A 55,020-nucleotide genomic window follows, 5' to 3' on the forward strand; every position below is an offset into this window, starting at 1 on the left:
GGGGTATGACCGGGATGAAGCCGAATTTCCCCCATGCAACATCATAACCAGTTGATATTGTTTGGTTGTTGTCGCCAGATATGACAACGTGGCATTATGCCAATCGTTTGCTGTTAGTCGCGCTGGAGGCTGTATGGCGTCGGTTGAACGTACTGCATACCCCATCTTCTCTCCCTCCTACGGTCCCAAGGAGTTAAAGCAGCACTTTTCTCCTGAGGAATACGAGGTTGAGTGGGTGAAAACCAAAACCCCATCAGCTTCGTTGCGGCTGGGCCTTGCCGTCCTGCTGAAGAGCTTCCAACACTTGCGATACTTCCCTGCGATTGATGAAATCCCTGTGCCTATCATCGATCATATTCGCGATGCCTTCGGTTACAGCAAGCGTGTGCAAGTTGACTACTCGGGGAAGCACACGCTCTACCGTCATATGGCGGCAGTTCGTGATTATCTGCAGGTCTCCCCAGCCTATGGGCACGCGGCAACAGAGGCTGCACAGAAGTGCGCCTACTCTGCTGCAGAGCTCCTGGACCAGCGGGTTGACATCATCAATGCCGTGATCGAAGGCTTGGTAAGCCAACGCTTTGAGCTGCCGGCGTTTCGTACGCTGGATGAGCTCGCCGAACGTGTGCACGCAGAGCTCCAGGGACGAATTTTCAGTACCGTCTTCGGACGGCTCTCCCCCAGCCACATCACGACCCTTACGACGTTGCTTCAGACCGATAGTCTTCAGCGTCGGCAAAGCGAGTACAACGACCTGAAGAAGTCGGCCAAGCGATCGACTCGCAAGCACCTTGAGATGCTGGTCGATCATCTGGACTGGCTCGAGTCGCTCGGCAAAATGGACGGCATATTCGCCGGGGTGCCGGATACAAAGGTCCGCCACTTTGCAAGCCAAGCGCAGGCTTATGATGTTTCCGAACTACGTGAATGTACCGAGCCCAAGCGGTACACCCTCATGCTGGCACTGATTCACCGGATGCAGGTTCGCGCCCGTGATCAGCTCACCGAGATGTTCCTGCGCCGGGTCACCACGATTCACAAGCGGGCAAAGGAAGAGCTGGAGCAGATCCAGACCAAACAGCGTGGCCAGGTTGAGCGCCTGATTGGCACGCTCGATAGCGTAATGGCCATTCTCGAGCAAGAGCCGGACGACACTAAGGCCGGTGGCCAGATTCGGGAATACCTGGTACCGGTGGGTGGCATCAATCAGATTCGCCTGTCTTGCGCTCAGGTGCAGGCCACCAGCGGCAGCAATTACCTACCCTTGGTCTGGAAACACTTCAAGAGCCATCGTTCGATTTTGTTCCGCCTAGTCAGTCTTATTGAGATTCTCCCCACCAGCCAGGATACGGCCTTAGTGGACGCACTGGATGTCATCCAAACCTATCACGACAAGCACCGGATTGAATGGATCGATGAAAACGTTGACCTGTCGTTTGCATCGGACCGTTGGCGCAAGCTGCTACTCCAGTCGCTAGGGCACGGGGTTGGTGTAAATCGGCGCGTCCTGGAGGTCTGTGTTTTCTCCTATCTGGCGGATGAACTGCGCTCTGGAGACCTCAGCGTGACGGGCTCCGAAGAGTTTGCCGATTATCGCGAGCAGCTGCTGCCTTGGGAGGAGTGTGAGGCGTTGCTGCCGGCCTATTGCGAGAAAATTGGACTGCCGGCCAATGCCGAGTCGTTCGTGAGCGGTCTGCGTGAATGGCTGACCGAGACCGCACAGCAACTCGACGACAAATTTCCCACATGCCGTGGTGACGTGGCGCTCGACGCCAACGGTGAGCCGGTTTTGCGGAAAGTCACCGCCCGGGAAATACCGCCTTCCGCGATTTCGCTGCAGAACGCGCTGACCCAGCGTATGCCGGCACGACACATTCTGGATGTGCTGGCCAATATTGAGCACTGGATGGGTTTTACCCGTCACTTCGGACCACTCTCCGGCAACGAGGCCAAATTAAAGCAGCCGGCCGAGCGCTACCTGATGACCATCTTCGCCATGGGCTGCAATCTTGGCCCTACCCAGGCGGCCCGGCACCTGGCCAACAGTAACGTGACCGCCCACATGCTCTCGTTCGTGAACCGTCGCCACCTCTCGCTGGAGAGCCTGGAGGCCGCTCAACGGGAGCTGAACGAGGTCTACCTGCGGCTCGACCTCCCCAAACTCTGGGGCGATGGCAAGACGGTGGCAGCCGACGGTACCCAGTACGACTTCTACGACGAAAACCTGCTGGCCGGCTACCATTTCCGCTACCGCAAGATGGGGGCTGTCGCCTACCGGCATGTGGCCAACAACTACATTGCCGTGTTCCGGCACTTCATCCCGCCCGGCGTGTGGGAGGCCATCTATGTGATCGAGGGCCTGCTGAAGGCAGGACTGAGCGTCGAGGCGGATACGGTGCACGCGGATACGCAAGGCCAGTCTGCCACCGTTTTCGCCTTCACCCACTTGTTGGGCATCAAGCTGATGCCGCGAATTCGCAACTGGAAAAACCTGACCCTGTACCGGCCCGACAAGGCCACCAAATATCAGCATATCAACCGCCTGTTCGACGAGTCGGCGGATTGGGATCTCATTGAGAAGCATTGGCAGGATTTGATGCAGGTGGCGCTCTCGATCCATGCCGGCAAGATTTCCTCGGCCACACTGCTGCGCAAATTGGGCTCCTACAGCCGCAAGAACCGCCTGTATTTCGCTGCCCAGCAACTTGGCAATGTGGTGCGCACGGGCTTTCTGCTGGAATGGGTTGGCAGTCGTGAGCTGCGCCAGGAGGTGACCGCCAACACCAACAAGATCGAGTCGTACAACGGCTTCGCTAAGTGGCTGTCCTTTGGTGGTGATGTCATTGCCGTCAACGAGCCGGACGAACAGCAGAAGCGCCTTCGTTACAACGACCTGATCGCTTCGGCACTCATTCTGCAGAACACGGTGGACATGATGCGCACGCTCAATGTCCTGGAACGGGAGGGCTGGAAAATTTCTGAAGAAGATGTGTCCTTCCTGAGCCCCTACCAGGTCAGCCATGTGAAGCGCTTTGGTGAGTACAACCTGAAGCTCAAACGGCCCCATGAAGCATGGATTCACGATGACACTTTCCAGCAGGCGGTGGCCATCGCTCGGCGTCAGCGCCACACGACGCCAACGTAAGGGAGATGACATGGATCTGCCAGAACCGACCTTTCAGGTGACGCCCTATGGCGACGTCGATGCCAAGCGACTCGAGTCGTTACGTGACAGCTTTGACACGACATCGTTGCTGAAGCTGGTCGACAGGCTGGATGGACTACAAGCCCGGCTAAAACCTATCGGCGGCATCCGGGACGATCTGCTCCGGCTGCATGGCATGGCCCACACGGTACTGAATGGCAACCCGTTGTCTCGGCCATCAGGTGATCTGGATATCTGGGAGGAAGCCGCCGAACTGGCGAACGAGTTCCGTGACCTAGCGAAGGTTTTCCTGCAGGCAGCCGAGCAAGTGGAGCCGTTGGCTGAGTTGAGGCCAGATCAGGGCGATTGAGACGGCAATGACGGCAGGCTGCGCTCTATGCGCTGACGTGCAAAAGGATCGGCGCCATCGATGTAGCGCATCGCCGACTTCACGTCCTTCCAGCCGACGTACTCCATCAGGGTTTTGACATCCCAGCCGTTGGCATTGGCCCAGCCGGCGAAGCCGCGGCGCAGGGAGTGGCTGCTAAAACCTTCCGGAGCGGACAGATCCGCTTGGGCAAACAGGCTGCGCATCAGCTTAATGAGGCTGTTGATGTGCAGCCCCGTTTCGCGTACGTGCCCCCAGCGATCGATGCCACGAAACACCGCCCCGTTGGTTAGCCCCGCCACCGTGATCCAGTCGGTGTAGGCTGTCACCGGACAGAGCAGCGAGAGCGCCGGCACCTTGTAGGTTTTCCCTTGTAGCTGGCGGTCACCCTTGCTCTGCGGGAGGAAGCAGCGCATGCCCTGTTCGGGTTCCAGCTCGACATACTCGACCTGTAGGCGCACCAGTTCATCCCCGCGGAAACCGCGCCAGAAGCCGAGCAACAGTAGGGCTTTGTCTCGTGTGTGGCGCAATTCCATTGCCAGATCTTGTCGGCTCTTTGCCAAGCCGATCGCCTGATCCAGCCAGTCGACGACCTGGGCCAGGTGGTCGATCTGCAGCGGCTTGGCTTGCTGTTCCTGTGTGGGGTGAAGCGTCTGGATGCCCTTGAGGGCTTTACGCACCACCGGCGCTTTAGTCGGGTCGGGAAAGCCTTGCTCGACGTGCCATTGGGCGATGGCGGCCAAACGTTGTCGTAGGGTGTTGATCGCCAGGGATTCGGCGTAGTCGACTAGATAGCGAGCGATGCTATCGGCGGTCGCCGGCAGAAAACCGCCCCATTCGACTTCGAAGTGGCGGATGGCGGACTGATAGCTGCGCCGGGTGTTCTCTCGGGTGGCCGCGGCAAGGTAATCATCTAGTTTAGTCATAAGGGAGCTCACAGAATTCGGAAAAATAGCACGCTGAGTCGAACTCCCCTCGTTCAACCGCCGTGCAACGCATCGATCAGCGGACAGGACACATGACCCTGCTGCGCGCAGCATTCGCTGACCAGTTTTGACAGCACCATCTCCATCCGCGCGAGGTCGGCTAGGCGGGCGCGCACGTCGGCGAGTCGCACGGCGGCCAATTCAGCCGCCTCACTGCAATGAGTGCCGTCCTCCAACTTCAGCAGTTCACCTATCTCATCCAGGCTGAAGCCCAGGCGCTGGGCCGATTTCACGAACTTCACACGTGCCACGTCCACCTCGCCATAGCGGCGGATACTGCCGTAGGGCCGGTCCGGTTCGAGCAGTAAGCCCTTGCGCTGATAGAACCGGATCGTCTCGACATTGACCCCGGCCGCCTTGGCAAAGGCACCGATGGTCAGGTTCTCCAAATCTTCTTTCATGTCGCTTGACTCCGTACCTGACTACGGAACTAACGTTAAACCATCAAGTAAAAACTCGAAAGGATAATTTCATGTCAGAACCGCAAAGCGGGCGTGGCCCCCTTGTCACCGGCGGGCTGGCCGCCATCCTCGCTTCGACCTGCTGCCTGGGGCCGCTGGTTCTGGTCACCTTGGGGTTCAGCGGGGCCTGGATCGGTAACCTGACCGTGTTGGAGCCGTACCGTCCGCTCTTCATCGGCGCGGCGTTGGTTGCGCTGTTCTTTGCCTGGCGGCGTATCTTCCGACCGGTCGCAGCCTGCAAGCCGGGCGAGGTCTGTGCAATTCCACAGGTGCGCACCACCTACAAGCTCATTTTCTGGATCGTGGCCGCGTTGGTCGTGGTCGCGCTCGGGTTCCCCTACGTGTTGCCTTTCTTCTATTGATCAGGAATCCACCATGAAAAAGCTGCTTGCTGCCATCGCATTTGCTGCCGTCGTAACCCCGGTTTTGGCTGCCACGCAAACTGTCACCCTGGCGGTGCCCGGCATGACCTGCTCCGCCTGCCCGATCACGGTTAAGAAAGCGCTCTCCAAGGTCGAAGGCGTGAGCAAGACCGACGTGAGTTTTGAGAGGCGCGAGGCCGTCGTCACCTTCGATGACGCCAAAACCAGCGTGCAGAAGTTGACCAAGGCAACTGCGGACGCGGGCTACCCGTCCAGCGTCAAACGCTGAGTCTGGAGTGATGCCATGAAACCGATTGCGCGTATCACCGACAAGGCCGGGGCACTCGGTGCCGTCCTCTCGGCGATGGGCTGCGCCGTCTGTTTTCCTGCGCTCGCCAGCCTGGGTGCGGCCATCGGCCTGGGCTTCCTGCAGGAATACGAAGGGCTGTTCATCTCCAAGCTGCTGCCGCTGTTCGCCGCCTTGGCCTTGCTGGCGAATGCGCTGGGCTGGCTGCGCCACCGGCAATGGCACCGCAGCCTGCTCGGCATGATCGGACCGGCCATCGTGTTCGCCGGAACGGTCTGGTTGCTCGGTCACTGGTGGACGGCTCGCCTGGTGTACACCGGCCTGGCGTTGATGGTCGGCATCTCGATCTGGGATCTGGTGTCGCCGGCGCATCGCCGTTGTAGCCCGGACGGCTGCGAGTTGCCCGCGAAGCACGGCTGACCGTCTTGGTCACAACAAATTGAGAGGAACAACTATATGACACAGTTGAAGATCACCGGAATGACCTGCGACTCGTGCGCGACCCACGTCAAAGAGGCGCTGGAAAACGTGCCCGGCGTGCAAGCGGCGGAGGTGTCCTACGCCAAGGGCAGCGCCCGGCTCACCATCGAAGCCGGCACGTCCCCTGATGCCCTGATTGCCGCCGTCGCTGGGCTCGGCTATCGCGCAGCGCTGGCCGACGCTCCAGCTGCTCCGGTGCCAGGTGGACTGTTAGACAGGGTAAAGGAATGGGTCGGCGGGGGCGACAACAAGGCCGGCCACATCGGCGATGGGATGCATATCGCCGTCATCGGCAGCGGCGGGGCCGCGATGGCGGCGGCGCTGAAGGCCGTCGAGCAAGGCGCACGGGTCACGCTGATCGAGCGCGGCACCATCGGCGGCACCTGCGTCAACGTCGGCTGCGTACCGTCCAAGATCATGATCCGTGCTGCCCATATCGCCCATCTGCGCCGGGAAAGCCCGTTCGATGGCGGCATGCCACCCACACCGCCGACGATCCAGCGCGAGCGGCTGCTGGCGCAGCAACAGGCGCGAGTGGATGAACTGCGCCATGCCAAGTACGAAGGCATCCTGGAGAGCACCCCGGCCATCACCGTGCTACACGGCGAGGCCCGTTTCCAGGATGGTCGCCACATTACGGTGCGCATGAGCAACGGCGGCGAGCGCGTGGTAGCGTTCGACCGCTGCCTGATCGCCACCGGCGCCAGCCCCGCGATTCCGCCTATTCCTGGTCTGAAGGACGCCCCCTACTGGACCTCCACCGAGGCGCTGGCCAACGACACGCTCCCCGAGCGACTGGCCGTGATCGGGTCGTCGGTCGTTGCCCTGGAGCTGGCACAAGCCTTTGCCCGGCTGGGTAGCCAAGTCACGATCCTGGCGCGCAGCACGCTGTTCTTCCGCGAGGACCCGGCCATCGGCGAGGCCATAACAGCCGCGTTCCGCGCCGAGGGCATCGAGGTATTGGACCATACCCAGGCGAGCCAGGTCGCCTATGCGGACGGGGAATTCGTGCTGACCACCGAACACCGCGAAGTACGCGCCGACCAGCTGCTGGTCGCCACCGGCCGTGCGCCGAATACTCGCTCCCTGAATCTCGAAGTGGCAGGTGTCGAGGTCAACGCCCAGGGGGCCATCGTCATCGACCGCGGCATGCGCACCAGTGCGCCACACATCTACGCCGCCGGCGACTGCACCGACCAACCGCAATTCGTCTATGTCGCGGCAGCAGCCGGCACCCGTGCGGCGATCAACATGACCGGCGGCGACGTGGCGCTGGACCTGACGGCGATGCCGGCAGTCGTGTTCACCGATCCGCAGGTGGCGACGGTGGGCTACAGCGAAGCAGAAGCGCACCACGACGGCATCGAGACCGACAGCCGGTTACTCACGCTGGACAACGTCCCGCGTGCGCTCGCCAACTTCGACACACGCGGCTTCATCAAGCTGGTGGCCGATGCCGGCAGTGGGCGCTTGATCGGCGTGCAGGCGGTGGCCCCGGGGGCGGGCGAGCTGATTCAGACGGCAGCGCTGGCCATTCGCAGCCGCATGACGGTGCAGGAACTGGCCGACCAGTTATTCCCGTATCTCACGATGGTCGAGGGACTGAAACTCGCGGCGCAGACCTTCAACAAGGATGTGAAGCAGCTATCCTGCTGCGCCGGATGAGGGAAAGGAGGTTTCGATGAACGCCTACACGGTGTCGCGTCTGGCCCAGACGAGCAAAACACGCAGCAGTCCCCGGCTTGGGCCGTAGCAGCGTCTTGCCGTTGCTGCACTCGTAGTAGAAGTGACCGGCGTCCGTGGGCATGGTTTCCATGCTTGGCGAAGCCGCAGTGCGGGCAGGTCAAGACGGACTCAAGAATGACGGGGCCCATCGGGGACGACCCATTCTCAGAAGTGGTGGCGCATGCCCAACAACACCGAGGTGTCGTGGCGGTTGTTGAGGTCGTGCACAACCCCACCCTCAATCACCCATGGTCCGTCGATGTGCTGCAACCCGACCGTGAGTTGCTGGGTCATGTTCGATCCTTTGTGCCGGCGCCCGCCGAGTTCCAGCACCGACATCCACCAGGCGCGCTCGCCAGGATTCAGGCGGTATTGCCACGACAGGTCATAGCGGGCGCTGGCTGGATTACCGTTGCCGCGTCCGACTGCCACCAGGTCGGCGTCGATTTCGTGTCGCTCGCGGAACCAGGTGGCGATCGTGCCGAGCTGCGCTCGCGCATGGCCGTCATGATCCAGCACCGCTCCGCCGAGCAAGGACCAGCGCGCGGTGCCGACATTGGTGTCAGCCGACCAGAGCTGGTGGCGATAGAACGCCATCGGATCGCCGGCACGTTGTCCGCTGCCGCCAGCGATGCGGTATGGAAGGGCGAACATGAGGGTCTGGGTAGCGGACAGACCGTAGGCGAACTCCGTGGTGAGCTGGGTCGTATCCGCGTCGCGGTCGTGTTCCAGCAGCGGCCGCACTACACTGCCTCCCTGTTCCAACGGCAGCGCCACGAAGGCGCGCAGCCCCATGGCCGATGCGGGCAGCGCGGCCGTGCCGACGATCAGCAGCAGGGCAATGGGAATGGCCCTCATGGCCGGCCCTCCTCACTGTGCACGCGAGCGGCGCCTGGAGTAAAGCCGGCGTCGCGGATGATCTTCTTGTACTGCTCGATGTCGGGCTGCTGGCCGGGCTTTAGTTCGATGCGGGCGCGGTGCGCATCGAGATCGACCTCCGCCTTGGCGACTCCCGCCGTCTTGCCGAGGTTCTTTGACAAGCCGTAAACACAAAAGGGACACCCATTAGCCGGCCCAAGTCAAGCGAACGCACAAACCCATGGCGGCGCCAGCCGCCTGTTTTCAATCTCTTCATCCACCGCTTGCAGTTGCCGATCACGCCCGTTTCTTCAAATCATGGCTGCGACGAATCGCGCCAGACACCCATCAGGATCAAGCGAGCGGCAATGAAACTGCCTGTCGCCCTGGCGGCTTCGCCGCCCCAGAAGAACGTTGGTGCCGCAGCGTGTCCAATGGGTTCATCACAGACCCGTGGTTGCCGGTTCCCCGGCGCCAATCCTTGGCTGGCTCACGTTGCGGGCGATCCGCTTGTACTGCAAATCGGTGACGGCGGCACGACATCCCATTCAGACCAAATGGCTGTCACTCCAGTCCCCAAATCCGGGCTTGCCGGCCGCCGTCGTTACTCATGCAAAGCAGCGCGTCACGTCAAACGGTTTGCGCTCCTTCAGAATGTGGAAGCAGGCTCGCGCCAGCTTGTGCGCCAGCGCCTTGATCGCCACCACGTTGTTGGTCTTCGCCTTCTTCCGTTCGTAGAAACGCTTCGCTTCGGCGCAGTAGCGCAGCGCAAAGTTGGCCGCCTCGACGAACGCCCAGGCCAGGTACTTGTTGCCGTTCTTGGTGTTCCCCTCTCCTTTTTTCTTGCCGTTGCTGGTGCGCACGCTGTCGACGCAGCGGGCGTAGGAAGCAAAGTTGCCGGCGGCGGCAAAGCGATCAATCGGTCCCGTTTCGAGCAGGATCGTGGTTGCCAGCACCTGGCCGATGCCCGGCACGCTGGTGAGGAGTCCGTACTCCGTTCGCGCCCCCACCTTTTCTTGCAGACGCTTTTCAAGAAGATCGATTTGCGCGGAAAGCGTGGCAATGACCGCCACGTTGGTTTTGACCGCCAGCGCCACATCTTCCGGCCAGGGCATTCGATCGACGGCATCGGCCGTCAATTGCTTCACTTGATTGCTGCTGATACGGGCACTCTGTTGGCGGGCGGTGATGTTCTCGACAGCAAGGATGTGCGTGGTGCGACTGCGCACCAGTTGCATGCGCTTCCTGGCCAGATCACGCACGGCGCGTTGCTCCGGCGCCAGGATCGTTCCCGTCGGCAGAATCCCCAGCCGCAGCAGGTGTGCAAGGTAGCGCGCATCGGTTTCGTCGCCGCTGTGCTTGAGTCCTTCGTATTTCTTGATTGCCGTGGTGTTGGCCAGATGCACTTTGAAGCCCGCCGCTTGCAAACCATCGACCAGCCAGTACCAGTTGAAGGTCGATTCGACCACGACCCCCGCCAACTCCTCGCGCCAGGGCGAGAGCAATGCCAGAATCTTCGCCAAGTCGTTGGGCAACCGTTTCTCCGCCACGACTCGGTCTTCTTCATCCGTCACGGTCACCACACTGTTGTTCGAGTGCAGGTCAATTCCGCTATATTTCATTTCCGGCCTCCGATGGTTATTGCAAGTTCGCAAACTCACTTTAACCCCGCCGCAACTGCGGCGGCGGGAGGCCGGCTAGATGATTTTCAGGTCAGGCCCTGCACGTCGATGTCCACGACCTGTATCGGTGTGCCCCAGGCCAGCAGCGGTAGCCATAGGGCCAGGCCAGCCAATCCCGCTTTCAATGTCAACTTGCGCATGGGAACCTCCATCGCTTTCACCACCAGTGGTTCAGTAGCCCAGCCAGATGCGTATCGGCAAGGCGAGATAGGCCGTGAGGAAGCCGATGCCCCAGATGGCGAGCGACAGCCAGAACAGGCGCACGCTCAGGCGCTGTGCTCGCTGACAGGCCGCGGCCAGGGTTGGATCGGCCGGGCAGGCTCGACCTGTGCGAAAAGTGGCATAGCCGGCCAACGCCAGAAGCATGGCCGAACCGGCGAACAGCCAGGCTTTGTGCGCAGCCAGGGTGACCAACAGGGGGAGCGCACTGGTCATCGTGGCCACGGTCGCGCCGAGGCCGATGGAAACCAGCAGGATCGGCACCGCACAGCAGACCAAGGTGCCCGACGACGACAGCAGCGCAAGCCAGTGTAGCGTCGTGCCCCGCGCAGTGGATTCCGAGGGGGAGCTGGATGGGTGCGCTTGGCCAGATGTCATGATCGCTCCTATCCCGCCAGCGCCGGCACGAAAACAAAGTAGGCGTTGAGCAGGTAGAGGCCGGTGAACATCAGCAGGATGCCCCCTGCCAGCTCGAAAGATCGCCGGAAACGCCCCAGCGGTCTCAGCTGTTCCATCCACCCCACCGCCGAGGCCGCAAGCGCAAGCGGAATGGCGCGCCCCACGGCAAAACTGGCCAGCATTGCCATCCCCAGAACGGGAGAGCCGCCAGCGGCCGAAGCGCCCAGCAGCACGACCAGCGCCGGCGTGCACGCCGGGTAGACTGCAACCGAGAACGGCACACCCAAGGCGAACGCCCCCCACGCCGTTTTGGCGCGCGCGGCTTTGAATCCGAAGGCAGGCAGGGAAAGCTTGAACCATCCGGTCCACAGCAGACCCAGCCCGATCAGCCACGGCCCGAGAACGAGCCCCCAGTAACGGCCCACCAGCGTCTCTACCCACTGACCGCCGAAACCGGCCAGCAGGCCGAGCAGCGCGTGCGCGCCAATCATGCCGGCGAGGAACATCAGGCCGTAGCGGGCGGCGTCCTTCGGTGACCTGGCACGGATCACATAGGCGAGCGGCACCGGAAGCGCCGCGAGCACCAAGGGATTGAGGCTGAAGAACAGGCCCGCCAGCAGGCTGACGCCGCTTGCGCCCAAGGCGCCCTGCGCCACGGCCTGCCGCAGTGCTTCAAGCTCCATGACCCTGCACTCCCCGGCGATGCCGTAATTCGGTTGCGAGCTGTGTGGGTGTGGGCAGCGTGGTGAACACCAGTTGGCCGTCGATGGCGAGCGCCGGCAGCGTCAACACGCCCAGTTCGACCGCGCGGTCGAGCGAGTCGAGCACGTTGATTTCACACCACTCCACGCCTGTCGCGGCCATTTCGGCGGCAGCCTCGAGATCGGCCTTCGTGGCGGTGCACTTGGTGCAACCCGGCGCATAGAACAGTTCGACTTTCACGACGCACGCTCCATGTCGTCATCGACCTGTTCCAAGGCGGCCAGGATCGGGCAGTCATCGACTGACTGCGTGCCGTCGGCACATTCGGCGATCAGCCGGTCGAGCGCGGCGGACATCACCTGCATGGCGCGAATCTTGGTTGCAAGCTGAAGCTTCTTCTCGATGGCGCGCTGCCGCACATCGTTGCAACAGGCTCTGTCGCTCTGGCGTAGATGCAGCAACTCGCGGATTTCCGTCAGCGTGAAGCCGCAGGCCTGGGCGTGCTGAATGAAGCGGACGCGGCGCACCGCATCCTCCTCATACAGTCGGTAGCCGCTGTCGGTCTTGGCTGCGGGGGCGATCAACCCCTCGCGCTCATAGTAGCGCAGCGCGTCCACGCTGATGTCGCCCGCCTGGGCCAGCTTGCCAATGGTCAACATAGCGCAGCGCTCAAGGCTGACCCAGACCGGCAGCGCGCAGACTCGCTTCGTCTATGCCGCGTCCTGCGCAACAGCCGGCCAGTTGACCATTGATCGCCACGGCCGGTACCGAGCGCACGCCGAGCGCCTTGGCCTGCTTTGCCACGGCGACATCGCGCATGTCGAGCACATCGACCTCGCACGACGGGCAGGCCAGCCCTTGCACCAGGGACACGACGTCTGTGAAGGTCGGGCAACCGGCGCTGAACACTTCCACCTTGCGTTTCATTGACATTTCCAGGCTCCTTCAATCATGGGGTAGGATCACGCGGAGATGCCACGTTCCCCACGCTTGAAGGATAAACCTTGGAGTAAGCTCCAGGGTCAAGTGGATTTTTCCTGCGGATTTTCCTTGTCGCCGGTGAGTGGAAAGCGATCATCGTGGCGCAGCCAACGTGGCATAACCCAGCGCTGTAGGGCGGCATCGATCGACAGTTTGCCCGGGCCGTAAACGGTCAGCGCGAGCAGCATCATGCCCCAGATCTTGTGGTCGACGAAGCCGTTGCCCCAGAAATCGGCCCAGATGCCGTTTGGCCACAGTTCCGGGTACGAGATCACGGCGACGATGTTGTAGACGAACAGGAAGGCTGCAGCCGGTCTGCCCAGCAGGCCAAGCCCGAGCAACCATGGGAACACCAGTTCGATAAAGGTGCCGAGTGGCGCTGCAAACTCCGGCGGCAACAGGGGGACGTGGTATTCGTTTTGGAATAGCGCCAGGGTGCTGTCCGGGTCATCCCACTTCACCACGCCGGCGCGCCAGAAGGCGAGCGCCACCCAGAGACGGAATAGCAGCAAACTTAATGGTGCGGCCTGCTCCAGGCAGCCGACCAGGCGCCCATAGCTGTCGGCAACTGACTGAATCCAGTGTTTCATCATGATCTCCCTTGTTCAATATGAGCATCGATCAGCAGACCGTTCTGCAAGAGCAGGTGCAGGTGCGCCGCCAGGTCGAAGGCAGGGTCCTGCGCATGCGCCTTGTCGATTACCATGCCTAGCGGCATTCCCAACAACAGTCCGGCGATGAAGCAACCTCCGCCGGGTAAGATGGTTTGCATCGCAATCTGCGTGTCGCTGCGCCAGAGCAACACTGTTTGGCCATGCCCGCCCAGTTGCAGCCGATCCTGGCTGTCGGCCTCCTGGCAAAAGCGCCAGATGTCGAGGATCGGATAGCGGCTGTCGATCAGATGAACGCTGGGGTGGAGCACGAACACGGTTCTGGCCAACTCGTCTTCCGACCGCTCGGTCAAGCGCCCCGGTGCAAGCGGCGTGGCCTCCGCCGCCAGGTAAGCCAGCTGGCGCGCCCATTCCAAGCGGGCGATGTCGGCTAGGTACGGCAGTTCGGCGGTTTCCGGTATGGCCGCCAGGAAGTCCGGGAACGCCGCGCCGTAGTCTTGCAGATTGCTGCTTTGCGATGGCACGGCCGCGATATAGCGGGCAGCCACACCATCAAAGCAGTCTTCCCCAACCAGGCGCAGTACCGACGGATAGCTGGTCTTCAGCGCACTGCCCAGCGTGTTGAACACCATATTGCGGTAGATCTGCAGGCGCTCATCGGCAGTCAGACCGTGCGGTGCGACCCACGGCGCGATCCCGGCCGGATCGCCGGTGAACACACTACGGCTGAAGGCGCGCTGCAACTCAAGCAAGGACGGGGCGGTAGTCACGGAGGATCTCCTCGGCCAGTCGGGCTTCGTCCTGCAGGACCGCGAACGCCGGCAGATCCTGATCCCACTCGATCAGCGTCGGCTTGGCGCCCAATAGGCGCACCGCCTCGCGGTATAGCGCCCACACCGCCGCGTCGACGCGGCGACTATGGGTATCGATCAGCAAGGGCACCGGCAAACCCTCTTTGCGGCTGAATCCGGCCAAATGCATCTCGCCAACCGCGTGCGCTGGGATGGCATGCAGATATTCCTGCGGGTCAAAGCCATGGTTGACGCTGTTGACGTAGACGTTGTTGACGTCAAACAGCAGGCCACAACCGCTGCGCTCGGCCAGGGCGACCAGAAATTCCCATTCCGGAATGGTCGAGTGCCGATAACTCAGATAACTCGACACGTTCTCGATCAGAATCTGCCGCCCCAGAAACTCCTGAGTCTCCAGGACGCACTCGATCATCAGATCCAGCGCTTCCTCGGTATAGGGAAGGGGAAGCAGTTCGTTCAGGCTGTGCCCGTCGACTGCGCCCCAACACAAATGTTCCGAGACTTGGCCGGGGTCTATGTGATCGACAAGCCGGCCGAGTTTGGCCAGGTGATCGTGCTGGAGCCCGCTGGCCGATCCCAGGTGCAATCCGACGCCGTGCAGGCTGATGGGGTAGTCGCGCCGCACCCCCTCCAGCACGGACAACAGCTCGCCGCCGGCACCGAAGAAGTTCTCGCTATGCACTTCGAACCACGGCACGGACGGCCGCTCGGCCAGCACTTGGGCAAAGTGTATGGGTCGCAGGCCGATACCGGCGTGCGCCGGAATTTCAGTGTTCGGCAACGTGGCGGCGAGCATCGGCGGCCTCCTTACGATTCTTTCGGCTTGGTCGAACCGCCTTCGATCTTGTTGCACAGGCCGGCCGGCATCGCCACGAACGAATTCGGGTCGCGCGCCTTGGTGGCCTGGCCGGCGCAGGAGTGGCCAGGCGCCTTGCAGTCGTTCTTGTAGGCGGCGTTGACGCCGTAACACTGTTCCATTTTCTTCTCGGGCTGTTCCATCTTCTTCTCTGCGGCCTGGCCGCCTGCGGCCAGACCAATCAAACTCAGTGCCAAGGCAGCCTTGATGACATTTTGCGATTGCATGGTGGTCTCCTGTTGGATGTCCGGAATATTCCGGTGCCGACTTAGTCGCGTGGCCTGCAGGATCCATTACACGGATGCGTCGGCACGCAACTTTTACGACGTACCGTTACTCGAATCCGTCGAGCGCCGTGCCCTGGCGCGCAGCCGGATCAATAGCCATCCGGTCATGGCGACAGCAAGGCTCATCAGCAGCCAGCCTGTGAACGGGATGGTCAGAATGCGGTCGCCCAGAACGGCAAGCAGGATCGTCAACGGGAGAATGCCGAGCGCGGTGGTCCACAGAAAGGTCCACCACGAGAGGCCGGCCAAGGCGGCCGCGTAGTTGATCAGGTTGAAGGCAATCGCCGGCATCAAGCGGCAGGCCAACAGCACGGTGGCACCATGCAGCTGCGACCAGCGCGCTAGTTCACGCCGAGAACCCGGCGTCATCCACCGCTCGACGAACGGCCGGCCCAGTCGCCGGGTGAGCCCGAAGGCGGTTGCCGCCCCCAGCATCGCACCACACCAGGTGATAACCGCGCCCCAAAACGGACCATAAACCATGCCGTTGGCCAGCGCGACCATCTCGGCGGGAAACGGCAGAAAAGAATGCGCCACCATCAGCAGGAGCGACCCCACTACGCCCCATGCGCCCAACGAGCGTACCCACCGTACGATTCCTTGTGCTGTGGCAGGAAAGTCGAACGACAAGCGGTGCGGCACCAGCCATAAGACCAAGAAAACACAGCCACCGACCGCCAGCAGCACGGCAACGATTTCCAGCCGCCGCCATGATGACGGGCGGTGGTCTGTTGGCGTGGTGCGGTCGGGTTTCATTGCGATTTCCTGCGCTGTCACACGCGGCGCGTGTTTTGCTCGCGCCCGGCCGGTTTTTTTGGGGGGCGATGCGGTTGCATCAGCGATCGCGTATCGGTCGCTCAGCCAAGCCGTTTGCTTACAAAACTGGAAAAATTCGGCACGCGACTCACAGATAGTCACGAATCAACACCCCCAAGCGCTCTTGGGTTGCTGGTTCCATCGCCGCCGGTCGCGTGACCAGCCCGGCTGCGAGCGCGTCATGCGCAGCCGAGCGAGGCCAGTCGAGTGCCAGCCACCGTACCGCCTGGCTGACCACACGCTGCGCGTTGGCGGCGTTCTGCATCAGGTTGGCGATGGCCAGTTCGGCGGTGACGTGTGCCTCCCTTGGGTGCCAGCAGTCGTAATCGGTGACCAGGGCCAGCGTGGCATAAGCCATCTCCGCCTCGCGCGCGAGTTTGGCCTCCGGCATGTTGGTCATCCCGATCACGCTGCCGCCGATGCTGCGGTACCACTGCGACTCGGCATAGGTCGAGAACGCAGGGCCTTCGATGCAGACATAGGTGCCACCCCGATGGAGCTGAATGTTGTCGAGACCGGTGTCGTGAACCGCCTGCGCGAGCACATCGGCGAGCACGGAACAGACGGGCGCAGCCATCGAAACATGCGCGACGGCGCCATTGCCGAAGAAAGTGCTGTCACGCCGCCGGGTCAGGTCGATGAACTGGTCGGGCAGCACCATATCCAGCGGGCGCAACGGTTCCTGCAGCGAGCCGACCGCAGAAATCGAGATCAGGTAGCGCACGCCGAGCGCTTTCAGTGCGTAGATATTGGCGCGGTATGGAACTTCGCTTGGCAGGTAGCGGTGGTCGCGACCATGCCGCGCCAGAAACGCGACCGGTGCGCCGTGCAAGACACCGGTCACGATCCGGTCGGACGGCGTGCCGTATGGGGTGGTCAGCTCATATCCCCGCGCCTGTTCGATTCCTTCCATTTGATACAACCCACTACCGCCGATGATGCCGATTCTGGCTTGCGACATGTGATCTCCTCCTGTTTGAGCAACCTTCGGACTGTAGTCGCAGGGAAGGAAGCGGATCTTACAACCCATCTGTAAGAAAGCGAGGCCATGGCACGACTACAGACAGTCCAACAATTGAAGAGATGGCGGCTATGAATAAGACCATGATGCGCGCTCGGCATCGTTCCTGCCCGAATCGGGCAGGCAGGCGGCCATGAAGCGCCTGATCCTGGTCGGCGGCGGGCATGCCCATCTCGGCGTACTGCGCGCGCTGGCAATGCGCCGGCTCCGGGCGGCCGAGGTCCTGCTGGTGACACCTGAGCCGCAGCTGATTTATTCAGGCATGGTGCCGGGCTGGATGGCCGGCCACTACCGGCTGGATCAGTGCGGTATCGACCTGCAGCCACTGGCGCGGGCGGCCGGCGCGCGGCTGATTCTGGCGCCGGTGGCCGGGCTGGATGCAGAGCGCCGCTGTATTGTCTTGCCCGATGGCACGTATCTCGAGTACGACCTGCTGTCGCTCGACGTCGGCAGTGAGACAGACGTCTCCTGGCTGCATGCGGCGCAACGGCGGCTGCTGCCGGTGCGCCCGCTTGGCAGCTTTGTTGCCGCCTGGCCGCAAGTACTCGAACAGGCGGTAAGCCGTGCCGGTTTTCGTCTGGCCGTGGTCGGCGGCGGGGCCGCCGGCGTCGAATTGGCGTTTGCCGCGCGCCAGGGGTTCGTGCGGGGCGGTATCGACGCACAAGTCGACCTGGTGGCGTCCGGCCCGGACTTGTTGGCAGGCCATGCGCCGGCGGTCGTCGCGCGGGCGGAGCGCTGGCTGGTCGCTCGTGGCATCGCCGTGCATCGCTCGCGCGCCGCCGGAACGGCCAGCGGACTGCTGCTGGCCAATGGCGAACACTTGGCGGCGGATCGCATCGTCGCCGCCACCGGCGCCAGGGCGCCATGCTGGCTCGCGCTGTCCAAACTGGCGCTCGATCCAGACGGCTATGTCGCAGTGGACGACGCCCACCGTAGCCGTTCACACGCGCACGTGTTCGCCGCCGGCGACGTCTGTGCGCGCGAAGATGCGGCCGTGGCGCGCTCCGGCGTGCATGCGGTGCATGCCGGTCCGGTACTGGCGTACAACCTGCGCGCCGCGCTGGAAGGTGGCGCCATGCGCGCGTATGTCCCGCGCGCCTGCTCACTCTATCTGATCTCGACCGGTCCCAAGCACGCCATCGCTTCTTGGGGAAGCTGGAGCACCGAGGGCGCCTGGGTCTGGCACTGGAAAGACTGGATCGATCGACGTTTCATCCGCCGTCATCGTATGCCACACGATGTGACGGAGCCATACCACCCTTTACAGGAGTCACCATATGAGCATGAATCTCATTGAGCGGGTCGTTCAGCTGCTGCATCGGGCTGATTGCCCGGAACCGGACGGCGAGGCGGCAATCGGTTTCAGCCAGATGCTGGCGAGCCTGATGGTGATGGCGTGGTTTGTCGAGGCGCGCGACCCGTACACCGGCGGGCATTTGTGGCGCGTCTCGCAGTACGCACGCCTGCTTGCCGAGGCCGCCGGGCTGGAACCGACCGAAGTCGCACGCATCAGCTTGGGCGGGTTCCTGCATGATTTGGGCAAGATCGGAGTACCGGATGCCATATTACGCAAGCCGGCTAGCTTGAGCGACGAAGAATACGCCGTAATCAAGACGCACCCGGAAATGGGCATGCACATGCTTGCGGGGCATCCACTAGCCGGCCTGGTCAAGAACGCCGTCTACCTACATCACGAGCGCCCAGACGGCTTGGGCTATCCACGCGGCTTGAAGCCCGAAAGCATTCCGTTGGAAGCCCGGATCGTAGGGATATGCGACGCCTTCGATGCGATGACCAGCCATCGACCTTACCGTGCCGGCATGCCGCAGGAGTGCACACTGGGCATTGTGAGAGATTACTTGGGACACCAGTTCGACCAAGGTTTCGGCCGCTTGCTGATCGAGCTCGGCGAAGCAGGCCAGCTCGATCATATCCGCGGCCATAGTGACGACGGCATTCCATTGCAGTCTTGCCCGATGTGTGGCCCGACACTTACGATCAGGCGGGAGCAATTGCCGGGCGAGCATGTCTACTGCCGCAATTGCGGCGGTGAATTCGTGCTTGTGGACGGCGATCGTGCGCTCTTGGCCGAGCCTACAGGGCGCTGTGGTACCCCAGCCGAGCTGCAAACGGTTGTCGACGAAGCGCTAATCGCGCGTGCGGTGGAGGCTGCGGTGCGCGCGATGCCGGTGCGAGAGCTCATGCAGCAGCATTACTCGACCGCCGGGGCGTGACGATGCCCCCCTGCTCAAGGCTGCGATACGGTCGCGCATCGTCGGCAATGCATTGGATGTGTTTCCACCTATAGTGGGGCCAAGAACGAAATCGAGAAGAGGTCTGTAAATGAGCCATGAAAACGGCCAAGCCGCGTCGCTGGCATGGGATGCCCTGCACGACAGCAACTTTATCGAGGACTTGCGCCGGCAGATGCTCAAGTTCGCCACCTTGCAACTGGGCGATCGCCACGCGGCAGAAGACGCGGTGCAAGAGGCACTGATCGGTGCGCTGAAGAACGCCGGCTCGTTCGGTGGCAGGGCGGCGCTCAAGACCTGGGTACTGGCGATTCTGAAAAACAAGATCGCCGACATCCTGCGGCGCAATCAGCGCCTAGTCGATGCCAGCCGGCTGCTGCGCGAGGAAGAGGAAGGGGAAGATTTCACCTCGTTGTTCGATCGCAAGGGCTTCTGGCAGCCGGATGAGCGCCCGATCCCGTGGAGTGACCCAGTGGCATCGTTTCATCAGAAGCAGTTCTGGCAGATGTTCGAAGCCTGCCTCGAGCGGCTGCCGCCGCAACAGGCTCGGGTGTTCATGATGCGCGAAGTCGTCGAGCTGGAAAAAGAGGAGATCTGCCAAGCCGTTGGCATCACTGTCAGCAATCTGTTCGTGATGCTGCACCGGGCGCGCTTGCGCTTGCGCGAATGCCTGGAAAACAACTGGTTCGCTCAGGGAGTCCAATGATGTTGAACTGCTTCAATGCCACGCGCTTGCTTTCCGAATCGCTGGAACGCCACCTGGTCATCAAGGAACGGATGGCGCTCAACATGCATACGATGATGTGTTCTGGCTGTCGCAACTTCGGTAAGCAGATGCAGATGCTGCGGCTGATCGCTAAAACCTATGCGCACAAGCCGGACGAGGGTGAGTCGGAGCCAAGCGTTCCATCGCAGGATGTGTAGCATTCGCCGCCCCCAGCTTGCATGGCCATGCAAGGTTTTGAGCTGGATCACGGCCTTTCTGTGATGCCGAGCTATGAAGGTATCAGGTGAATGGAGTAGGAATAGGAGGTTGTGATGATGTCCTGGGGTTGTGGCGCAAGTTGGGGAATGGGATTCGGCTGGATCTTCATGATCCTGTTCTGGGGTCTTGCCGTGTTCGGCATCATCGCGCTGATCTGGCTGCTGGCCGGCCGCGGACTTCGACGGGGCTCAGCGCTCGAAATCTTGCAGAAACGCTATGCGCGCGGGGAAATCAATCAGGAAGAATACGAGCAAAAGCGCCGAGAGCTGCAAGAATAACCATCCTGACCGAGGGGCTGGCGTGGCGTGTGGGCCGGCTTATCCGAGACGACTGGCTTAGGCTGGCGGCTGTCGGTTTGCCCACCACCAAGTCGCAATAGGCACGATGACCCACTGCAGCAGCGGTGCCAGCCCCACTTCGATCACGGGCAATACCGGCATCCATGCGGAATACGCCCAACTCCCGCTGGCCAGATTGACTCGCTCGCTCAGCAGCGAATAGGTAACCGCAAGAACAACCGTTATCACATTGAGCTTTGTCCTCGGCCAGTTGACGGGCTCACCGGCGCCGCTCAGGATCATGGCGAGGATCAAGACCGTCGCTCCGATCATGACATCGCCCACGGTGCAATGCGCGACCGCAAAAGCGATCCACCCCACGCGCGGCGCTGCCCACAGTGTGTAAAGCGGCAACTGCACGATCTCCCAAACCAGACTGCAGAGCGCCAGACGCGGGAGATACCTGCGCAGAATAAACGACCAGGATTCGGGGTGCGCGTACCAGTTCATGGCAGTCTCTCCAGCGACTAAACGAAACGGTCAGTAGTCGTGCACCCCAACCCCTTTCTTACACCCGGATTTCCAGAATCGTCCTGCCAGCAAAATCGCCAAAGCTCGTGCGCACTGATGTAAGAACCTAGCCCTCCCGCACGACTACGGCTCATTGCTTGTCGATCAAGAGACAGGTGAATGAATGCTACGAGGGGAAGCCTACGATGCAACCGGTCAGAACCATCATTTTCGCCAAAGCCCCGCGCCCCGGGCTTGCCAAAACCCGCCTGATCCCGGCACTCAATGCGGAGGGAGCCGCCAACTTGGCGCGGCGCATGCTCGATAGCACGGTGGATAGCGCGCTGGCGGCCGAACTAGGGCCGATCGAGCTGCGGGTGACACCTGCTATCGACACCCCGGAGTGGCATGGTGTCACCCTGCCCAGCGCGGTTGCGATAGGGGAGCAAGGAGCCGGGGACCTGGGCGCTCGCCTTGCACGGGCCGCAGAGCAGGCCGTCGCGCGCGGCGAGACAGTGCTGCTGATCGGCACCGATTGCGTGGAAATGAGCGCGGCGTTGCTGCGCGAAGCGGCCGCTGCGCTGCGCCGGCACGATGCGGTGCTGTATCCCACCGTCGACGGCGGCTACGCCTTGCTCGGGCTCAACCGCTATCACCCGCTGCTGTTCTCCGACATTGCCTGGAGTACCGATACCGTCGCGTTCGATACCACTTGCCGCATCGCGAGGCTGGGTTGGTCGCTGCGGCAAGGCTCCATGCTGCACGACGTCGACGAACCGGCGGATCTGCGGCGGCTGCCCGCTGCTTGGGTGTCACCGGGTGGAGTCATCACGACCTCGGTGTAAGCAAACCGCGCCGGGTGGCGACCAAGGTGCATACCCGTCCGATTCCAAGGGAAGTTGAGTCATGCACGATATCGTCAAAGATTACTACGGCCACCAGTTGCAACACTCCGACGACCTGAAAACTTCCGCCTGTTGTGACCCCTCGCTAACGCCCGCATGGCTGAAGCCGCTCCTGGCCAGGGTCCATCCCGAAGTGACCGCCCGCTACTACGGCTGCGGCCTGGTGTGCCCGCCGCTGCTGGAAGGCTGCCGCGTGCTCGACCTGGGCTGTGGCGCCGGGCGCGATGTCTATGTGCTGGCGCAGCTTGTGGGCGAACACGGTCACGTGCTCGGGGTGGACATGACCGAAGAACAGCTCGCCGTCGCCGAACGCCACCATGCCTACCACAGCGAGCTGTTCGGCTTTGACAACGTGTCGTTTGCACAAGGCTACATCGAGAGTCTCGACGAGATCGGTCTTGCGAGCGCCAGCTTCGACGTGATCGTCTCGAACTGCGTGGTCAACCTGTCGCCGGACAAGCAGGCGGTGCTGCGCGAAGTCTATCGGCTGCTGAAACCGGGCGGGGAATTCTATTTCTCCGACGTCTACGCCGACCGGCGTGTGCCCGAGTCGGTGCGCAACGACCCGGTACTGTACGGCGAATGCCTGGGCGGGGCGCTGTACTGGAACGACTTTCTCCGGCTGGCCCAGCGCCACGGCTTTGCCGACCCGCGCCTGGTGACGGACCGCCCGCTGGTGATTGACGATGCGCAACTGGCCGAAAAAGCAGGGAGCATCCGCTTTTATTCGGCCACCTACCGCCTGTTCAAGCTGGACGGACTAGAAAACGCCTGCGAGGACTACGGGCAGGCGGTGATCTATCGCGGCACGGTGCCCCACCACCCGCACCGCTTCATGCTCGACAAGCATCATGACATCGAGGCTGGTCGCGTGTTCCCCGTGTGCGGCAATACTTGGCGCATGCTGCACGACAGCCGCTTCGGCCCGCACTTCGACTTCATCGGCGACTTCACGCAGCACTACGGCCTGTTCGAAGGATGCGGGAGCACTCTGCCATTCAGCCGGGAGTCCGTGCCCGTCAGCAGCGCCTGCTGCTGAACGGGCCACACCTTAGCGGCCAAAGGAAGACGAAATGGAATATCTGTTGATAGGCGCCGCCTTGCTCGTGGCTTTCAGTAACGGCGCCAACGACAACTTCAAGGGATTCGCCACCGTTTGGGGCTCGGATACCTTGAGTTATCGTAGCGCGCTCATTCTCGCTACCGTGGCCACGGTGGCCGGCAGCGCGGTGTCGCTGCTGCTGGCCGACACTCTGGTACAGCAGTTCTCCGGTAAGGGACTGGTGCCCGATGCCGTCGCCAGCGCACCGCTGTTCCTTGCGAGTGTCGGCGCCGGCACGGCATTGACGGTATTCATCGCCACCCGCGCCGGCTTGCCGATTTCCACCACCCATGCGCTGATCGGCGGCTTGATCGGAGCGGCGCTCGGCCAGCACGGCGGCGAGATCCATTACGCCAAACTGGCAGGCAGTTTCTTGTTGCCGCTGGTGACGAGCCCGCTGATCGCCGCCGCGCTCGGCCTGGTGATCTATCCCTTGGCGCGCCGGCGAGCGATGCAGAACCACTGCGCGTGCGTGCTGCCGCCCGTTTCGCTGGCGGAGCCGGCGGAAAACGGCGCCGTGCTGATGCAAGCTGCCGCGCCGGGTCTCATCATCGCGCCGCAAGCGCAGTGCGACACGCTGCCACAGCCGATGGCGCGCTTCTCGCTCGCCCGCCTGGCCGATCAGGTGCACACCCTGTCCGGCGCGCTGATCTGTTTTGCCCGCGGGGTGAACGACACGCCGAAGCTGGCCGCCTTGCTGCTGGCCTCGCATCTGTTCCAGGCGTCGGTCTCGGTGCTGGCGATCGCCGCGATCATGGCGGCCGGTGGGCTGCTCTACGCCCGTCGGGTTGCCGTCACGATGAGCCAGCGTGTGACGCGGATGGATAGCGCGCAGGGTCTGACCGCTAACCTGATCACCGCGGCCTTGGTGCTGCTTGCCAGCAAGCTCGGCCTGCCGGTGTCCACCACCCATGTCGCAGTCGGCGCGATCGCGGGCGTCGGTGCGGGCGCTCGCAGCATCGATTGGTCGACGGTGAACAACATCGTGCTGTCCTGGTTAGCCACCCTGCCGTTGGCCGCCGTGCTCGCTTGGCTGGCAACGCTGGCCGTGCGCACGCTGTAACAAAGAACAAAGAGAGGAGCACACTGAATGCATGCCACGCTGCCACTGCTGCAGAAAACTGACTTTCCCGCCATCCGCCGCACCACGCTAGACACCTTGCAGGTCAACCTGGGCTACAAGTGCAACCAGACTTGCGTGCACTGCCACGTGAACGCCGGCCCGAACCGCACCGAAATGATGAACCGGGACACTGTGGAACTGGTGCTGGCCGTGCTCAAAGCGCGCCGGCTGACCACGCTCGACCTGACCGGCGGCGCACCGGAGCTCAATCCGCATTTCCGTGATTTGGTACGCCACGCGCGCGCGCTCGGGGTCAAGGTGATCGACCGCTGCAACCTGACCATCCTGTTCGAGCCGGGCCAGGAGGATCTGGCCGATTTCCTGGCGCGCGAACAGGTAGAAGTGGTCGCCTCGATGCCGTGTTACGAAAAAGACAACGTCGACCGTCAGCGCGGCAACGGCGTGTTCGACAAGAGCATCGCGGCACTGCAAGAACTCAACGCACGCGGTTACGCCCGGCCCGGCAGCGGGCTTGCGCTCAACCTGGTCTACAACCCGCAAGGCCCGGTGTTGCCGCCGGATCAATCGAAGCTGCAGGCGGCCTATCGGCATGAGCTGTCCGAGCACTTCGGCATCCTGTTCAACCAGCTGTTCGTACTCGCCAACATGCCGATCCAGCGCTTCGGCAGCACGCTGGTTTCCAAGGGGCAGTTTGCCGGTTACATGCAACTGCTGCGCGACCACTATTGCCCGGCCAACCTGGACAATGTGATGTGCCGCCGCCTCATCAGCGTTGATTGGCAAGGGTTCCTGTACGACTGTGACTTCAACCAGATGCTGCACTTGCCGATGAAATGGCATGGCGTCCCCCATCCGCACTTGCTCGACTTGCTGGGGCAGGACCTGGTCGGACAGCCTATCGTGGTGGCCGACCACTGCTACGGCTGCACGGCGGGACAGGGCAGCAGCTGCGGCGGCGCCCTGGAGAATCGGGAGCACGTTGGATGAAGCCGACCAAGCTCGCCTTGTTGATTGTGCTGCTGGCTCTGCTGGCCGCCTTTTGGTGGCTGGATCTCGGCCATTATCTGAGCCTCGATTACCTCAAAGCCAGTCAAGCAACATTCCGGACGTTTTTTGGCCGACATCCATGGCTAACGCCGCTACTGTATGTAGCACTCTATGTGGCAGTCACCGGCCTGTCCCTGCCTGGCGCTGCCGTGCTGACGCTGGCCGGCGGCGCGCTGTTCGGTCTGGTGGAAGGCACGCTGTTGGTGTCTTTCGCCTCCAGCATCGGCGCCTTGTTGGCGTTTTTGCTGGCGCGCTACTTGTTTCGCGACAGCGTGCGGCAACGGTTCGGTACCAAGCTGGCGGTGGTCGAACAGGGCTTTGCGCGCGAAGGGCCGTTCTACCTGTTCGCCTTGCGGCTAGTGCCGCTGTTTCCGTTTTTCCTGGTCAACCTGGTGGCCGGCCTATTGCCGATCCGAGCCTGGACATTCTACTGGGTGAGCCAGATCGGCATGCTGGCGGGAACGCTGGCATACGTGAACGCCGGCACCCAGTTGGCAACGCTCTCCAGCGTGCGCGGGATCCTGTCGCCTGGCGTGCTGCTGTCCTTTGCCGCGCTTGGCATATTGCCGTTACTGGCTCGCAAGACACTATCCTGGTTCCGGCAGCAGCATGTCTATCGCAGATGGAGCAAGCCGCGCCGCTTCGACCGCAATCTGATCGTGATAGGCGGTGGTGCCGCTGGCCTGGTTTCTGCTTATATCGGTGCAGCGACCAAGGCCAAGGTGACATTGATCGAATGTCACAAGATGGGCGGGGACTGTCTGAATTATGGCTGTGTGCCGTCCAAGGCGCTGATCCGCTCCGCCAAGTTCCTGCACCAATGCCGCAATGCCTCAGCGCTAGGCATCCAAGCCGTCGAAACGAAATTCGATTTTGCCGAGGTTATGGGCCGGGTCGCCCGGGTGGTCAAAACCGTGGAGCCGCATGATTCGGTCGAACGTTACCGGCAACTGGGCGTCGAGGTCATCCACGGGCATGCGAACATCACTTCGCCATGGCAGGTCGAGGTCAACGGTCGCACGCTCACGAGCCGCGCGATCGTGCTCGCCACTGGCTCGCGCCCGGTCGTACCCACCATTCCCGGACTGCAGGAAGTGGGTTTTCTCACCTCGGAGACCTTATGGTCGCTGACCGAGCGGCCCGGTCGTCTGGTCGTGCTCGGCGGAGGGCCGATCGGCTGCGAGCTGGCGCAGGCTTTCGCCCGTTTCGGCAGCCAGGTCACCCAGGTCGTAAAGGAGGCGCGCCTGCTGAAGCGCGAGGACGAAGAGGTTTCACAATACGCGCGCGCGGCACTTGAACGCGATGGTGTGTCGGTTCTGACCGACCATCGGACGTTGCGAGTTGAATGCAACGGCAACAGCAAGCGGATGTGGCTGCGGCACGAAAACGAGGACGTCGCGATCGAATTCGACGTCGTTCTGTGTGCAGTTGGCCGGCAAGCGCGAACGGAAGGTTTCGGCCTGGAGGAGTTGGGTATTCCGATGACCGGGCGCAAGACCATCGAAACCGACGCCTATTTACAGACTCTGTATCCCAGTATTTACGCCTGCGGTGACGTAGCCGGGCCTTACCAATTCACCCATACCGCTGCCCATCAAGCCTGGTACGCGAGCATCAATGCCCTGTTCGGACGTTTCAAACGCTTCAAGGTCGATTATTCGGCGATACCTTGGGTCACGTTCACCGACCCGGAGATTGCCAAGGTCGGGTTGTCCGAGCAGGAGGCGTGCGAACAAGGCATCGCTTACGAAGTGACACGCTACAACATCGAAGACTTGGACCGGGCGATTGCGGATGAGGCTGCGGCAGGCTTCATCAAGGTGCTGACGCCGCCCGGCAAGGACCGCATCCTCGGCGTGGTCATCGTCGGCGCTCAGGCCGGCGAACTGCTCGCCGAATTCGTACTGGCGATGCAGCATGGACTCGGGCTAAACAAGATCCTCAGCACGATCCATCCTTATCCGACCTTGGCCGAGGCCAATAAACACGCGGCTGGCGAATGGCGGCGAGCGCACGTCCCGCAGAGACTGCTGGCCTGGGCCGAGCATTACCATGCTTGGCAGAGGTGGGGAGTATGAAACATCTATCAATCATCGTGCCCACCCTGAACGAGGCCGAACGAATTGAACATACGTTGTCGGCGCTGCAGGAATTACGCTTTCACGGTGCGGAGGTGATCGTGGTCGATGGCGGGAGCCGTGACGACACCGTGGCTCTCGCAGTGCCATGGGTGGATCGGCTGCTGCACTCACCCTGCGGCCGGGCGAACCAAATGAATGCTGGCGCCGCCGCGGCCGAAGGTGAAGTGCTCCTGTTTCTGCATGCCGATACGCTTCTGCCCAGTCGGGCAGACCGGCTGATTTTGGCGGCGCTTACCAAGAGCGGCCAGGTCTGGGGGCGCTTTGACGTGCATATTGCAGGCCGGCCAGGCATGCTGAGACTCATCGCCCACATGATGAACTGGCGTTCCCGATTAACGGGTATCGCGACCGGCGATCAGGCAATGTTCGTTCGACGTGATGTATTCGCTGAGATCGGAGGCGTCCCGGAACAGCCGTTGATGGAGGATATCGAACTATCGGTCCTCCTCAAGCGCATATCGCCACCGTTGTGCCTGCGATCGACCGTGGTGACTTCCGGACGGCGTTGGGAAACGCGCGGCATTTGGCGCACCATTTTGCTGATGTGGTTGCTTAGATTAGCCTATTTTCTGGGGGTGCCGCCGGAAGTGCTGGCTCGGTGTTATCGATGAGGAGAGGTTACAACTGTACTGTGAGTCGCCGTGCAACCCAAGGCTATCAAGGCTGATTACCAAGGTGGGGATGTTGAGGCTAGCGCATGAGCATTCTGACCAAGCCAGTTCTACAAATCGGGAAATGTGATCGCACTGGTTTCTCTTTCGATTCGGTCCATGGTTTGCATGAGCTCTCCCAGTAGCCGATGCATATCCCTGAGTTGATGCGATTCTTTTTTGACCTTATGTAGCTTAGCAGTTAGACTCCGTGCTCTTTCGTAAACTATTCAGCCACAGAATCTACAGTCCGATGTAGTTCGCTGCCTTACCCCTCTCTTGATTTCCCTACCGTTCCGGTAGGCGAATTCGCACGTCCGTCCCTTTCGGACACCCCCTTGTTTGTCATTTGTCGTTGCTTCAGACCGCTGAGCGGTCACTGTTGTGCTGCCCAATGTACGGTTCACCGTATCGATGGGGCTATGCTGCACGCCTTTTCGGCATGTCGGTTCAACAGGCAATCCCAACAATCCATGGCCCAGGCCATTCAAATGGAGAAGATATGTCTGTCAGTCACTTACGCCAGGAGTGGTTTTCCAATATTCGCGGCGACGTCTTGGCCGGTCTGGTCGTCGCGCTCGCGCTGATCCCCGAAGCCATTGCGTTCTCGATCATCGCCGGGGTCGATCCCAAGATCGGCCTGTACGCGTCGTTCTGCATCGCCGTGGTTATCGCCTTTGCCGGCGGCCGCCCGGGCATGATTTCGGCAGCCACCGGGGCGATGGCGCTGGTGATGGTGACACTGGTCAAGGACCACGGCCTGCAATACCTGCTGGCGGCCACGCTGCTGACCGGCCTGCTGCAAATCCTCGCCGGGGTGTTAAAGCTTGGTTCCCTGATGCGCTTTGTCTCTCGCTCGGTGGTGACCGGATTCATCAATGCATTGGGGATACTGATCTTCATGGCACAGTTGCCGGAGCTGACTAACGTCCCGTGGGTGGTCTATGCGATGACCGCGGCGGGCTTGGGCATCATCTATCTGTTTCCACTTCTTACGAAAGCCGTTCCCTCGCCGCTGATCTGCATCATTGTGCTGACCGCCGTCTCGATGGCACTGGGCCTCGACATCCGTACGGTAGGTGATATGGGAGCGCTGCCGGATAGTTTGCCGGTGTTGCTGCTGCCCAACGTGCCGCTTAACCTCGAGACACTGGCGATCATTTTCCCGTATTCCGCAACCTTGGCGGTGGTCGGTCTGCTGGAATCGATGATGACGGCCACCATCGTGGACGATTTTACCGACACCCCAAGTGACAAGAACCGCGAGGCGATGGGCCAGGGGATCGCCAACATTGCCTCCGGCATGCTGGGTGGCATGGCCGGTTGCGCCATGATCGGCCAATCGGTGATCAACGTGAAATCAGGTGGCCGCGGTCGTCTGTCGACGTTGGTCGCGGGCGTGGTGCTGTTGATCATGGTGGTATTTCTTGGCCCGTGGGTAAAGCAGATCCCGATGGCGGCGCTGGTGGCCGTGATGATCATGGTGTCGATCGGCACCTTCAGTTGGGAGTCGCTGCGCAACCTGCGTACCCACCCGCTCAGTTCTAGCATTGTGATGGCCGCAACCGTCGTGGTGGTGGTGGCCACGCATGACCTGGCCAAGGGTGTTTTGGTCGGCGTGTTGCTGAGTGGACTGTTCTTCGCCCAGAAGGTTGGCCGGATTCTCCATATCGGCTCGGCACTGGAAGACGAAGGACGGTGCCGACGTTACACCGTGACCGGCCAGGTATTCTTTGCCTCGACTGACCGCTTTTCGGCAGCCTTTGACTTCAAAGAGGCGATCGACAAGGTCATCGTCGATGTCAGCCACGCCCATTTCTGGGACATTTCGGCAATCAGCGCCCTTGACCGCATTGTGCTCAAGTACCGCCGGGAAGGCGCCGAGGTGGTGATTCTAGGCTTGAACGAAGCCAGTGCAACCATGGTGGACAAGTTTGCCGTACACGATAAACCGGATGCCGTTGAACGCCTGATGGGCGGCCACTGAGGAGATAACCATGACGACACGAGTCTTGGCATGCATTGATCATTCCCGCTATCAGTCCAGCGTATGTCAGTACGCCGCCTGGGCGGCCGCTCGCCTGATAGCGCCACTGCATTTGCTGCACGTACTGGATCAGCGCATGGCGGTGAGTGGCACCAAGGACTATTCCGGCAGCATCGGCCTGGGGGCGCAGGATGCGCTCCTTGCGGAACTGGCCAGCCTTGATGAACAGCGGAGCAAGTTGGCCCAGGAGCAGGGTAGACGCTTGCTGGAAGCGGGGAAAATCCAGGTTGCAACTGCCGGTTACATGACATCTGATGCTCGTCAGTGCCATGGGGGATTGCTGGAAACGCTGTCAGAGATGGAACCGAATGTCCGGTTGTTCGTGCTTGGCCGGCGTGGCGAAGCCGCCGAGTTGGCACCGGACCACATCGGCAGCAATCTGGAACGTGCCATCCGCGCGCTGCACCGTCCGATTCTCGTTGCACCTGAAACGTTCAACGCGCCACAGTCGGCGATGATCGCCTTCGACGGCAGCACCTCCACCCGCAAGGGGGTCGAGATGATCGCGGCGAGCCCGCTATTCAAAGGACTGGCATGTCACGTGGTCATGGCTGGGGCTGAAACCCCGGCCAACCAGGAGACGCTGGGCTGGGCTGGCACGATACTGATGCAGGGAGGCGTTAACGTCACCACCGCCCTGATCGCGGGCGAAGCCGAGATGGTACTCAGTACCTATCTGCGTGCGTTCGACTTGGACATGCTGGTGATGGGCGCCTACGGCCATTCCCGTATCCGCCACCTGCTGATCGGCAGCACAACGACCAACATGATCCGCACGGCACCGGTTCCGGTGTTGCTGTTGCGGTAACCATTTCACTCTGGGCCGCGAGGCCAAGGGCAAACAGAGCAGTAGCAACAAGCGACCTTGGGGGGCTTCGGCCCCCGTTTTTTAAAAAAACAGCGCTCTGCCGACTCATGGCAAAGCTGACGTCCAGCTTCGATGAGCAAGCAACTGCTAAAGTCTCGTCATGACCATCTGGTCCTCTGAAACAACAAGCACCAGGCATTGGATTAATGAACTATTTCAATTCGACATCCAAAGGGGGAGTCTGTGACACCTAGCATCATCCAGATCATCGGCGCAATGCTATTCGCCGTTGCCATCCTGCATACGTTCTCGACCAAGTTTTTTGAGCGGCTGGCACATACCCGCCCCACCCACGCCGGGCTGTGGCATCTGCTGGGCGAAGTCGAAGTCGTGTTCGGCTTCTGGGCCATGATCCTGATCTTGTGCATGTTCGCCGTCGAGGGCCGCGCAGCGGCAACCCAGTACCTGGATTCGCGTAACTTTACGGAGCCCATGTTCGTCTTCGCCATCATGGTGATCGCCGGGACCAAGCCTATCTTGCAGTTCGCCAGGTTCTGCGTACGTACAGTCGCCCAGTTCATTCCGTTGCCTAGTTCAATGGCGTTCTATTTCGCGATTCTCGCCCTGGTTCCCTTGCTGGGTTCGTTCATCACCGAGCCCGCGGCCATGACCCTCGCGGCCTTGATCCTGCGCGATAGCTACTTTTCCAAGGGGCTGTCGACCCGGCTCCGCTACACCACGCTGGGGGTCTTGTTTGTCAATATATCCATCGGCGGTACCCTGACGCCCTTCGCGGCGCCACCGGTCCTCATGGTGGCCGGTAAATGGGGGTGGGATATCTGGTTCATGATCACCGCTTTGGGCTGGAAAGCCGCCATCGCCGTCATCGTCAACGCCTTGAGTGCGACGTGGCTGTTCCGGCAGGAGTTGTCGCGGGTTTCATCCGGCCGCGATGCTTCTGAAGACAACAGCGTACCGGCGATCATGGTCGCGTTGCATCTGCTCTTTCTGGTGGGGGTGGTCGCCTTTGCCCACCATCCCGCCGCTTTCCTCGGCCTGTTCCTGTTTTTCCTGGGGGTTGCACATGCCTACCAGGATTACCAGGATCGTTTGATCCTGCGTGAAGGTTTACTGGTCGCCTTCTTTCTGGCGGGGCTGGTGGTGCTGGGCGGGCAGCAGCAGTGGTGGCTGCGGCCGGTATTGTTGGCGATGAGCAGCGATGCCGTATTCTTTGGCGCGACGTTTTTGACGGCGATCACAGATAATGCCGCGCTGACCTATCTTGGCTCACTGGTCGAGGGATTGTCCGACTCGTTCAAGTATGCGCTGGTGACGGGGGCCGTCACGGGGGGAGGGTTGACGATCATCGCCAATGCGCCGAACCCCGCCGGTGTGGCGATCCTGCGTGGCAACTTTGAGGATGAGGCGATTCATCCGATGGGGTTGCTTGTCGCAGCAATCCCACCGACCATCGTTGCCATTCTGGCGTTCCGCTTGCTTTGACAATGCAGAGAGAGGCGCGGCGGAGAATTGTGGCCTCGCTTGGCGTGCAAAAGAATGGGAGGGGGATCCCAATGCCGCGAAATTAAGCGATTCCATTATCGGAACAATTACTTATAGGCCCGGTGTGGGTGAGGTTTCTCTCGATCCGGCTTGCGTAGCGTGCCGCATCGCCCAAGCCGGCGGCGGGTGATCTTCTTGGCGATGAGCACCAGCAGAAGTTGGCATAGCGAGGTGCGCTGTTCCGGACTGGCCAGCAAACGTGGCAAGTGCAGGCGAATCAGGTGGCTGGCGTGCGTCAGGTTGACGCTGAAGGTATGTATTTCCGTCTCTCCCCGTTGCGACAGGGCGTCCATGGCGGCCAGTGTCGCCAGGTTGTGTAGCAGAATGGTAGCGTGGAATTCCTGCCGAATTGCCAGCGGGGTTTCGCCACCAAATTGCTCCAGCTTCAGCCGGGATTTGAGATGGCGGAAGGCTTCCTCGATTCGCCAGCGGCGATGATACAACTCGGCGAAGTCGGCGGCGGGATAGGCCGTGTCGTCCAGCAGATTGGTTGCCAGCACCTCGATCTGCCCACTGGGCAGCAGAACACGAACCAGCCGAAGCGAGAAGGGTTTGATCGGCAAGTCGTGCTGTTTGAAGGTCGGATGTTGCTCCTTGCCGGGATTGATGGCCACGATTGCGGAGACGCGACCGGAGGCGACAAAGCTTTTGACCGCCGTGTTGAATGAGGTGGTGAGCCGCATGCAGAAGGTATGGCCACGTTGGTTGAGCAGGGCAAACAACCAGTAGGCCGGGTAGCCACGATCCAGGACCAGCAGGTCGTCGCATTTCACCTGCTCCAGCTGCTCGACCAGCATGTCGCGCTCGCCTTTTGCGTCCGACGCGATGTCGGCGCGCAGCATCAGGCCGGTGGCGGTATCGCACAAACCCGCGCCGCGTGCCAGGCTGTAAAGCCCGCCCGGATAGTGATAGCAATTGAACCCCTTGTCTTCCGAGCGCGTATCGGGGTGTGTGGCCGGCAGCATCAGGGTGGTGGAATCGGCGGCCAGAACGCGATAGCCGTGCCATCGTGCCGTGGTGGGTGCGTCGGCGACGATGAGCTGGTTGAGCTCGGTAAATGCGGAAGCCTTCAGCTTCTTGCGCGCCATGCGAAACGCGTCGTCTCGAGCGATCCGGCCATCCGGAAGGTCGGTATGGGCGAAGAATTGATCCAGTTCGACCTGGAGTGAGCGCATCAAGGTGGTCAGCAAAACGCCGACGACGCGTTCGAAGGTAAAGAGGCTGCGGCGGGTGAAGTCGACTTCTTTACGGCGATGGCGATGAATAAAATCCTCGGAAGCTATGGTTTGAGTAATTTTATAGATCGATTGGGAATATAGGGGCCGAGGTGTTCATCGCTTTTGGGTATTAAGTCTTTGAATTAATGTTGACATTTTACCGCGAAACCAGCTCGGCTTGGCTTAATTTCGCGGCATTGACCCCCCACCCCCTGAAAAGACGGTAATCCAACAGCCAATCCTACTCCATTCGCTGATTTTACATTTTTGGGGGATGGGCAAAATTAGCCAACTTCGACACACGCGGCTTTATCAAGCTGGTCATCGAGGAAGGAAGCGGACGACTCATCGGCGTACAGGCTGTGGCCCCGGAGGCGGGCGAGCTGATCCAGACGGCGGTGCTCGCCATCCGCAACCGAATGACGGTGCAGGAACTGGCTGACCAGTTGTTTCCCTACCTGACGACGGTCGAAGGTCTGAAGCTCGCGGCGCAAACTTTCAGCAAGGACGTGAAGCAGCTTTCGTGCTGCGCCGGGTAAAGAAAAGGAGGTGTTCGATGAACGCCTACACGGTGTCCCGACTGGCCAACCGGGTAGTAGCAATCCTCAATCCCCTGCTTGGCTTTTTTGGCTAGATCCAGAAGCTCCTGCTTTTCATCAACGGTGGCTTAGAATAAATCCGACACGTGCCGATTGGAAAATGGCCAACAGATGTCATGGAGTTCCGAGCTGGAGGTTAGCCATGCATACGCCAGTCGATTACACAAAATCGAGCTCAATTATTCATCGTCTTGGACATAAAAAGGGCTTCATAGGGGGTGACATTATCCATCTCGTTCGAGTCAGCCATGTAATGGCTCATATTATTGGGAAAAGATACGAAACTAGTAAGCCATCGATTCCCGAGCGGGGAAAATATGAGCACAGGAAACCAATAACTGTGCGCTAGTTGTATCTAGGTGAGAACTGGCCATCCATGAGCCGATTTCTCTTAGATTGATCAGGGGGACGGCGCTGCACTGCGGTTAAAATCCCTCGCAAAATCTCAATCGGTTCAGGTGGGCAACCTGGCACGGCGACATCGACAGGTAAAACATTCGATACGCCTCCGCACGATGCATAGCTCTCTCCGAATATGCCACCGTTGCAACCACAATCACCAATGGCAACCACCAATTTGGGTTCGGGTATCGCCTCGTAGGTTCGGCGTAAAGCTGTCTCCATGTGACGCGAGACCGGACCAGTCACCAACAGCATATCGGCATGTCGTGGACTGGCCACGAACTTGATGCCCAAACCTTCGATGTTGTAGCAGGGGTTGTTAAGTGCTTGAATCTCTAGTTCGCAACCATTGCATGAGCCGGCATCCACTTGGCGGATCATCAGTGCTTGGCCGATGATTTGAAGGATTGCGGACTGAATGTGCTCAGCCTCAACACGGAGGGTATTGTCGACTTCGGGCGGATCCTCGCTACGGATACCAATGCGACCGATTTGTTTGAGAACGTACCACATCAGAGGTCATGTCCCGAGTAACTGAGATTGAACGATTTGTTGATGAGCGGAAAATCAGGCACGATGTTACCGATAATGGCGTGTTCCAGTGCTGGCCAGTTGTGCCAGGACGGATCATGGCAATGACATCTCCGGATTTCCCCATTATAGAGTTCGAGTGCAATCAGAACGTCGCCGCGCCATCCTTCTACCCAGCCTATTCCATAACCATGCAAATGGGCAAACTCATGCTTCGTCTGATGCATGATTTGAGGTAGGTGTTCGCAGATTTTCCGGATCAGCCGTAGAGATTCATAAATTTCTTCAAATCGAGTGATGGCACGTGCGGCGACATCGCCATTGCGGTGGGTGACCATTTGTACATCGAGTTGGTCATATGGCAACCACGGCTGGTCGGCGCGCAAATCATAGGATTGAGCGCTGGCTCTTCCCGCAAGGCCACATACCCCCAGTTCCGCCGCTAACGATGGAGGAACCCGGCCTGCGCCAATGAAGCGATCCTGTAGTCCGCCATGCTCTTCGTAAATAGAATGCAACAAATGCACGTCTCGTTCGACTTCATCACATTGACGTAACAATTCGTCGTGAGAGGCCTTGCTGAATGAGACATCGGCGCCACCTGGTACGATGCAATCCATCATGAACCGATGCCCGAATAGCTTCTTGTTTTGTCGAAGCCACGTCTCTTTCAGCAAGGAGAACTGGGAGAGTCCAAAAGCAAACCCTGCATCGTTACCGAGCGCGCCGAGATCCCCCAAATGATTTGCTATCCGTTCCCGTTCCAGCAGCAACGCGCGAACCCACTGAATTGATTCTGTCGTCTTGACTCCGACAACCGACTCCAGCGCCATGCAGTAGGCCCACGCATAGGCGACGGTGGAATCACCCGAGATGCGCCCGGCAAGACGATGTCCCAGCAAGGGCGGGGTCTGTTCGAACCGTTTCTCCACCCCTTTGTGGGTGTAACCGAGGCGCTCCTCCAAACGTAGAACTTTTTCCCCAACGACGGAGAAGCGGAAATGTCCTGGTTCGATGATGCCTGCATGTACCGGACCTACTGGGATCTCGTGTACGCCATCACCCTCGACCTGCGTGAATGCATATTCTTCGGCGGGATACTCAGGAAAATGTTCATCTCCCGTCGCCCCCTCGTGCAGTGGAAAGTAGTTGGCTGGCCAAGCATTGTGGCGTAACCACGGTCGAGTATCGGACACCCCCGTGGCATGCACCCCGAGCAGATCCGCCATTGCGCGCTGCATACGGGACGCGGCCGGAAATACGGTGGAAAGATCGGGGAAACCCGTTTCACTCTCCCCTAGGGGCAATGCTAGCCAAACCAGGCCTTCCTGAACGGCGTAGGCCGCAGAGATTACGAAGTGTCCGTCCCGTGAGCGTTGGTCAGTTCCCCAGACCGACAGTAACCGCCCCCCTGTTTCCTTCACTGCCATTGCGGCACCAACCCATTGTTTCAAATCGACTGATGCGCGCCACATAGGCAGCGGCGCCGGTAACCGTTCAAACTGCCCTTCGACTCCGCACAGTTTCATCACTTAGCCTCCAATCATGCGTGCGGCTTGTTGATACCACGCAACCAAGTAGGGCGGTATATAAAGGCCGAGCATTAACCCCAGCCCCAGATGCATGAATACGGGGATCAGTGCAGGGGGGTGTTGGAGTGGCTTTGCTGTAGTTTCACCGAATACCATCGGCTGCACCCGTTGGAAAACCGCCGCGAAGGCGACACCGAGGGCGAGTAACAGGAGCGGCGTCGCCCAAGGTAATTCGCGCATGGCGGTGGTCAGGATCAAAAATTCGCTGGCAAACACGCCGAACGGTGGCATGCCAAGAATGGCCAGGGAGCCCAGCATCAAGCCCCAACCGACCGTGGGGCTGATGCTCAGAAGCCCCGTAATCCGGCTCATTGTCTGCGTGCCCGCCTTCTGCACAGCATGGCCAACGGCAAAGAAGATGGCCGACTTGATTAGCGAGTGAACGGTCATGTGCAATAGCCCTGCGAAGTTGGCGATGGGGCCTCCGATTCCAAACGCAAACGTGATGAGGCCCATGTGCTCGATAGACGAATAGGCAAACATACGTTTGACGTCTTTTTGCCGCGAGAGGAAGAATGCCGCAATCAATACCGACAGCAGGCCAAACCCAATCATCATGTTGCCGGCCATGTGGTTTTGAAGGGCGCCATCTACCAGTACCTTGCAGCGCAGAACGGCATAGAGTGCGACGTTCAACAATAGGCCAGACAGTACGGCGGAGATGGGGGTCGGGCCTTCCGCATGGGCGTCGGGCAACCAGTTATGCAGGGGAACCAAGCCAACCTTGGTGCCATAGCCGACCAGCAGGAACACGAAGGCCAAGGACAGGATGGTCGGCTCCATGTGTGTTTTTACTTGTTCCAAGTTGGTCCAGAGCAACGCTCCTGTACCCGCACCAATCACACGGTCGGCCGCCAAGTATAGAAGGATAGTGCCAAACAGTGCTTGGGCGATACCAACACCACACAGGATGAAATACTTCCAGGCCGCTTCCAGGCTCGCGGCGGTACGATATATGCTCACCAATAGCACCGTGGCAAGTGTTGCCCCCTCCATCGCTACCCACAAGAGCCCCATATTATTGGTGGTAAGTGCCAACAGCATGGCGCAGGTAAACAATTGGTACATGCTATGATAGAGCCGCATGCGGCGTGGAGTCATCTTGCCGTGGTCGCTTTCAATGCGCATGTAAGGGCCGGAGAAAAGTGACGTGGTCCATGCAACAAAAGCGGTCAATGTAACCAGGAAAACATTGAGAGGATCGATGAAGAACTGCCGCTCAAGCGCATAAAGGGGACCATCGGCAATGACCTTGGAGGTAAGCATCGCGGCCGCAATAAAGGTTGCAAAGCTGAAAGCTGAATTTACTTCGGGTGCGCGCTCACGTCCGCCATATAGTGCGAGTACGCCTGCACCGGCAAAAGGAATGATAAGCATCAGTAGCAGCCAATTCATCTTAATCTTCCTTCAATTTCTCCAGATGGCTAATGTCCAGGCTGTCGAAGCGCTCACGAATTTGAAACATGAACACACCAAGAATCAGAATACCCATTAGAACATCAAGGGCAATCCCTAGCTCAACGACCATCGGCATGCCATATACGGCGGCTGTGGCCGAGAAGAAAAGGCCATTTTCCATCGACAGGAATCCGATTACTTGAGGAACCGCTTTCGCACGAGTTATCATCATCATGAACGAGAGCAATACACAGGCCAGTGCGATCCCCAGCGTGCTGCGCGCAATGGATGTGGATAAGCTGGATATTGGCGCTGCCAGATTGAAGGAAAAGATCACCAGGATGATGCCGATCATCATAGTGGTCGGAATGTTGATCAAAGTTTCCGTATCCCATCTCACGTTCAGATGATTAATCAGCCGGTGTAGCAAGGTAGGTATTACCATGACCTTCAATACCTGAGTCAGCGCTGCCGAGTAATACAAATGAGGTTGATTTGTCGAATAACCCAGCAATATCGTTGCCGCGACCAGTGTGACGCCCTGAAATGTGAATAGGCGGATGAGCGACAGAATGCGCCGCTGGGACAGCATGGCGAAAGACAGAATCAGCAGGATTGAAGCCAGCAGATTGATCAGTTGACCGACCAAGTTTGGCATGATTACGCCCCTAACAGGAAATGAACCAGCATCCCCATCACGGCAAGCATAAAAGCTGTGGCGAGGAATTCCGGCACGCGAAAGATGCGCATCTTGGCGCTCAGTGTTTCAATCACGGCAACCAGTGCGCCACCAATGGCAAGCTTCACGACCAGCACTGGCAACGCCATCATCAAGGCAAGCGGTGAAGCACTTGTCGACACACCCCATGGAAAGAAGATCGCCAAGCCAATGCAGGAATAAGCAAATAGTTTCAGGCTTGCCGCCCATTCCATTAAGGCAAGATGGCGGCCGGAATATTCAAGTATTAGTGCTTCATGAATCATGGTCAGTTCTAGATGGGTAGCCGGGTTGTCGACCGGGATACGGGCATTTTCTGCCAGTGAAACCATCACAAATGCGATACCAGCAAAAGCAAGACTGGGATAGATGGCAAAACTATTGTGACTCATGCTCGTGACCATACTGGTCAAGGACGTTGAGCGCGTGATCAACGATGAAGTAAATAGGACAGTCAGCAAGGCCGGCTCGGCTAGAAACCCTATCAGCATTTCTCGCCTCGCTCCCAGTGACCCAAACGCCGTACCAATGTCCATTGCCGCGAGAGAGATGAACGTGCGAGCAATAGCGAACAAACCAACCAAGGCAATCGCATCTGCCGCCGGTGCGAGAGGAAGGTCGGTTGACAGCATCGGGATAATGGCGCTGGCCAGCGTCATACAGCCAAATACCAGGTAAGGCACCATACGAAACAACGGTGAAGCATGATCGGCGATCACCGACTCTTTGAAAAAAAGCTTATGCAGCACCTTGTATGGCTGTATCAAGTCCGGAGCGCTACGATTCTGCAGTAATGCGCGCCATTGGTTCAGCCAGCCGGTCAGGAGTGGTGCAAGCAACAAAGCCATAACCACATCGAGCAACTGAGACAGCATTCCATATTGGTTCATTGTTTTGCCATTAGAAGCAGCGCAACCAAAGTGAGGAAGCTGTACAGCAGGTAAACCGCAATCCGGCCCTTCTGAAGCATTCCCACCCACTGTGAAATGCGCTCGACCCAGCGCGCAATCGGAAGATATAACCAGTACCAAAGAGGGTCTTCGACCAAGACCCGGTAACGTGGCTGGGCATCAAATGGTGACGGTAACTCACGCTCCATGCGGAAGAACGGCTCAAATATCTGCCGAATCGGTTGCCCAAAGCCTTCCGCGGTATCTTGCATACGTGCGTTCTGCAAGGGGTAACCACAGTCCCATGGAGCCGATCGACGTAACCGACCATGATAGAACAAGCGGACTAATATGTAGGCGAGCGTGCAGCTCGCAGCCACCCCTAGTAGGAAAATAACCGGTCCATAACTGGCTCGCGCAACGGAAATCGGAGCCAAGAGCCACCATGCGTTAGCCGCAATAGATGGCGAGAGGTCGAATAAGCTGAGTTGTTTTATTACAGGGCTGATTGCCTTTAAGATCTGTGAAGGCATAAGCCCAAGCAATATGGAGATGGCAACAAGCCACAGCATGCCTATTTTCTCCAACGTACCGGCATCATGTGCCTGCGCCAACTTTTCTTCACGTGGCCGCCCCAGGAAGATCACGCCAAAAAACTTGACCATGGTGTATCCGGCCAACGCCGCGATCAGCGCAATGGCAGCGGCAACCACCGGAATCAGCATGTTGAGGAAACTATTTGGAAGCCCGGGGGTGAACAGGAAGCTTTGCAGCAGTAGCCATTCGGAAACAAACCCGCCGAGTGGAGGCAAGCCGGCGCTGGCCAGTGCGCCAATCAACGACAACCATGCTACCCAAGGCGTGTAACGGATCAGCCCTCCGAGTCGCCCGAGGTTACGCTCTCCGGTCGCGTGCAGCACTGAACCCGTACAGACAAACAACAGGCTTTTGAAGGCCGCGTGGCTAGCCACATGATAGAGGGCAGCAGCCAGTGCCAGCGCAGCCAAGGCGGACATGTGATACGCATAGAACAGCAGACTGAGGCCCATGCCGACCATGATCAGGCCGATGTTCTCGATCGACGAGTAGGCCAACAAACGCTTCATATCGACCTGCACCGCACTGAACACCACCCCGAACAGCGCGGTAAGCAGTCCGACACTCAGCAGCAATACCCCCCACCACCACAACTGAACGGACAACAGGTCAAAAGTCACACGCAACAGGCCGTAAACGGCTGTCTTCAACATCACCCCACTCATCAATGCGGAAACCGGGGATGGCGCAGCCGGGTGCGCTTCCGGTAGCCAGACATGCAGTGGCAAGATGCCTGCCTTTGCACCGAAACCGAATAGCGCCAGCAAGAATGCTATGGAGGCCCAAAAAGGCGACAGATGCTGTGCGCGCATGTTGTTGAAGGTGTAGTCACCACTATTGGCCTGTAAGACCCCGAAGCACAGGAGAATCGCGATAGCACCAACGTGTGCCAGTAGTAGATAGAGATAGCCAGCCTGCCGTATTTCGGCGATGCGATGATTGGCGGTGACCAGAAAGAATGACGATAGCGCCATCGTCTCCCACATCACCATGAAGACATAGGCGTCGTCAGCCAAAACCACCAACGCCATACTGGCAAGAAATAGGTGGTACTGAAGACACAGTAGGCCTGGTGGTGTGCCTTCTCCCTTGCGAAAATAACCGGCGGCAAACAGTGAAACACCTGTTGTCACTCCCCCTAACACCATCAGGAACAGCGCTGACAGGCTATCCAACCGAAGATGGAAATTTAGTCCAGGCAAGCCGAACGGTAACTCGGCGACTTCGGCAGCCCCTCCCATTGCGCTGGCCGCCGCCACACAAAGTACCAGCGACGCGGCAGCCCCCATTGGGAAGAACACCTTTGCCACCAGCGCAAATCGATGTAAGGCAAGCACACCGAACGTTCCAATGGCCAACCAAACGGTCAGGACAACCAGCATCCAGTCCAGCGGCAGAAGGCCTGACCACCAATCGACTAATTGCATATCATCTTCTGCTTATCTCCGGTTTTCGCTGTAACCGGGTGGGTTAGGAGTCGGCGTAAGCCGCATGCCGAATCCCGTTGCCATGGGTGTGTGAGCGGTAGATTCTGGATCATGGATCAATCATACGATTGGCCATACATGCAATTTAAATGATAATACAGTTACCATTATTTGCAACCAGTCGCGACGAGACTGACGACTGCAAAAGACCTTCTATTCTTAATATTGAGTACTGCTGCGTACGCACGCATAACCGAACCTGAACTTGGATACACTGGCTGCAAAGGGGGATGGGAAGCCGCCGCAGGAGTGCGTAGCGTACTGCTGCGAAGCAGTCTTGATCAGTCTAGCAACGGTGAATCCTAACCATGGCCGCCTCAGAAGAAGAGCTGCAGGTACAGAAACCATCATCAATTTCCGCAAAACGAGTAGTCTCCGTTACCCTGTTGGTAACGATACCAATCGTTGTCTTTCTGGTGCTCGACGAATTCCACAGTTCGCGGTGGCAGGCGAAATTTCTTACCCGTCTGGGTCAAGAGCTGACCTTTCAAGTCGCCCCCGGGAAGAGCAACTCAATCCGCTACCCTACGAGGGGCGGACCGTATGATCAGCGCCTCGGCTACGCCAACCTGCCGAACTATGTGGAACGGTTGCAGGCGCGGGGCTTTACCGTGGCGGCCCAGGCACAGCAGTCCTCCTGCATGGCGCAACTGTTCGACCAGGGCCTGTTCATGCCCTATCGTGAAAAAGATCAGGCCGGGCTTAAGCTAATCGATAGCCACCATTTGCCTATCTATGCTTCGTACGCTCCGCAGCGTATTTACCCCAACTTCCAGTCCTTGCCGCGCCCGCTGGTCAACGCGCTACTCTACATCGAAAACCACAGCTTGCTCGACGAAGGGGCACCTCAGCGCAATCCGGCAATTGAGTGGTCTCGCTTTGGCCGGGCGTTAAGCGACGAAGCGATACACCTAGTGTATTCAGGCTACCACCCAGCAGGTGGTAGCACGTTGGCTACCCAGATCGAGAAATACCGCCATTCGCCGGATGGTCGTACCAACTCGCCGAGAGAGAAGATGCGTCAGATGGTTTCGGCCTCGGTACGGGCTTACCTGCAAGGAGAAGACACCACCGTCGTGAGGCAGCAGCTAGTGGTCAATTACCTCAATACGGTGCCACTTGCCGCGCGTGCCGGCTTCGGGGAAATCGCCGGGGTCGGCGATGGGCTCTGGGCTTGGTACGGGCGGGATTTCAAACAGGTGAACCGGCTACTCAACGATGACCCTGCAGGTCCGTTGCAAGAGCGTGCTCTGGTGTTCAAGGAGGTGCTCAGCCTGATGATTTCGCAGCGCCGCCCGTCCTACTACCTGAGCGGTGACATGAAGGCGCTCGAGTCCCTGACCAATTCTTACCTGCGCTTGATGGCTAAAGACAATGTAATTACTCCCGCGCTGCGTGACGCTGCACTCAAGCAGTCACTCCGTCAGCAGAAAGAACGCGTGCGATTGCCAACCCAACCTCCGATCGAACGAAAGGGGGTCAACGCCGTACGTATCAAGCTCGCCGCGCTCCTCGGCGTTCCGCAGATGTACGACCTGGATCGTCTGGATCTGACAGTCAATAGTACGCTTGACTCCAGATTGCAGCAGGAGGTGACGGCAGAGCTAATCAAGTTGCGTGACCCGGACTATGCCTATTCCGTCGGCCTTAATGATCAGCACTTGCTCGAACACGGCGACCCGCACGGTGTTACCTACAGCTTTACGTTGATTGAAAGCACGCCGCAAGGTAACAAGGTGCGGGTACAGGCTGACAATTTCGACCAGCCGTTCGATATCAACGATGGCACCAAGCTTGACCTCGGCTCAACTGCCAAGCTGCGCACGCTCCTCAACTATCTGGAAATCATCGCCGACCTGCACAAGCAATACGGCAGCCTTGGCAAGGAGGCACTGACAAAGATCCAGGCAGAACCACATGAGTCAATTATCAGGCGTTGGGTGATCGATTATCTCGCACAGGCTTCCGACCGTAGCCTTACAGCCATGCTGGAAGCTTCGCTGCAGCGTCAATACTCTGCCAACCCGGGAGAAAGCTTCTTTACCGGCGGTGGGTTGCATACGTTCGAGAACTTTGACAAAGCCGACAACTTCCGAACCCTCACCGTGCGTGAAGCCGTGCGTCGCTCGGTAAACCTGGTGTTCATCCGGCTCATGCGTGACGTGGTGCATTACTACATGGAGCCAGCGTCCGGTTCGAGTGAGCAACTGCTGGAAAACGTGGACAACCCGCAGCGTCAAGAGTATTTGCGGCGATTCGCTGACCGTGAAGGTCGCACTTTTCTGTCGGCGTTTTACCACAAATACCAAGGCAAGAGTATCGAGGAGTCAGAAGCCCGCCTGATGGAAGGCATCCATCCGAGCCCGAAGCGGCTCGCGGTAATTTTCCGCAGCATTGCACCGAATGCAAGTCTGGACCAGTTCGTTGTCTTCATGTCGACCTACCTGCCGACGGCCGGCGGTGATCACGAAATGCTCGCCAAATTGTATGATGACTACTCGCCGCAACGTTTCAATCTCCAGGATCGCGGTTACTTGGCCGGGATCCACCCGCTTGAGCTCTGGCTCTTGGCCTATCTACGTGCTCACCCGACCGCGGGCTATTCCGAAATCGTCAGAGCCAGCGTCGAGGAGCGCCAGGAGGTTTACCAGTGGCTGTTCAAAAGCAGGCGAAAGCACGCACAGGACAAACGCATCAAGGAATTATTGGAAGCAGACGGCTTCAAACAGGTACATAAAGCGTGGAAACGGCTAGGCTACCCATTCGATTCACTGGTGCCATCCTATGCAACGGCAATTGGAGCCTCTGCCGACCGCCCGGCAGCCTTGGCCGCATTGATGGGAATTGTCGTCAACGATGGCGTACACTTGCCGATCTCACACATTGACAGCCTGCATTTCGCCGCTAACACGCCCTATGACACCTTGTTGTTCAATGCCCTAAACAAGGGTGAGCGAGTGTTGCCGCCCGAGATTCCACAACTGGTTCGCCAAGTGCTGTCTGAAGTGGTCGACCAAGGGACCGCCCGTCGACTCGCCGGAGCCTTCAATCTGCCGAATGGCGCTCATGTGATGGTCGGCGGCAAGACGGGTACCGGTGACAACCGCTTCAAGACTTTTGCTAAGGGCGGGGGGCTGATATCGGAGCGAGTGGTCAGCCGCTCTGGGGCGTTTGTGTTCTATCTCGGAGACCACTATTTTGGCACGCTGGTTGCCTATGTGGCCGGGCCGCAAGCCGCCGATTACAAGTTCACCAGCGCCTTGCCGGTACAGATCCTGAAAGTGCTCGCTCCAACATTGAAGCAGCGGCTCAACCTTGGAGTGGACTCACAGCTCGCCTTGATGACCCTTAAAAAGCCAATCAGTAACGCTTCCGGTATTGCCATGGTGAAATAAAAGACAGTGCTAGCAAAATACCGGCCTACGAAACATAACGGAAAGATTTTCGGCTTTTTGTGTGCTAATCCTATCGCTGCGTAAAATGTGATAGTTATCAAGGAATTCTCGTGGAAAGCTTATGGGTCAGCTTGGGAAATATCTTTCATTCTGTAAGGACAATATTGCGTGCACTTACGGGGGTTGGCAGAAGCAAAGATCACCGCAAATCGATTGAGGGGCTTAACTTCAAGCACATCTTGATTGCCGGTATAATTGTAGTGGTTTTGCTTGTCTCCGGACTAACGGCCCTTGCCAGATTCATCGCAAGTCTAGGTTAAATCTAGTCTATTTTTTCAAGGGATATCATTTAATGACAATCAATAGTCAAAAAATACGCTTCTTCCGGTCACAGATTCCGTCCTTCGAGTGTGAACCGGGCTGCCATGACTGCTGCGGACCGGTAACGACCTCCACTGACGAGATGGCAAGACTTCCAATTAAGAGCGACCGTGATCATGAGATTGCGCTTGCGAATTTGAGCTGCCCACACCTTGGCAACGGATGCGAAGTGTATGCTGAACGTCCGTTGATTTGCCGCCTATTCGGTACGACACCAAGACTCGTCTGCCCGAAAGGGAATCGTCCAGTGAAGATGATTCACCCACAAATTGAAGAGCGAATTCATCAATTTTTTGTAGAGACACGCCACGTATTGGTTTGATGCCTCATCTTTTCTGAGGGCTTGTCGAAGATACCGCTTCTTGCAGATTTAGCATCGTCTCTCGGGCCGGCTAGAACAACCAATTTCTTGAAATTAAAAAAATGGGAGGCAGAGCCTCCCTAAAAGTCGCATGAATTATCTTTCGCCACCAGTCAAACGCCTGATCGCTACCAGACTTTACTCTTGGCCATCAAATGCATGCCTTTCCGGCAATCACCATTTATTGAACATTCTGTAGCTGGCTTTGTTGGCACAACTGTTGCATCTGCTCCAGATAGAAAAACAGATCTAACCCGATTTTCTTCTGTACTTCCTGAGCTCTTTTTTTCATATCAAGTAGATCGAGCATAGGCATACCTTTTAACGCTAGCGAGATCAAATTTGACCCGCCTTTCGTCAGCATCCGATAGGCCTGGCGTTCAAAAGTATCTCTTAGATATACACGGCAGGCTGCAGTACGTTTCAAGTCTCCGGTAAAGTTGGCGACTACGATGCCTTTTTCGCGCAATGCCAAATGGCAACCGTCATAGAAAAATTGCCGCCTCAAAGGTGCAGACACGGTTTTTTTGCTATAGACGTCCAAAAGGATCGCATCGACAGCATTGCTCTTGTGGCTTAGATAGATGCCTGCATCGGCGTTAATCACGCGGAGATTGTCAAGATTGCTTGACGCAGCTTCTTCATTTCGCATTGCCAAGGTGTTCTTGTCCACTTCCAGCATCGTGACAATGGCATCAGGAAAGCATTGCGTACAAAATATTGGTAAAAAACTATTATTTCCACCGACTATCAAGATATCCTTGGGTTCGGAAATAAATAGTGAGAAGCTCATCATCGCTTCGGCGCAGGCCTGTATTTGAGGATTGATTAGATTCATTGCAATTGAGTACCAAGACCTATTTGAATAATGAAATGAATAATTTCCGACATAAACATACTGCGTTTGGATCTCAACGACGACGATATAACAGACGCCAACGATAACGAAAGTCATCCAGGATAGGTACTGTCGCCAGAACCATCAGCCATACCGACAGCGGAATCGTGGCAATAAATCCTATTCTCTTGAATCCAACCGCCCCAACGATACCTCCGACGCAGAAACTGCTTAGCAGAATAGTATGCAGCTTTAACTTGTCTCGATTAGCCAGTACTGCTGGCTGTGGCGTGGACTTGCGATTAACGTAGAATAGTTTCCCAAGTTCGATTCCGATGTCGGTCGATAGCCCTGTGACATGAGTGGTACGTATAACGGCGCCGGAGATTTTGGTAATGATGGCATTCTGTAAGCCCATGATGTAACAGAGCAGCAGCACTGTCGCTGGCGCTAAGAACTCGCGGACCTCCGCCAAATATGCACCAGCCAGACCGAACAAGAGAAGGAGAGCCGCTTCCAGCAACAAGCTGAGCGCATAGCGGCTTCGTAATGATCGCCGCTTGGCCCAGTTGATCAGGAGCGCTGTAGTGGCCGCCCCTGCCAAGAAGGCCAGAACAGATACGAATCCAGCGAGCACCACCCATGATTCTCCCAGGGCGGTTGCATCCGCCATGCTTGAGACAATCCCCGTCATATGTGATGTGTACTGTCCTATGGCAAGAAAGCCACCTGCATTCATTGCTCCAGCAATAAAAGCCAAGGAGTAGCCTAAATGGCGATCTGCCTGCAGATCTCGCTTATGACCGGTTAGTCTACGAAGATATTTGATAGCCATGGTTTTTCTGCCTAGACAAGAAATAACCGTTGCGAAGACTTGCCGTGAGCATGCGCGCGGTGGTCTGCAAGGAAATCGGGTGATGCTTCTCCAGATATCGTGCCTGCGCTAATAACTGCTTTTCTGAAAAACGTAGGCCATTCCCCTTCATCGCGAAGACGATCTTGTTAGTGCAATCTTCCGATTGAACAACTACGGTATTGTCATTAAAGCTGTGCCGTATGCGGGAGACATAACTCCCAATTTGTCGATCGCCCCCACACATATTTACAACCATGACCCCTTGTGCATCCAAGGCGTCGAAGCAATCGTCATAGAAACGCTGAGTGCACAGTGACTTTGCCTGACCGTCAATATCATAACCATCCACCATCAGGATATCGATCTCTGCTGAGGAGTTAGTGATATGCTCTGCCCCGTCTCCGCAATGGATGTGGAAACGTGCGCTATCGGCAGGTATCGCAAACTCATTCCGAAATCCAATAACTTCTTGACTGATTTCGATAATGGAAATGTCTGCATCCGGCAGGTAACGATGGCAATACTTTGCCAGTGAGCCACCGCCCAGCCCAATCATGGTGATGCGTCTCGGTTTGGGGTTGAATAGCAAGCATCCCATCATCGTGCGGGTATACCCCAGAACCAGACTGTCCGGTTGTGCCGGGTCCATACGACTCTGCACGGTAGAAATATCGAAGGAGAGAGACAGCTTGCCACCCTCTTCATAGAGGAAAGGCTTGCCGGTTAGGCTGCCCGCCAGCAAATCTGCAAATCGGTGAAGAGGTGGAAAGTGACTCATGTAGCATCCGGCTTGCGTCGTAGAAAATACAAGAAAGACTGCTGTTTCTGGAGAGAAACAGACTTCGGCGTGAAACCGAGAGCACCGTCAAGAATTTCCTGCCCAAGCTCTTCGATTTTTGTCAGCGATCCTTGTACCACCAACTCGATCTCTTCGGGACGTTCCCGAACAATCCAGTAAGGCAAATTCATTTGGTGGCAAAGTGCATTGAGACGCACGGTCCAGTGCTCGCCCTGACGGCCGCCAGTGACCCTCAACGATTCGGTCACCTCAATGGGGAGCGACTTCGACGTCATGAGGCCCACCGTTTGACCCGCCGTGGCAGTTCGGTACAGAACACCATGATGTCCTCGCGTTTTTCCCACTGCTGGTCCAGCCAGAACAAGGAGCGCGCGGCATCCTCCTGTTCGATCTGAACATGCATTTTGTGAATATTGAGCGATGCCAGCTGCTCTTTCACTTTCCTCAGTAGCGACGAAGCAACATTCGCACGGAGGCAAGAAGCGGCAATCTCAAGGTGATATAGATAACCACGCCAGCCATCATGGCCACAGAACACGGCGCCAATGACGTGTGCATTTTCTTGGGCGATCCAGCAGAGGGTGGGGTTGCGCGACAGCAATCGCCATAACTCCATGCCTATCCAGTGGCGCAACTCCTCGGTTTTTGGGTTTTGCATCAGAGCAAGACAAGCATCTATGTCACGGATGGTCATGGCGCGCAAAGAAATGTCGGGACTCATCCGTCCACCTTCCCGTCCGCAAAAACCTGGTCCTTCCATGTCTCCCCCAGCCGGCATTCGATGAAATCGCGCATCATCCGGCGGATGACCTGGGAAGGGGTCATGTCTTCTTCCATGCACAGCTGCTCGAAAGCGGCCTTCTTTTTCGGATCGACCAGGACAGACAGCCGAGAGGTTCGATTTTCCATGCAAAGCCTCAAAACAATTAACATCCTATGTTAATCATGTATGTGTTCACAGATCATATCATGTTCATACTATGCAAGTTAATAGCTCTTTCGCAAGGACGGTGAGCACTGCATCGCCGGGGAGGTCGACGCTTCACCCAGCGAGGATGGGCATGGGCAACACCCACATTGGTATTGGAACATGCCGCGCTTGATCTGTGCATCGAACGCGTCCACAATGCTACTTACATTACCATTACATGATAATGTTGTGCATATGCACGGGAGAGGCATGCCATGGTCACTGACACCTAATGACTGGGCAACATCCGTCACAGAGACGGGTTGTCAGCCTTTCTTCGAACAAGATACGAGACCACTGACAGATTGGATGCCAGGGCCTTTTCTCCGGTCGATGTTGAGACGTTGCAGTTGGCAACCAACACGCCGAAATGAGTACGCCGCCTAAGGAGTCGCTGCAAATGGACGAGCAAATACGCCAAAGTGCGCTCGAGTATCATCAATACCCCACCCCAGGCAAAATTCAGGTCGCCCCCACCAAGCCGCTGGCTACTCAGCGCGACCTTGCCTTGGCGTACTCTCCTGGCGTCGCCGCCGCCTGCAATGCTGTTGTGGAGGATCCCCTTAACGTCTACAAGTACACGGCTCGTGGCAATCTGGTTGCCGTCATCTCCAACGGTACCGCCGTTCTTGGCTTGGGCAACATCGGTCCGCTGGCCGGTAAGCCGGTCATGGAGGGCAAGGGCGTTCTGTTCAAGAAGTTCGCTGGCATCGACGTGTTCGACATTGAGTTGAATGAGAATGATCCGGATAAGTTGGTCGACATCATCTGTTCAATGGAACCGACCTTCGGTGGCATCAATCTGGAGGACATCAAGGCGCCGGAGTGCTTTTATATCGAGAGGAAGTGTCGCGAGCGCATGGGCATTCCGGTGTTCCATGACGACCAGCATGGCACCGCCATCATCACTAGCGCCGCTGTTCTTAACGGCCTACGCGTTATCAACAAGAACATTGAGGAAGTGCGCCTGGTGACATCCGGTGCCGGCGCTGCGGCGATTGCTTGCCTGGATCTGCTGGTAGCACTGGGAGTGAAGCGCGAAAACATTACTGTCTGTGATTCGAAGGGGGTGATCTTTGAAAATCGCGACGAAACGATGGATGCGTCCAAGAGGCGTTATGCAATCAAGGACAATGGCCAGCGCAAGTTGGCCGACGCGATAGTCGGTTCTGACATCTTCCTCGGCCTGTCCGGGCCCAAGTTGGTCACCCAAGACATGGTCAAGTCCATGGCCCGTGACCCCCTTATCCTGGCGCTAGCCAACCCAGAACCGGAAATCCTGCCGCCGCTGGCAAAGGCCGCCCGGCCCGATGCCATTACCTGCACTGGCCGCTCGGATTACCCGAACCAGGTGAATAATGTCCTGTGCTTCCCCTTTATTTTCCGGGGAGCATTGGACGTCGGTGCGACCACCATCAACGAGGAAATGAAACTGGCCTGCGTGCGTGCGATCGCCGACCTCGCGATGGCAGAGCAGAACGATGTCGTGGCAACGGCTTACGGTGGCGAACAATTGTCGTTTGGCCCGGAATACCTGATACCTAAACCGTTCGATCCACGGTTGATAGTAAAGATCGCCCCGGCGGTGGCCAAGGCCGCGATGGATTCTGGTGTCGCCTCACGCCCAATCACCGATATGAATGCTTACATCGAGCAGTTGGCCCAGTTTGTCTACAAGACCAATTTGTTCATGAAGCCTGTCTTTACCGCCGCCAAACAAAACATGAAGCGCGTTGTCTTGGCTGAAGGCGAAGATGAACGGGTGTTGCACGCCACGCAGGAGATAGTGTCGCAAGGCCTTGCCCATCCAGTCTTGATTGGTCGTCCGGCCGTGATCGGAAAGCGCATTGCCAAACTGGGATTGAAACTGGAAGTTGGAAAGGGTTTTGAAGTCGTCAATAACGAATCCGATCCACGCTTTGGTGATTACTGGAAGGATTATTATGCGCTGACCAAGCGTAAAGGCGTCAGCCAAGAGCAGGCACGTCGCCGGGTGATTGGTAACAGCACACTAATTGGTGCACTGATGGTTCACCGTGGCGAGGCTGACGCGCTGATTTGTGGCACCTATGGCTCTTATCGCCAGCACTTTGACATCGTGGAGACCGTACTGGGCTACGCCGGCAAGGATAAAGTTGCCGCAGCGATGAATGCACTGATCCTGCCGGCCGGCAACATTTTCATTACGGACACTTATGTCAATGCTGACCCGAACGCAGAACAGTTGGCCACGATTACTGCTCTAGCAGTCGATTCAATGAAGCGGTTTGGTCTTGAACCGAAAGCTGCGTTGCTGTCTAACTCGAGCTTTGGCAGTCTGGGAACTATTTCTGCGTCTAAGATGCGTGAAGCTCTGGCGTTGATCCAAACAGCCCTGCCTGGTTTGGAAGTCGATGGAGAAATGCAGGGAGACGCAGCTCTAGTAGAAACGATTCGTCAGCAGATCATGCCCGAGACGACGCTCAAGGGCTCGTCTAACCTCTTAATCATGCCAAACGTGGAAGCCGCAAATATTAGTTACAACCTGCTGCGGGTCTCGGCGGCCGATGGCGTGACGATCGGCCCGATTCTGATGGGCATGGCGAAGCCAGTTCATATCCTCACGCCCATTTCTTCTGTTCGCCGCATCATCAATATGGTTGCACTGGCCTGTGTTGACGCACAGCTAGTGAAATAACAAGCCCAGAGGAGGAGCATATAATAAAATTCAAATAAAAATTCGCTGCGATAACATTTATTGAAGAATGTTGTCGCAGCATTTTCTCCCAATCAATGGGGACGTATGAGTTTATCGCCGTGCCTTATGGGCTTGCCAAATGATACCCATCTCGCAATCTCATTCTCATAAGTGAATCTAGCCGCCTGTTTGCCGCAGCCTCGTTTTCAGCCCAGTCATAGCATTCCTCCCCGTTCAATGAGTTTTTTACTCCCCACACCCTAAAAACATACCAATCCCCAAAGAGATCCTGCTGGATCCAGGTCATGTAATATTTGGTGCCCTTCTCCCAGCGAGCTATGTTTTTTGACTTAATATACATACAAAATAACGTTGAACTTAAAATTACGCCTCAACGGCAAGGGTTTTGGCTTCATCCTTAGATAGCTTAACCTTGTGAGCATTCGCTATTTTGGTTGCCGGTATTGCCCCATGTATTAGCCAGTCGAGAAGAGCAGCAATATCACCAGAGCATTTCACAACAACCACCGATCTATCTGGTGCATGTTGTGCATCCGCCAAGATGAACCCATCATGAAAGGCTTTCCTGGCAAGAGCGTAGGGAAACCAGCATTTATCTAGCATTCCTGTTATTGTTATCTTGTAAAGCTGGGAATCGGCACTCATACTAATCTGATAACGACCTTAATGGGTTGGACGGTATTGAGCAAAATACTATTACTGCACGACGGAGAGATTGATCGACTTGTTCCGGATTATCTGTTTGGCAATATACAGGAAGCGAAGGTCATGCATCATTTCCAGCTTCTCCGCACGCTCGATCAGGGCTTCTTCATTCAAAAACAACCCACTCCCTTTTCTGGCAAATATAACCCTATTGAAGCAATCCTCCGAAAGAACGATTGTAACAGCCCCTTCGAAAGACTTTCTGATTCGCTCAACATAGGCGCTAAATTTTGCATCCTCCCTGCAAAGATTCGCCACCATAACGCCGCCGTCTTCAAGGCATTCATAGCAGTCGTCGTAGAATGACTGACTGCTAAGCTGAGACGGAACACAACTCCCCTCGAAACCGTCGACAATCAACACATCCAGCGAACCGCTCTGATGGTGTACATAGGCCGCCCCATCCATGCAGAGCACTTCAAAGCGACTATTATTGGGCGGCACCTGAAACTTTTCACGCAACGCAATTACATCAGGATTAATCTCGGCGATCGTGACATGGCAATCGGGAAGGTGCCGGTAACAATACTTAGGCATCGAGCCACCTCCCAGTCCGATCATGCCTATTCGTTTTGGGGAGGCATTGAGCAGCAAAAAGCCCATCATTGTTCTTGTATAACTTAGCACCAATCGGTCTGGTTCTTTAAATGACATCTGACTCTGTATCGCACACAGGTCAAAATGCAAAGACAATGAATCATTGTGTTCAAAAACAAAAGGCGCCCCTGGTGCGCTTTGGTTTTTAATCATTGCACTAATAAAATCTTTCAGCGCGAAGTCTTTCATTTTCCTTAATCTTTCTTGCCTGGCCTACAATATTATTATTGCCAGCTAGCCGGATTGTTCCACCACTTCACACGTGTGCTGATTTCTTGACTATAAATATCAACACTATCACCTTTGTTGAATCCTTGCTGCGCCCAGAACAACTGTCCCGCAATATTATTGGCTGAGACAAAAACCTTGACTCGTGCAACCTTTTGGTTGGCGAGTCGATCAATGGCATGCTTGACAAGTACAGCGCCGACACCCTGTCGTCGGCTCATTGGATCAATGGCCAAGTGATATAGATACCCTGTTAAACCGTCATGGCCACACAGGATGCAGCCAATCAGCCCCCCCTGGCTAACGGCAACCCAGCTCATCCCGTGGTTACGCTTTAAAAAGCGGAGTATTGAGGCAGGGCCTTCCTGCTCCCTCAGCACCAATCCTTCGCACCGGTTCCATAAAGTCAAGCAGGCCGGGTAATCGGCGCCACACATCTCTCGTACAACAACGTCCATTTGTGTCCTCTTCCGCCAACTAGAACGTTCGCCTTCAGAACCAAACGGCCGCAATGTCGGCCGAACAAGCATCTTACCCAGCGAGTCGACTCGGCATGGGGGACATCAGTAGATCCTCCTGTGCCGCAGGAGCGCCTCCGCTTTGGCTCGAAGACGTATCTACATGCTGGCAGTGCATTTTGTTATAATTGTATTATAATACTGTATGTGTTTAAAATACATAGCATGCACATGACTAAGTGTGACAAAACTGTTGCGGGGCAGGATGATTACAATTCTTGAAGCCAAACGGGCGGGGCAATTCGGGCGGGGCAAGTTATTGCCCAACATCATTGCCGGCGTCATCGTCGGCGTGGTGGCGCTCCCGCTCGCAATGGCCTTTGCGATCGCTTCCGGCGCCCGTCCTGAACAGGGGCTCTACACCGCCATCATCGGCGGCTTTATGGTGTCTGCATTAGGGGGCAGCCGGGTTCAAATCGCAGGTCCTACCGGTGCATTTATTGCCATCTTGTCGGGCGTGACGGCAAGGTATGGCATCGATGGACTGCAGATTGCAACGTTGATGGCCGGGCTGATGCTGGTGCTGATGGGGATGGCCAAGCTAGGTGGAGTGATTAAATTCATACCCGCCCCCGTAATCGTCGGGTTTACCACGGGGATCGGAGTCATTATTTGGGTTGGACAGTGGCGTGACTTTTTGGGCCTGCCAAAGATTTCTGGCGACCATTTCCACGAGAAGCTTTGGCAGTTACTACTGGCGCTGCCGCATCTGCATATTGCCACGACTGGGGTAGCCCTTTTCAGCCTGCTGCTGGTGATGTTCTCCTCCCGAA

General features: G+C 58.1%; 59 protein-coding genes and 1 pseudogene (1 of these 60 only partly in view). 26 read left to right on the forward strand and 34 right to left on the reverse strand.

Annotated features, from left to right (window positions below; translation table 11 throughout):
• Positions 1-133: 133 nt before the first annotated feature.
• Both B9N72_RS17515 and tnpC read left to right on the forward strand, forming a co-directional pair.
• The gene (locus B9N72_RS17515; RefSeq protein WP_085276269.1) at positions 134-3,145 is read left to right on the forward strand and encodes a Tn3 family transposase; all 3,012 of its coding nucleotides are present in this window, start codon (positions 134-136) and stop codon (positions 3,143-3,145) included.
• A gap of 10 nt (positions 3,146-3,155) precedes the next feature.
• Positions 3,156-3,515 (forward strand): Tn3 family transposase post-transcriptional regulator TnpC, encoded by a 360-nt coding sequence (tnpC, locus tag B9N72_RS17520; protein ID WP_085276270.1) that lies wholly within the window; start codon positions 3,156-3,158, stop codon positions 3,513-3,515.
• On the opposite strand, the gene B9N72_RS17525 is transcribed toward tnpC, so the two are convergent.
• Together B9N72_RS17525 and merR are read right to left on the reverse strand one after the other, a co-directional pair.
• Positions 3,503-4,459 (reverse strand): site-specific integrase, encoded by a 957-nt coding sequence (locus B9N72_RS17525; protein WP_143477796.1) that lies wholly within the window; start codon positions 4,457-4,459, stop codon positions 3,503-3,505. The genes tnpC and B9N72_RS17525 overlap by 13 nt on opposite strands.
• Before the next feature lie 53 nt (positions 4,460-4,512).
• Positions 4,513-4,920: an Hg(II)-responsive transcriptional regulator gene (merR, locus tag B9N72_RS17530; RefSeq protein ID WP_085276272.1), complete on the reverse strand. Its 408-nt coding sequence runs from the start codon at positions 4,918-4,920 to the stop codon at positions 4,513-4,515.
• 71 nt (positions 4,921-4,991) lie between these two features.
• Between merR and merT the strand changes: the two genes are divergently transcribed.
• The 4 genes from merT to merA are packed head-to-tail and all read left to right on the forward strand — an operon-like array spanning position 4,992 to position 7,794.
• A complete protein-coding gene (gene merT, locus B9N72_RS17535) occupies positions 4,992-5,342 on the forward strand; it encodes a mercuric ion transporter MerT (RefSeq protein ID WP_085276273.1) in 351 nt (116 codons plus the stop codon).
• 13 nt (positions 5,343-5,355) lie between these two features.
• A complete protein-coding gene (gene merP / locus B9N72_RS17540) occupies positions 5,356-5,631 on the forward strand; it encodes a mercury resistance system periplasmic binding protein MerP (protein WP_085276274.1) in 276 nt (91 codons plus the stop codon).
• 15 nt (positions 5,632-5,646) lie between these two features.
• Positions 5,647-6,069: an organomercurial transporter MerC gene (gene merC / locus B9N72_RS17545; protein ID WP_085276275.1), complete on the forward strand. Its 423-nt coding sequence runs from the start codon at positions 5,647-5,649 to the stop codon at positions 6,067-6,069.
• Positions 6,070-6,105: 36 nt separating this feature from the next.
• Complete coding sequence (gene merA / locus B9N72_RS17550) at positions 6,106-7,794, forward strand: mercury(II) reductase (RefSeq protein ID WP_085276276.1); 1,689 nt, start codon at positions 6,106-6,108, stop codon at positions 7,792-7,794.
• Positions 7,795-8,019: 225 nt separating this feature from the next.
• Here the strand turns inward: merA and B9N72_RS17555 are convergent, their stop codons facing one another.
• The 14 genes and pseudogenes from B9N72_RS17555 to mtnP form a co-directional block, all read right to left on the reverse strand.
• Positions 8,020-8,712 carry a hypothetical protein gene (locus B9N72_RS17555; protein ID WP_085276277.1) on the reverse strand — a complete coding sequence of 231 codons (693 nt, stop codon included), beginning with the start codon at positions 8,710-8,712 and terminating at the stop codon, positions 8,020-8,022.
• A pseudogene (locus B9N72_RS17560) lies at positions 8,709-8,903 on the reverse strand (heavy-metal-associated domain-containing protein); the annotation flags it as partial. The gene B9N72_RS17555 and the pseudogene B9N72_RS17560, both read right to left, overlap by 4 nt.
• A 417-nt stretch (positions 8,904-9,320) precedes the next feature.
• Positions 9,321-10,334: an IS110 family RNA-guided transposase gene (locus tag B9N72_RS17565; protein WP_085276279.1), complete on the reverse strand. Its 1,014-nt coding sequence runs from the start codon at positions 10,332-10,334 to the stop codon at positions 9,321-9,323.
• Between the two features lie 231 nt (positions 10,335-10,565).
• Positions 10,566-10,991 (reverse strand): hypothetical protein, encoded by a 426-nt coding sequence (locus B9N72_RS17570; RefSeq protein WP_085276280.1) that lies wholly within the window; start codon positions 10,989-10,991, stop codon positions 10,566-10,568.
• Between the two features lie 8 nt (positions 10,992-10,999).
• Complete coding sequence (locus B9N72_RS17575; RefSeq protein WP_085276281.1) at positions 11,000-11,695, reverse strand: cytochrome c biogenesis CcdA family protein; 696 nt, start codon at positions 11,693-11,695, stop codon at positions 11,000-11,002.
• On the reverse strand, positions 11,685-11,954 hold the full coding sequence (locus B9N72_RS17580; protein ID WP_085276282.1) for a glutaredoxin family protein: 270 nt from the start codon (positions 11,952-11,954) through the stop codon (positions 11,685-11,687). Before B9N72_RS17580 ends, B9N72_RS17575 begins: the two co-directional genes overlap by 11 nt.
• Complete coding sequence (locus B9N72_RS17585) at positions 11,951-12,373, reverse strand: heavy metal-responsive transcriptional regulator (RefSeq protein ID WP_085276283.1); 423 nt, start codon at positions 12,371-12,373, stop codon at positions 11,951-11,953. Before B9N72_RS17585 ends, B9N72_RS17580 begins: the two co-directional genes overlap by 4 nt.
• Positions 12,374-12,383: 10 nt before the next feature.
• A complete protein-coding gene (locus tag B9N72_RS17590; protein ID WP_085276284.1) occupies positions 12,384-12,647 on the reverse strand; it encodes a thioredoxin family protein in 264 nt (87 codons plus the stop codon).
• Between the two features lie 89 nt (positions 12,648-12,736).
• Positions 12,737-13,285, reverse strand: a complete 549-nt coding sequence (locus tag B9N72_RS17595; RefSeq protein ID WP_085276285.1) for a DoxX family protein — start codon at positions 13,283-13,285, stop codon at positions 12,737-12,739.
• Positions 13,285-14,076: an HvfC/BufC N-terminal domain-containing protein gene (locus tag B9N72_RS17600; RefSeq protein ID WP_085276286.1), complete on the reverse strand. Its 792-nt coding sequence runs from the start codon at positions 14,074-14,076 to the stop codon at positions 13,285-13,287. Before B9N72_RS17600 ends, B9N72_RS17595 begins: the two co-directional genes overlap by 1 nt.
• The gene (bufB, locus tag B9N72_RS17605; RefSeq protein WP_085276287.1) at positions 14,051-14,914 is read right to left on the reverse strand and encodes an MNIO family bufferin maturase; all 864 of its coding nucleotides are present in this window, start codon (positions 14,912-14,914) and stop codon (positions 14,051-14,053) included. Before bufB ends, B9N72_RS17600 begins: the two co-directional genes overlap by 26 nt.
• An 11-nt stretch (positions 14,915-14,925) precedes the next feature.
• Positions 14,926-15,201, reverse strand: a complete 276-nt coding sequence (locus B9N72_RS17610) for a BufA1 family periplasmic bufferin-type metallophore (RefSeq protein WP_234985940.1) — start codon at positions 15,199-15,201, stop codon at positions 14,926-14,928.
• 93 nt (positions 15,202-15,294) lie between these two features.
• Positions 15,295-16,017, reverse strand: coding sequence for a TVP38/TMEM64 family protein (locus B9N72_RS17615; RefSeq protein WP_085276288.1), 723 nt, complete (start codon positions 16,015-16,017; stop codon positions 15,295-15,297).
• Positions 16,018-16,165: 148 nt separating this feature from the next.
• Entirely contained in the window at positions 16,166-17,038 is an 873-nt protein-coding gene (gene mtnP, locus B9N72_RS17620) for an S-methyl-5'-thioadenosine phosphorylase (RefSeq protein ID WP_085276289.1), read from the reverse strand.
• 193 nt (positions 17,039-17,231) lie between these two features.
• Between mtnP and B9N72_RS17625 the strand changes: the two genes are divergently transcribed.
• From B9N72_RS17625 to B9N72_RS17645, 5 genes are all read left to right on the forward strand, one after another.
• Positions 17,232-18,395: an FAD-dependent oxidoreductase gene (locus B9N72_RS17625; protein ID WP_085276290.1), complete on the forward strand. Its 1,164-nt coding sequence runs from the start codon at positions 17,232-17,234 to the stop codon at positions 18,393-18,395.
• On the forward strand, positions 18,376-19,332 hold the full coding sequence (locus tag B9N72_RS17630; RefSeq protein WP_234985941.1) for an HD-GYP domain-containing protein: 957 nt from the start codon (positions 18,376-18,378) through the stop codon (positions 19,330-19,332). The genes B9N72_RS17625 and B9N72_RS17630 overlap by 20 nt, the downstream gene beginning before the upstream one ends.
• A 109-nt stretch (positions 19,333-19,441) precedes the next feature.
• Positions 19,442-20,056 carry an RNA polymerase factor sigma-70 gene (locus B9N72_RS17635; protein WP_085276291.1) on the forward strand — a complete coding sequence of 205 codons (615 nt, stop codon included), beginning with the start codon at positions 19,442-19,444 and terminating at the stop codon, positions 20,054-20,056.
• Positions 20,053-20,274 (forward strand): anti-sigma factor family protein, encoded by a 222-nt coding sequence (locus B9N72_RS17640; RefSeq protein ID WP_200810937.1) that lies wholly within the window; start codon positions 20,053-20,055, stop codon positions 20,272-20,274. The genes B9N72_RS17635 and B9N72_RS17640 overlap by 4 nt, the downstream gene beginning before the upstream one ends.
• A 114-nt stretch (positions 20,275-20,388) precedes the next feature.
• A complete protein-coding gene (locus tag B9N72_RS17645; RefSeq protein ID WP_085276292.1) occupies positions 20,389-20,613 on the forward strand; it encodes an SHOCT domain-containing protein in 225 nt (74 codons plus the stop codon).
• Between the two features lie 57 nt (positions 20,614-20,670).
• On the opposite strand, the gene B9N72_RS17650 is transcribed toward B9N72_RS17645, so the two are convergent.
• Complete coding sequence (locus B9N72_RS17650) at positions 20,671-21,123, reverse strand: hypothetical protein (RefSeq protein ID WP_085276293.1); 453 nt, start codon at positions 21,121-21,123, stop codon at positions 20,671-20,673.
• Between the two features lie 206 nt (positions 21,124-21,329).
• Between B9N72_RS17650 and B9N72_RS17655 the strand changes: the two genes are divergently transcribed.
• The 9 genes from B9N72_RS17655 to B9N72_RS17695 all read left to right on the forward strand — a co-directional run bounded on the left by B9N72_RS17655 (position 21,330) and on the right by B9N72_RS17695 (position 32,410).
• Positions 21,330-21,968, forward strand: coding sequence for a TIGR04282 family arsenosugar biosynthesis glycosyltransferase (locus tag B9N72_RS17655; RefSeq protein WP_085276294.1), 639 nt, complete (start codon positions 21,330-21,332; stop codon positions 21,966-21,968).
• A 61-nt stretch (positions 21,969-22,029) separates the two neighbouring features.
• Positions 22,030-23,067: a methyltransferase domain-containing protein gene (locus B9N72_RS17660; RefSeq protein WP_085276295.1), complete on the forward strand. Its 1,038-nt coding sequence runs from the start codon at positions 22,030-22,032 to the stop codon at positions 23,065-23,067.
• A gap of 34 nt (positions 23,068-23,101) precedes the next feature.
• Positions 23,102-24,193, forward strand: a complete 1,092-nt coding sequence (locus B9N72_RS17665) for an inorganic phosphate transporter (RefSeq protein WP_085276296.1) — start codon at positions 23,102-23,104, stop codon at positions 24,191-24,193.
• 27 nt (positions 24,194-24,220) lie between these two features.
• Positions 24,221-25,201: an arsenosugar biosynthesis radical SAM (seleno)protein ArsS gene (gene arsS, locus B9N72_RS17670; RefSeq protein WP_085276297.1), complete on the forward strand. Its 981-nt coding sequence runs from the start codon at positions 24,221-24,223 to the stop codon at positions 25,199-25,201.
• Positions 25,198-27,339, forward strand: coding sequence for an FAD-dependent oxidoreductase (locus tag B9N72_RS17675; RefSeq protein WP_085276298.1), 2,142 nt, complete (start codon positions 25,198-25,200; stop codon positions 27,337-27,339). The genes arsS and B9N72_RS17675 overlap by 4 nt, the downstream gene beginning before the upstream one ends.
• Positions 27,336-28,013, forward strand: a complete 678-nt coding sequence (locus B9N72_RS17680; protein ID WP_085276299.1) for a TIGR04283 family arsenosugar biosynthesis glycosyltransferase — start codon at positions 27,336-27,338, stop codon at positions 28,011-28,013. The genes B9N72_RS17675 and B9N72_RS17680 overlap by 4 nt, the downstream gene beginning before the upstream one ends.
• A 481-nt stretch (positions 28,014-28,494) precedes the next feature.
• Entirely contained in the window at positions 28,495-30,039 is a 1,545-nt protein-coding gene (locus B9N72_RS17685) for a SulP family inorganic anion transporter (RefSeq protein ID WP_456107094.1), read from the forward strand.
• A 10-nt stretch (positions 30,040-30,049) separates the two neighbouring features.
• A complete protein-coding gene (locus tag B9N72_RS17690) occupies positions 30,050-30,907 on the forward strand; it encodes a universal stress protein (RefSeq protein ID WP_085276301.1) in 858 nt (285 codons plus the stop codon).
• Between the two features lie 243 nt (positions 30,908-31,150).
• Positions 31,151-32,410 carry a putative Na+/H+ antiporter gene (locus B9N72_RS17695; RefSeq protein WP_085276302.1) on the forward strand — a complete coding sequence of 420 codons (1,260 nt, stop codon included), beginning with the start codon at positions 31,151-31,153 and terminating at the stop codon, positions 32,408-32,410.
• Between the two features lie 107 nt (positions 32,411-32,517).
• Here the strand turns inward: B9N72_RS17695 and B9N72_RS17700 are convergent, their stop codons facing one another.
• Positions 32,518-33,774, reverse strand: coding sequence for an IS4 family transposase (locus tag B9N72_RS17700; protein WP_143477797.1), 1,257 nt, complete (start codon positions 33,772-33,774; stop codon positions 32,518-32,520).
• A 176-nt stretch (positions 33,775-33,950) separates the two neighbouring features.
• On the opposite strand from B9N72_RS17700, the gene B9N72_RS17705 reads away from it, so the two are divergent.
• Entirely contained in the window at positions 33,951-34,226 is a 276-nt protein-coding gene (locus tag B9N72_RS17705; RefSeq protein ID WP_456107095.1) for a hypothetical protein, read from the forward strand.
• Positions 34,227-34,631: 405 nt separating this feature from the next.
• Here B9N72_RS17705 and B9N72_RS17710 read toward each other — a convergent pair whose 3' ends face one another.
• From B9N72_RS17710 to hyfB, 6 genes are read right to left on the reverse strand one after another with little or no spacing between them, the layout of a single operon-like run.
• A complete protein-coding gene (locus tag B9N72_RS17710; protein ID WP_085276304.1) occupies positions 34,632-35,201 on the reverse strand; it encodes an NADH-quinone oxidoreductase subunit B family protein in 570 nt (189 codons plus the stop codon).
• A complete protein-coding gene (locus B9N72_RS17715) occupies positions 35,201-36,748 on the reverse strand; it encodes a hydrogenase large subunit (RefSeq protein ID WP_085276305.1) in 1,548 nt (515 codons plus the stop codon). The genes B9N72_RS17710 and B9N72_RS17715 overlap by 1 nt, the downstream gene beginning before the upstream one ends.
• A gap of 3 nt (positions 36,749-36,751) precedes the next feature.
• Positions 36,752-38,206 (reverse strand): hydrogenase 4 subunit F, encoded by a 1,455-nt coding sequence (locus B9N72_RS17720; RefSeq protein ID WP_085276306.1) that lies wholly within the window; start codon positions 38,204-38,206, stop codon positions 36,752-36,754.
• 1 nt (position 38,207) lies between these two features.
• Positions 38,208-38,867 (reverse strand): formate hydrogenlyase, encoded by a 660-nt coding sequence (locus B9N72_RS17725; RefSeq protein WP_085276307.1) that lies wholly within the window; start codon positions 38,865-38,867, stop codon positions 38,208-38,210.
• A 2-nt stretch (positions 38,868-38,869) separates the two neighbouring features.
• On the reverse strand, positions 38,870-39,802 hold the full coding sequence (locus B9N72_RS17730; RefSeq protein ID WP_200810939.1) for a respiratory chain complex I subunit 1 family protein: 933 nt from the start codon (positions 39,800-39,802) through the stop codon (positions 38,870-38,872).
• 11 nt (positions 39,803-39,813) lie between these two features.
• Entirely contained in the window at positions 39,814-41,841 is a 2,028-nt protein-coding gene (hyfB, locus tag B9N72_RS17735) for a hydrogenase 4 subunit B (protein WP_085276309.1), read from the reverse strand.
• Positions 41,842-42,209: 368 nt separating this feature from the next.
• Between hyfB and B9N72_RS17740 the strand changes: the two genes are divergently transcribed.
• The 3 genes from B9N72_RS17740 (at position 42,210) to B9N72_RS21805 (ending at position 45,999) form a co-directional block, all read left to right on the forward strand.
• On the forward strand, positions 42,210-45,296 hold the full coding sequence (locus B9N72_RS17740) for a transglycosylase domain-containing protein (protein ID WP_085276310.1): 3,087 nt from the start codon (positions 42,210-42,212) through the stop codon (positions 45,294-45,296).
• A 110-nt stretch (positions 45,297-45,406) separates the two neighbouring features.
• Positions 45,407-45,616, forward strand: a complete 210-nt coding sequence (locus B9N72_RS21800) for a DUF2970 domain-containing protein (protein ID WP_159453036.1) — start codon at positions 45,407-45,409, stop codon at positions 45,614-45,616.
• A gap of 32 nt (positions 45,617-45,648) precedes the next feature.
• Complete coding sequence (locus B9N72_RS21805; RefSeq protein ID WP_085276312.1) at positions 45,649-45,999, forward strand: YkgJ family cysteine cluster protein; 351 nt, start codon at positions 45,649-45,651, stop codon at positions 45,997-45,999.
• A 220-nt stretch (positions 46,000-46,219) separates the two neighbouring features.
• Here the strand turns inward: B9N72_RS21805 and B9N72_RS17755 are convergent, their stop codons facing one another.
• From B9N72_RS17755 to B9N72_RS17780, 6 genes are read right to left on the reverse strand one after another with little or no spacing between them, the layout of a single operon-like run.
• Positions 46,220-46,993 (reverse strand): class I SAM-dependent methyltransferase, encoded by a 774-nt coding sequence (locus B9N72_RS17755; protein ID WP_159453037.1) that lies wholly within the window; start codon positions 46,991-46,993, stop codon positions 46,220-46,222.
• Positions 46,950-47,711 (reverse strand): YoaK family protein, encoded by a 762-nt coding sequence (locus B9N72_RS17760; RefSeq protein ID WP_085276314.1) that lies wholly within the window; start codon positions 47,709-47,711, stop codon positions 46,950-46,952. The genes B9N72_RS17755 and B9N72_RS17760 overlap by 44 nt, the downstream gene beginning before the upstream one ends.
• Positions 47,689-48,510: a spermine/spermidine synthase domain-containing protein gene (locus tag B9N72_RS17765; RefSeq protein ID WP_085276315.1), complete on the reverse strand. Its 822-nt coding sequence runs from the start codon at positions 48,508-48,510 to the stop codon at positions 47,689-47,691. The genes B9N72_RS17760 and B9N72_RS17765 overlap by 23 nt, the downstream gene beginning before the upstream one ends.
• Positions 48,507-48,806, reverse strand: a complete 300-nt coding sequence (locus tag B9N72_RS17770) for a hypothetical protein (RefSeq protein WP_085276316.1) — start codon at positions 48,804-48,806, stop codon at positions 48,507-48,509. Before B9N72_RS17770 ends, B9N72_RS17765 begins: the two co-directional genes overlap by 4 nt.
• Positions 48,803-49,252, reverse strand: a complete 450-nt coding sequence (locus B9N72_RS17775; protein WP_085276317.1) for a GNAT family N-acetyltransferase — start codon at positions 49,250-49,252, stop codon at positions 48,803-48,805. The genes B9N72_RS17770 and B9N72_RS17775 overlap by 4 nt, the downstream gene beginning before the upstream one ends.
• Positions 49,249-49,440: a CopG family transcriptional regulator gene (locus tag B9N72_RS17780; RefSeq protein WP_085276341.1), complete on the reverse strand. Its 192-nt coding sequence runs from the start codon at positions 49,438-49,440 to the stop codon at positions 49,249-49,251. Before B9N72_RS17780 ends, B9N72_RS17775 begins: the two co-directional genes overlap by 4 nt.
• 461 nt (positions 49,441-49,901) lie before the next feature.
• Between B9N72_RS17780 and B9N72_RS17785 the strand changes: the two genes are divergently transcribed.
• Positions 49,902-52,178 (forward strand): NADP-dependent malic enzyme, encoded by a 2,277-nt coding sequence (locus tag B9N72_RS17785; RefSeq protein ID WP_085276318.1) that lies wholly within the window; start codon positions 49,902-49,904, stop codon positions 52,176-52,178.
• A gap of 124 nt (positions 52,179-52,302) precedes the next feature.
• On the opposite strand, the gene B9N72_RS21810 is transcribed toward B9N72_RS17785, so the two are convergent.
• From B9N72_RS21810 to B9N72_RS17795, 4 genes are read right to left on the reverse strand one after another with little or no spacing between them, the layout of a single operon-like run.
• Positions 52,303-52,539 (reverse strand): WGR domain-containing protein, encoded by a 237-nt coding sequence (locus B9N72_RS21810; RefSeq protein WP_143477800.1) that lies wholly within the window; start codon positions 52,537-52,539, stop codon positions 52,303-52,305.
• A 23-nt stretch (positions 52,540-52,562) separates the two neighbouring features.
• Positions 52,563-52,844: a hypothetical protein gene (locus B9N72_RS20945; RefSeq protein WP_143477801.1), complete on the reverse strand. Its 282-nt coding sequence runs from the start codon at positions 52,842-52,844 to the stop codon at positions 52,563-52,565.
• A 51-nt stretch (positions 52,845-52,895) separates the two neighbouring features.
• Positions 52,896-53,690, reverse strand: coding sequence for a fused MFS/spermidine synthase (locus tag B9N72_RS17790; RefSeq protein ID WP_143477802.1), 795 nt, complete (start codon positions 53,688-53,690; stop codon positions 52,896-52,898).
• A gap of 35 nt (positions 53,691-53,725) precedes the next feature.
• Positions 53,726-54,187, reverse strand: coding sequence for a GNAT family N-acetyltransferase (locus B9N72_RS17795; RefSeq protein WP_159453038.1), 462 nt, complete (start codon positions 54,185-54,187; stop codon positions 53,726-53,728).
• Positions 54,188-54,428: 241 nt separating this feature from the next.
• Here B9N72_RS17795 and B9N72_RS17800 point away from each other — a divergent pair, with 241 nt between their 5' ends.
• On the forward strand, positions 54,429-55,020 hold the start of the coding sequence (locus tag B9N72_RS17800; protein ID WP_234985942.1) for a SulP family inorganic anion transporter. It continues 1,172 nt past the right edge of the window; 592 of the gene's 1,764 nt are visible here — the first part of the coding sequence; it begins with the start codon at positions 54,429-54,431; its stop codon lies off the right edge, out of view.

Source organism: Pseudogulbenkiania subflava DSM 22618, from assembly GCF_900177275.1.
In the GTDB taxonomy this organism is placed as follows: domain Bacteria; phylum Pseudomonadota; class Gammaproteobacteria; order Burkholderiales; family Chromobacteriaceae; genus Pseudogulbenkiania; species Pseudogulbenkiania subflava.

Excerpts from the sequence above, each read along its gene's own strand:
- B9N72_RS17515 (WP_085276269.1), top strand. The coding sequence starts at position 134 with ATGGCGTCGGTTGAACGTACTGCATACCCCATCTTCTCTCCCTCCTAC.
- tnpC (WP_085276270.1), top strand. The coding sequence starts at position 3,156 with ATGGATCTGCCAGAACCGACCTTTCAGGTGACGCCCTATGGCGACGTC.
- B9N72_RS17525 (WP_143477796.1), bottom strand. The coding sequence starts at position 4,459 with ATGACTAAACTAGATGATTACCTTGCCGCGGCCACCCGAGAGAACACC.
- merR (WP_085276272.1), bottom strand. The coding sequence starts at position 4,920 with ATGAAAGAAGATTTGGAGAACCTGACCATCGGTGCCTTTGCCAAGGCG.
- merT (WP_085276273.1), top strand. The coding sequence starts at position 4,992 with ATGTCAGAACCGCAAAGCGGGCGTGGCCCCCTTGTCACCGGCGGGCTG.
- merP (WP_085276274.1), top strand. The coding sequence starts at position 5,356 with ATGAAAAAGCTGCTTGCTGCCATCGCATTTGCTGCCGTCGTAACCCCG.
- merC (WP_085276275.1), top strand. The coding sequence starts at position 5,647 with ATGAAACCGATTGCGCGTATCACCGACAAGGCCGGGGCACTCGGTGCC.
- merA (WP_085276276.1), top strand. The coding sequence starts at position 6,106 with ATGACACAGTTGAAGATCACCGGAATGACCTGCGACTCGTGCGCGACC.
- B9N72_RS17555 (WP_085276277.1), bottom strand. The coding sequence starts at position 8,712 with ATGAGGGCCATTCCCATTGCCCTGCTGCTGATCGTCGGCACGGCCGCG.
- B9N72_RS17565 (WP_085276279.1), bottom strand. The coding sequence starts at position 10,334 with ATGAAATATAGCGGAATTGACCTGCACTCGAACAACAGTGTGGTGACC.
- B9N72_RS17570 (WP_085276280.1), bottom strand. The coding sequence starts at position 10,991 with ATGACATCTGGCCAAGCGCACCCATCCAGCTCCCCCTCGGAATCCACT.
- B9N72_RS17575 (WP_085276281.1), bottom strand. The coding sequence starts at position 11,695 with ATGGAGCTTGAAGCACTGCGGCAGGCCGTGGCGCAGGGCGCCTTGGGC.
- B9N72_RS17585 (WP_085276283.1), bottom strand. The coding sequence starts at position 12,373 with ATGTTGACCATTGGCAAGCTGGCCCAGGCGGGCGACATCAGCGTGGAC.
- B9N72_RS17590 (WP_085276284.1), bottom strand. The coding sequence starts at position 12,647 with ATGTCAATGAAACGCAAGGTGGAAGTGTTCAGCGCCGGTTGCCCGACC.
- B9N72_RS17595 (WP_085276285.1), bottom strand. The coding sequence starts at position 13,285 with ATGAAACACTGGATTCAGTCAGTTGCCGACAGCTATGGGCGCCTGGTC.
- bufB (WP_085276287.1), bottom strand. The coding sequence starts at position 14,914 with ATGCTCGCCGCCACGTTGCCGAACACTGAAATTCCGGCGCACGCCGGT.
- B9N72_RS17610 (WP_234985940.1), bottom strand. The coding sequence starts at position 15,201 with ATGCAATCGCAAAATGTCATCAAGGCTGCCTTGGCACTGAGTTTGATT.
- B9N72_RS17615 (WP_085276288.1), bottom strand. The coding sequence starts at position 16,017 with ATGAAACCCGACCGCACCACGCCAACAGACCACCGCCCGTCATCATGG.
- mtnP (WP_085276289.1), bottom strand. The coding sequence starts at position 17,038 with ATGTCGCAAGCCAGAATCGGCATCATCGGCGGTAGTGGGTTGTATCAA.
- B9N72_RS17625 (WP_085276290.1), top strand. The coding sequence starts at position 17,232 with ATGAAGCGCCTGATCCTGGTCGGCGGCGGGCATGCCCATCTCGGCGTA.
- B9N72_RS17630 (WP_234985941.1), top strand. The coding sequence starts at position 18,376 with ATGAGCATGAATCTCATTGAGCGGGTCGTTCAGCTGCTGCATCGGGCT.
- B9N72_RS17635 (WP_085276291.1), top strand. The coding sequence starts at position 19,442 with ATGAGCCATGAAAACGGCCAAGCCGCGTCGCTGGCATGGGATGCCCTG.
- B9N72_RS17640 (WP_200810937.1), top strand. The coding sequence starts at position 20,053 with ATGATGTTGAACTGCTTCAATGCCACGCGCTTGCTTTCCGAATCGCTG.
- B9N72_RS17645 (WP_085276292.1), top strand. The coding sequence starts at position 20,389 with ATGATGTCCTGGGGTTGTGGCGCAAGTTGGGGAATGGGATTCGGCTGG.
- B9N72_RS17650 (WP_085276293.1), bottom strand. The coding sequence starts at position 21,123 with ATGAACTGGTACGCGCACCCCGAATCCTGGTCGTTTATTCTGCGCAGG.
- B9N72_RS17655 (WP_085276294.1), top strand. The coding sequence starts at position 21,330 with ATGCAACCGGTCAGAACCATCATTTTCGCCAAAGCCCCGCGCCCCGGG.
- B9N72_RS17660 (WP_085276295.1), top strand. The coding sequence starts at position 22,030 with ATGCACGATATCGTCAAAGATTACTACGGCCACCAGTTGCAACACTCC.
- B9N72_RS17665 (WP_085276296.1), top strand. The coding sequence starts at position 23,102 with ATGGAATATCTGTTGATAGGCGCCGCCTTGCTCGTGGCTTTCAGTAAC.
- arsS (WP_085276297.1), top strand. The coding sequence starts at position 24,221 with ATGCATGCCACGCTGCCACTGCTGCAGAAAACTGACTTTCCCGCCATC.
- B9N72_RS17675 (WP_085276298.1), top strand. The coding sequence starts at position 25,198 with ATGAAGCCGACCAAGCTCGCCTTGTTGATTGTGCTGCTGGCTCTGCTG.
- B9N72_RS17680 (WP_085276299.1), top strand. The coding sequence starts at position 27,336 with ATGAAACATCTATCAATCATCGTGCCCACCCTGAACGAGGCCGAACGA.
- B9N72_RS17685 (WP_456107094.1), top strand. The coding sequence starts at position 28,495 with ATGTCGGTTCAACAGGCAATCCCAACAATCCATGGCCCAGGCCATTCA.
- B9N72_RS17690 (WP_085276301.1), top strand. The coding sequence starts at position 30,050 with ATGACGACACGAGTCTTGGCATGCATTGATCATTCCCGCTATCAGTCC.
- B9N72_RS17710 (WP_085276304.1), bottom strand. The coding sequence starts at position 35,201 with ATGTGGTACGTTCTCAAACAAATCGGTCGCATTGGTATCCGTAGCGAG.
- B9N72_RS17715 (WP_085276305.1), bottom strand. The coding sequence starts at position 36,748 with ATGAAACTGTGCGGAGTCGAAGGGCAGTTTGAACGGTTACCGGCGCCG.
- B9N72_RS17720 (WP_085276306.1), bottom strand. The coding sequence starts at position 38,206 with ATGAATTGGCTGCTACTGATGCTTATCATTCCTTTTGCCGGTGCAGGC.
- B9N72_RS17725 (WP_085276307.1), bottom strand. The coding sequence starts at position 38,867 with ATGCCAAACTTGGTCGGTCAACTGATCAATCTGCTGGCTTCAATCCTG.
- B9N72_RS17730 (WP_200810939.1), bottom strand. The coding sequence starts at position 39,802 with ATGCTGTCTCAGTTGCTCGATGTGGTTATGGCTTTGTTGCTTGCACCA.
- hyfB (WP_085276309.1), bottom strand. The coding sequence starts at position 41,841 with ATGCAATTAGTCGATTGGTGGTCAGGCCTTCTGCCGCTGGACTGGATG.
- B9N72_RS17740 (WP_085276310.1), top strand. The coding sequence starts at position 42,210 with ATGGCCGCCTCAGAAGAAGAGCTGCAGGTACAGAAACCATCATCAATT.
- B9N72_RS21805 (WP_085276312.1), top strand. The coding sequence starts at position 45,649 with ATGACAATCAATAGTCAAAAAATACGCTTCTTCCGGTCACAGATTCCG.
- B9N72_RS17755 (WP_159453037.1), bottom strand. The coding sequence starts at position 46,993 with ATGACTTTCGTTATCGTTGGCGTCTGTTATATCGTCGTCGTTGAGATC.
- B9N72_RS17760 (WP_085276314.1), bottom strand. The coding sequence starts at position 47,711 with ATGGCTATCAAATATCTTCGTAGACTAACCGGTCATAAGCGAGATCTG.
- B9N72_RS17765 (WP_085276315.1), bottom strand. The coding sequence starts at position 48,510 with ATGAGTCACTTTCCACCTCTTCACCGATTTGCAGATTTGCTGGCGGGC.
- B9N72_RS17770 (WP_085276316.1), bottom strand. The coding sequence starts at position 48,806 with ATGACGTCGAAGTCGCTCCCCATTGAGGTGACCGAATCGTTGAGGGTC.
- B9N72_RS17775 (WP_085276317.1), bottom strand. The coding sequence starts at position 49,252 with ATGAGTCCCGACATTTCTTTGCGCGCCATGACCATCCGTGACATAGAT.
- B9N72_RS17780 (WP_085276341.1), bottom strand. The coding sequence starts at position 49,440 with ATGGAAAATCGAACCTCTCGGCTGTCTGTCCTGGTCGATCCGAAAAAG.
- B9N72_RS17785 (WP_085276318.1), top strand. The coding sequence starts at position 49,902 with ATGGACGAGCAAATACGCCAAAGTGCGCTCGAGTATCATCAATACCCC.
- B9N72_RS21810 (WP_143477800.1), bottom strand. The coding sequence starts at position 52,539 with ATGTATATTAAGTCAAAAAACATAGCTCGCTGGGAGAAGGGCACCAAA.
- B9N72_RS20945 (WP_143477801.1), bottom strand. The coding sequence starts at position 52,844 with ATGAGTGCCGATTCCCAGCTTTACAAGATAACAATAACAGGAATGCTA.
- B9N72_RS17790 (WP_143477802.1), bottom strand. The coding sequence starts at position 53,690 with ATGAAAGACTTCGCGCTGAAAGATTTTATTAGTGCAATGATTAAAAAC.
- B9N72_RS17795 (WP_159453038.1), bottom strand. The coding sequence starts at position 54,187 with ATGGACGTTGTTGTACGAGAGATGTGTGGCGCCGATTACCCGGCCTGC.